This window comes from Serratia sp. Ag1, assembly GCF_000743355.1.
Taxonomy (GTDB): domain Bacteria; phylum Pseudomonadota; class Gammaproteobacteria; order Enterobacterales; family Enterobacteriaceae; genus Chania.
Genome location: NZ_JQEI01000052.1, coordinates 1 through 45,436, shown reverse-complemented (window position 1 = coordinate 45,436; position 45,436 = coordinate 1). Strand labels below are relative to the sequence as shown.

At 50.8% G+C, this 45,436-nt stretch carries 44 protein-coding genes, 2 pseudogenes, 1 CRISPR repeat array and 1 riboswitch; of the genes and pseudogenes, 25 read left to right on the top strand and 21 right to left on the bottom strand.

All coding sequences use genetic code 11. From position 1 onward, the window contains the following. Positions 1-132, top strand: a pseudogene (locus tag IV04_RS26285) (IS3 family transposase); the annotation flags it as partial. Between the two features lie 140 nt (positions 133-272). After that, positions 273-659, top strand: coding sequence for a type II toxin-antitoxin system HicB family antitoxin (locus IV04_RS22790; protein WP_037404493.1), 387 nt, complete (start codon positions 273-275; stop codon positions 657-659). A 618-nt stretch (positions 660-1,277) separates the two neighbouring features. Here the strand turns inward: IV04_RS22790 and IV04_RS22785 are convergent. The 3 genes from IV04_RS22785 to yobA all read right to left on the bottom strand — a co-directional run bounded on the left by IV04_RS22785 (position 1,278) and on the right by yobA (position 2,977). Continuing rightward, positions 1,278-1,619 (bottom strand): YebY family protein, encoded by a 342-nt coding sequence (locus tag IV04_RS22785; RefSeq protein ID WP_037404494.1) that lies wholly within the window; start codon positions 1,617-1,619, stop codon positions 1,278-1,280. Between the two features lie 68 nt (positions 1,620-1,687). Next, the gene (gene copD / locus IV04_RS22780) at positions 1,688-2,569 is read right to left on the bottom strand and encodes a copper homeostasis membrane protein CopD (protein WP_037404495.1); all 882 of its coding nucleotides are present in this window, start codon (positions 2,567-2,569) and stop codon (positions 1,688-1,690) included. A gap of 3 nt (positions 2,570-2,572) precedes the next feature. After that, entirely contained in the window at positions 2,573-2,977 is a 405-nt protein-coding gene (gene yobA / locus IV04_RS22775) for a CopC domain-containing protein YobA (RefSeq protein WP_037404496.1), read from the bottom strand. 263 nt (positions 2,978-3,240) lie between these two features. On the opposite strand from yobA, the gene IV04_RS22770 reads away from it, so the two are divergent. Next, positions 3,241-3,471 (top strand): DNA polymerase III subunit theta, encoded by a 231-nt coding sequence (locus IV04_RS22770; protein WP_037404498.1) that lies wholly within the window; start codon positions 3,241-3,243, stop codon positions 3,469-3,471. A 32-nt stretch (positions 3,472-3,503) separates the two neighbouring features. Here IV04_RS22770 and pip read toward each other — a convergent pair whose 3' ends face one another. The 6 genes from pip to dbpA all read right to left on the bottom strand — a co-directional run bounded on the left by pip (position 3,504) and on the right by dbpA (position 9,653). After that, positions 3,504-4,457, bottom strand: coding sequence for a prolyl aminopeptidase (gene pip, locus IV04_RS22765; RefSeq protein WP_037404499.1), 954 nt, complete (start codon positions 4,455-4,457; stop codon positions 3,504-3,506). Between the two features lie 144 nt (positions 4,458-4,601). Next, positions 4,602-6,635, bottom strand: a complete 2,034-nt coding sequence (locus IV04_RS22760; RefSeq protein WP_037404501.1) for a S9 family peptidase — start codon at positions 6,633-6,635, stop codon at positions 4,602-4,604. 71 nt (positions 6,636-6,706) lie between these two features. Continuing rightward, positions 6,707-7,360 carry a tellurite resistance TerB family protein gene (locus tag IV04_RS22755; RefSeq protein WP_037404502.1) on the bottom strand — a complete coding sequence of 218 codons (654 nt, stop codon included), beginning with the start codon at positions 7,358-7,360 and terminating at the stop codon, positions 6,707-6,709. A 151-nt stretch (positions 7,361-7,511) separates the two neighbouring features. After that, positions 7,512-7,820 (bottom strand): N(4)-acetylcytidine aminohydrolase, encoded by a 309-nt coding sequence (gene yqfB, locus IV04_RS22750; protein WP_037404540.1) that lies wholly within the window; start codon positions 7,818-7,820, stop codon positions 7,512-7,514. A 35-nt stretch (positions 7,821-7,855) separates the two neighbouring features. After that, positions 7,856-8,185 (bottom strand): YebG family protein, encoded by a 330-nt coding sequence (locus tag IV04_RS22745; RefSeq protein ID WP_037404503.1) that lies wholly within the window; start codon positions 8,183-8,185, stop codon positions 7,856-7,858. An 85-nt stretch (positions 8,186-8,270) separates the two neighbouring features. Further along, complete coding sequence (gene dbpA / locus IV04_RS22740; RefSeq protein ID WP_037404505.1) at positions 8,271-9,653, bottom strand: ATP-dependent RNA helicase DbpA; 1,383 nt, start codon at positions 9,651-9,653, stop codon at positions 8,271-8,273. A gap of 237 nt (positions 9,654-9,890) precedes the next feature. Here dbpA and purT point away from each other — a divergent pair, with 237 nt between their 5' ends. After that, positions 9,891-11,069: a formate-dependent phosphoribosylglycinamide formyltransferase gene (gene purT, locus IV04_RS22735; RefSeq protein WP_037404507.1), complete on the top strand. Its 1,179-nt coding sequence runs from the start codon at positions 9,891-9,893 to the stop codon at positions 11,067-11,069. A gap of 36 nt (positions 11,070-11,105) precedes the next feature. Here the strand turns inward: purT and IV04_RS22730 are convergent, their stop codons facing one another. After that, positions 11,106-11,348 (bottom strand): YoaH family protein, encoded by a 243-nt coding sequence (locus IV04_RS22730; protein WP_037404508.1) that lies wholly within the window; start codon positions 11,346-11,348, stop codon positions 11,106-11,108. 139 nt (positions 11,349-11,487) lie between these two features. On the opposite strand from IV04_RS22730, the gene pabB reads away from it, so the two are divergent. The 3 genes from pabB (at position 11,488) to sdaA (ending at position 15,075) form a co-directional block, all read left to right on the top strand. Further along, a complete protein-coding gene (gene pabB / locus IV04_RS22725) occupies positions 11,488-12,861 on the top strand; it encodes an aminodeoxychorismate synthase component 1 (RefSeq protein WP_037404509.1) in 1,374 nt (457 codons plus the stop codon). Beyond that, complete coding sequence (locus IV04_RS22720) at positions 12,858-13,436, top strand: CoA pyrophosphatase (protein ID WP_037404511.1); 579 nt, start codon at positions 12,858-12,860, stop codon at positions 13,434-13,436. Before pabB ends, IV04_RS22720 begins: the two co-directional genes overlap by 4 nt. A gap of 274 nt (positions 13,437-13,710) precedes the next feature. Further along, complete coding sequence (sdaA, locus tag IV04_RS22715) at positions 13,711-15,075, top strand: L-serine ammonia-lyase (protein ID WP_037404512.1); 1,365 nt, start codon at positions 13,711-13,713, stop codon at positions 15,073-15,075. Between the two features lie 60 nt (positions 15,076-15,135). On the opposite strand, the gene IV04_RS22710 is transcribed toward sdaA, so the two are convergent. Continuing rightward, the gene (locus IV04_RS22710; protein ID WP_037404513.1) at positions 15,136-16,674 is read right to left on the bottom strand and encodes a TerC family protein; all 1,539 of its coding nucleotides are present in this window, start codon (positions 16,672-16,674) and stop codon (positions 15,136-15,138) included. 35 nt (positions 16,675-16,709) lie between these two features. Between IV04_RS22710 and IV04_RS26480 the strand changes: the two genes are divergently transcribed. From IV04_RS26480 to mntP, 6 genes are all read left to right on the top strand, one after another. Beyond that, complete coding sequence (locus IV04_RS26480) at positions 16,710-16,853, top strand: hypothetical protein (RefSeq protein WP_156106850.1); 144 nt, start codon at positions 16,710-16,712, stop codon at positions 16,851-16,853. 393 nt (positions 16,854-17,246) lie between these two features. Then, complete coding sequence (manX, locus tag IV04_RS22705; RefSeq protein ID WP_037404514.1) at positions 17,247-18,209, top strand: PTS mannose transporter subunit IIAB; 963 nt, start codon at positions 17,247-17,249, stop codon at positions 18,207-18,209. Positions 18,210-18,265: 56 nt separating this feature from the next. Continuing rightward, positions 18,266-19,066: a PTS mannose/fructose/sorbose transporter subunit IIC gene (locus tag IV04_RS22700; RefSeq protein WP_037404515.1), complete on the top strand. Its 801-nt coding sequence runs from the start codon at positions 18,266-18,268 to the stop codon at positions 19,064-19,066. 15 nt (positions 19,067-19,081) lie between these two features. Then, a complete protein-coding gene (locus IV04_RS22695) occupies positions 19,082-19,924 on the top strand; it encodes a PTS mannose transporter subunit IID (RefSeq protein ID WP_037404516.1) in 843 nt (280 codons plus the stop codon). Positions 19,925-19,979: 55 nt separating this feature from the next. Next, positions 19,980-20,438: a DUF986 family protein gene (locus IV04_RS22690; protein WP_037404517.1), complete on the top strand. Its 459-nt coding sequence runs from the start codon at positions 19,980-19,982 to the stop codon at positions 20,436-20,438. A gap of 196 nt (positions 20,439-20,634) precedes the next feature. Then, positions 20,635-20,816, top strand: a riboswitch (yybP-ykoY riboswitch). Between the two features lie 12 nt (positions 20,817-20,828). Further along, positions 20,829-21,398 (top strand): manganese efflux pump MntP, encoded by a 570-nt coding sequence (gene mntP / locus IV04_RS22685; RefSeq protein ID WP_037404519.1) that lies wholly within the window; start codon positions 20,829-20,831, stop codon positions 21,396-21,398. A gap of 187 nt (positions 21,399-21,585) precedes the next feature. On the opposite strand, the gene rlmA is transcribed toward mntP, so the two are convergent. Then, positions 21,586-22,413, bottom strand: coding sequence for a 23S rRNA (guanine(745)-N(1))-methyltransferase (gene rlmA, locus IV04_RS22680; protein WP_037404521.1), 828 nt, complete (start codon positions 22,411-22,413; stop codon positions 21,586-21,588). Positions 22,414-22,560: 147 nt separating this feature from the next. Between rlmA and IV04_RS22675 the strand changes: the two genes are divergently transcribed. Next, a complete protein-coding gene (locus tag IV04_RS22675) occupies positions 22,561-23,274 on the top strand; it encodes a polyphenol oxidase family protein (RefSeq protein ID WP_037404522.1) in 714 nt (237 codons plus the stop codon). A gap of 67 nt (positions 23,275-23,341) precedes the next feature. Here IV04_RS22675 and cspE read toward each other — a convergent pair whose 3' ends face one another. The 4 genes from cspE to IV04_RS22660 form a co-directional block, all read right to left on the bottom strand. Further along, positions 23,342-23,551, bottom strand: coding sequence for a transcription antiterminator/RNA stability regulator CspE (cspE, locus tag IV04_RS22670; protein WP_002221949.1), 210 nt, complete (start codon positions 23,549-23,551; stop codon positions 23,342-23,344). 41 nt (positions 23,552-23,592) lie between these two features. Then, positions 23,593-23,709, bottom strand: a complete 117-nt coding sequence (locus tag IV04_RS25590; protein WP_071593021.1) for a DUF2627 domain-containing protein — start codon at positions 23,707-23,709, stop codon at positions 23,593-23,595. Positions 23,710-24,463: 754 nt separating this feature from the next. Further along, positions 24,464-25,465, bottom strand: a complete 1,002-nt coding sequence (locus IV04_RS22665; protein ID WP_037404523.1) for an MBL fold metallo-hydrolase — start codon at positions 25,463-25,465, stop codon at positions 24,464-24,466. 148 nt (positions 25,466-25,613) lie between these two features. After that, positions 25,614-25,928, bottom strand: a complete 315-nt coding sequence (locus IV04_RS22660; protein ID WP_037404524.1) for a phage protein NinX family protein — start codon at positions 25,926-25,928, stop codon at positions 25,614-25,616. A 106-nt stretch (positions 25,929-26,034) separates the two neighbouring features. On the opposite strand from IV04_RS22660, the gene fos reads away from it, so the two are divergent. Next, complete coding sequence (gene fos, locus IV04_RS22655) at positions 26,035-26,442, top strand: fosfomycin resistance glutathione transferase (RefSeq protein ID WP_037404525.1); 408 nt, start codon at positions 26,035-26,037, stop codon at positions 26,440-26,442. A 64-nt stretch (positions 26,443-26,506) separates the two neighbouring features. Here the strand turns inward: fos and IV04_RS22650 are convergent, their stop codons facing one another. From IV04_RS22650 to IV04_RS22625, 5 genes are all read right to left on the bottom strand, one after another. After that, complete coding sequence (locus IV04_RS22650; RefSeq protein WP_037404526.1) at positions 26,507-26,746, bottom strand: DUF2766 family protein; 240 nt, start codon at positions 26,744-26,746, stop codon at positions 26,507-26,509. A 46-nt stretch (positions 26,747-26,792) separates the two neighbouring features. Beyond that, positions 26,793-27,092, bottom strand: coding sequence for a chaperone modulator CbpM (gene cbpM / locus IV04_RS22645; RefSeq protein ID WP_037404527.1), 300 nt, complete (start codon positions 27,090-27,092; stop codon positions 26,793-26,795). Further along, positions 27,092-28,006, bottom strand: coding sequence for a curved DNA-binding protein (gene cbpA / locus IV04_RS22640; protein ID WP_037404528.1), 915 nt, complete (start codon positions 28,004-28,006; stop codon positions 27,092-27,094). The genes cbpM and cbpA overlap by 1 nt, the downstream gene beginning before the upstream one ends. Before the next feature lie 455 nt (positions 28,007-28,461). Then, positions 28,462-29,439: a diguanylate cyclase domain-containing protein gene (locus IV04_RS22630; protein ID WP_051916946.1), complete on the bottom strand. Its 978-nt coding sequence runs from the start codon at positions 29,437-29,439 to the stop codon at positions 28,462-28,464. Continuing rightward, positions 29,426-34,003, bottom strand: coding sequence for a CHASE domain-containing protein (locus IV04_RS22625; RefSeq protein ID WP_037404530.1), 4,578 nt, complete (start codon positions 34,001-34,003; stop codon positions 29,426-29,428). Before IV04_RS22625 ends, IV04_RS22630 begins: the two co-directional genes overlap by 14 nt. 306 nt (positions 34,004-34,309) lie before the next feature. Between IV04_RS22625 and IV04_RS22620 the strand changes: the two genes are divergently transcribed. From IV04_RS22620 to cas2e, 10 genes and pseudogenes are all read left to right on the top strand, one after another. Then, complete coding sequence (locus IV04_RS22620) at positions 34,310-34,696, top strand: helix-turn-helix domain-containing protein (RefSeq protein ID WP_037404531.1); 387 nt, start codon at positions 34,310-34,312, stop codon at positions 34,694-34,696. A 148-nt stretch (positions 34,697-34,844) separates the two neighbouring features. Further along, positions 34,845-35,684: a WYL domain-containing protein gene (locus tag IV04_RS22615; protein ID WP_081893278.1), complete on the top strand. Its 840-nt coding sequence runs from the start codon at positions 34,845-34,847 to the stop codon at positions 35,682-35,684. A 188-nt stretch (positions 35,685-35,872) separates the two neighbouring features. Continuing rightward, on the top strand, positions 35,873-38,470 hold the full coding sequence (cas3, locus tag IV04_RS22610; protein ID WP_235212868.1) for a CRISPR-associated helicase Cas3': 2,598 nt from the start codon (positions 35,873-35,875) through the stop codon (positions 38,468-38,470). A gap of 3 nt (positions 38,471-38,473) precedes the next feature. Continuing rightward, on the top strand, positions 38,474-39,997 hold the full coding sequence (gene casA / locus IV04_RS22605; RefSeq protein ID WP_037404534.1) for a type I-E CRISPR-associated protein Cse1/CasA: 1,524 nt from the start codon (positions 38,474-38,476) through the stop codon (positions 39,995-39,997). Between the two features lie 13 nt (positions 39,998-40,010). Continuing rightward, positions 40,011-40,577, top strand: coding sequence for a type I-E CRISPR-associated protein Cse2/CasB (gene casB / locus IV04_RS22600; protein ID WP_037404535.1), 567 nt, complete (start codon positions 40,011-40,013; stop codon positions 40,575-40,577). After that, positions 40,570-41,217 (top strand): type I-E CRISPR-associated protein Cas6/Cse3/CasE, encoded by a 648-nt coding sequence (cas6e, locus tag IV04_RS22595; RefSeq protein WP_037404536.1) that lies wholly within the window; start codon positions 40,570-40,572, stop codon positions 41,215-41,217. Before casB ends, cas6e begins: the two co-directional genes overlap by 8 nt. A gap of 31 nt (positions 41,218-41,248) precedes the next feature. Then, positions 41,249-42,283, top strand: a complete 1,035-nt coding sequence (cas7e, locus tag IV04_RS22590) for a type I-E CRISPR-associated protein Cas7/Cse4/CasC (RefSeq protein WP_037404537.1) — start codon at positions 41,249-41,251, stop codon at positions 42,281-42,283. Positions 42,284-42,295: 12 nt separating this feature from the next. Further along, complete coding sequence (gene cas5e, locus IV04_RS22585) at positions 42,296-43,012, top strand: type I-E CRISPR-associated protein Cas5/CasD (RefSeq protein WP_037404538.1); 717 nt, start codon at positions 42,296-42,298, stop codon at positions 43,010-43,012. Further along, complete coding sequence (gene cas1e, locus IV04_RS22580) at positions 43,012-43,887, top strand: type I-E CRISPR-associated endonuclease Cas1e (RefSeq protein ID WP_037404539.1); 876 nt, start codon at positions 43,012-43,014, stop codon at positions 43,885-43,887. Before cas5e ends, cas1e begins: the two co-directional genes overlap by 1 nt. Next, a pseudogene (gene cas2e, locus IV04_RS26925) lies at positions 43,865-44,065 on the top strand (type I-E CRISPR-associated endoribonuclease Cas2e); the annotation flags it as partial. The gene cas1e and the pseudogene cas2e, both read left to right, overlap by 23 nt. A gap of 78 nt (positions 44,066-44,143) precedes the next feature. Then, positions 44,144-45,388: a CRISPR direct-repeat array (repeat unit 28 nt; unit sequence GTCTTCCCCACGCACGTGGGGGTGTTTC). Positions 45,389-45,436 lie beyond the last annotated feature (48 nt).

Genomic DNA, 45,436 nt, shown 5'->3' with positions numbered 1-45,436 from the left:
AATGCGATTACCCGCTATATCATAGGGTATTACAGTGAACTGAGACCCCATTGGTACAACGGCGGCTTAACGCCAAATGAATCAGAACGGCTGTTCCATGAACAGTCTAATGCGGTGGCCAATATTAGTTGACCACTACAAACCAATGAGTCAGTGTCTTTCAATAAAAAATACCCCCTGATAATTTCATCTTCTCATAATGAACTATGGAGAGAGGTCAAATACCTTGAGGGCCAGGGTTCCCCGGAAACGCGACGTAGAACTGAGATTATATGCGATATCCTGTAAACCTAAGTAAAGCTGAAGAAGGCGGATTCTTTGTCGAGTTCCCTGATATACCTGAAGCTCTTACGCAGGGAAAAACCAGAGAAGAAGCGCTTGAAAATGCACGTGACGCTTTGGTAACAGCTTTTGAATTCTACTTTGAAGATGGAGATAGGATTCCTGAGCCTGGTATAGTAACAGGAGACTATGTAGAGCTGCCTTTAAGTATTGAGGCTATTGAATCAAGAATGAGCCAGACCGAATTGGCTGAAAAAATGAATGTTAAAAAACAGGAGGTTACGAGATTGTTCGACCTTAAGCATTCAACAAAAATTGATACGATACAAAAGGCTGTTAACTCATTAGGACATAGAATGGAGTTTAAATATGTATAGAAATCATATAATTAAGCACTTGTTTAATTTAGGTAAGTATCGAGATAATCTAACATAAATAAATTTAGCTAAGTAAAAGAAAAGCCCACATGAGAAATCTGTGGGTTTTTCATGCATACAGGTAAAAACGACTCATGTGGTTAGCTGATGCATAATCAAATCTACTCACTTCTAAGGTCACTTTGCTGGTGGCCTTCAGAAGGAAAAGGGGAAGGAGTTTGCACAGAAACTGCTGGGGCATAAATCGGAGGCGATGACTGAAAAATACCTGGATACAAGGGGGAAAGAGTACGTGATGTTGTAAAAGACCGAATATCAAAATTCGTGGAAATTTCGTGTATTTTCGTGAAACTGAAATTTTTCATTATAAATCAAACATATAAAAAAAGACCGAATACGAATCCTATATTCGGTCTAGGGAAATGGCTCTTGGGAGAGAGCCGTGCGCTAAAAGTTGGCATTTATACAGGGCTTACTCAGCCATGCACTTTAAGAGTAGCTGAACATGCTATTTTTGCCAGCCAATCGCACGGTAAGTGATAATTTCTTACTGAAATTAATTACGTGAAATCTCACACTCTGCATCAACCCTTTCATAACCCGTTGGTAGACAATCGGTTAGTCCGCACAGAGCTTTTCTGCTCTTGTGCGAAAAATTTCAACGCTCATTTTCTTGCCTGGATTACTAGCATCATCCAGCAGAATCATCTCCAGTGGCTGGGCACGTTGCTGCCCGGCTTTCACCTGTGCCAATGCTGCGTCATTCAATGGGTACTGCATCAGGGTGCTGTTGTTGAGCACAAACAGGGCATTGCCTTTGCGGCATTGCAGCGTCACTTCCTCTTTGGTGAATGCCCACTGTTTGCCATATTCCAGCTTAGTGACGTTAACCAGTTTATCTGCCGCCAATGTGCTGGTCGCCGTCACCAGCAGGGCGACGCCAAGAATTACAGATTTCATGATATAGCCTTAGGTTGCGATTTGATTCAATTTTCCCGCAAATCAGGGGGGCACAGCAAGCCGCAATATTACAGCGGTGCGTAAGTTGCAAACCGGCTGACCAATAATAGGGCTGCAGCACCCAACACTATTTCGCTCCAGCAAGCCACAACCAGCCCACGCTGCGCCAAGATTGGCTGCTTGTGCATCGCTGGCACAATAGCGTAGCGGTTAACCAGCGCCACCAATACCATCAGAGCCACCAATGCGATTTTAAACAGCAGCAAACGTTGATAAGCAGAGCCGAGGTTCACCAGCCAATGGCCAAGGATAATCCAGCTGTTAAGTATGCCGGTAAGGATCGCCACCGCGACAGCAACGTGTCCCCAACGGGAAAAGCGGATGAGCGCCAACACCGCATCGCTGCGCCACGGTGGTTGCGCCAGGTAGCGCAAGCATGCCAGTAACGGTAACAAACAGCCGAACCAGTAGCCCACTGCCAGCAGATGCAACGCATGATTAAGACGATGTAAAAGACCCAATGTGCCAGTATGCATAGCCGCATGGCCGATAAATGCCATGCTTACCAGCAGCAACACCGAACACCCGGTGAGCACGTTAGCACGCTTAGGATCTGGCAAACTCAGCGCCAGTAGCGCCAACCAGGCCACCGTTAAATGCCAGCGCCAAACCTCACCAAACGTGGTGCCCAAAACCACCCACCACGTTGCCAAATGCCAAGTATCGGCCCACCCTTCACCCATCAAGCCCGCTTGCACCGCCAATATCAACAGCGCAGTAACCGCAGAAAGCCAGACCGACACCCGCAATAACGGCTGTAAATCACGGGTAATGAGCGGGGAAAAGCGCTGTGGCGACAGCAAGGCGGTGAATAAGCTGATGCCAAACATCAGCATCACCGCGACAAAATGCACCAAGCGACACAGGGCAAAAAAAGCGGCCAGAGTCATGGCTCAGTTCAGGGTAAAACTGTACTGACCTTTGGTTTTGTGGCCGTCAACAGACACTACGTGCCAACTGACGTTATATTTCCCCGCAGTCAGTTCGGTTTCAATCGGTATGTTGATCTGCGTACTGTTATTGGGATCCAGGCTTAGCTTGCCGGTTTTTACTGCCTTGTGATCGGGGCCGGTTATCTTCACGCCACTGAAACTGGCTTCAATGCCTTCAGAAAAGTTCAGCGTCAACATCTTCGGAGCCGAGCTGATACTGGCATCTGCCGCAGGAACCTGCATTTTAAGGTGGGCATGGGCCAAAGCCTGCTGGGCAGAAAGGCCGACGAACAGCACAAAAATGGTCGAAAGCAGGCGATAGGATGAGCGAATTTTTGCGATCACAGAGGAATCCCTTTTTATCATAATGAAGGTGATAAGAGGCTGGCTGTTTACCGGAGCGATGTTTCCGCAGCCTTACCCCACCACAATGATTGCGCTGCGGTTTTTAGCAACGTATCGCGTTGAATCATAAAGCTGGTGCTTCAACAAGTCGAGTACATCACTGGTTTTTTGCTGTTTGGCAGCACGTATCGCTGAAAAGCAAGCTACAACGTCAGGCTTGCCAAGTCACCGAGGTTGAATTACCTTCTGCGCTGATTTAGCGCAGCTCTATGAAGGAAAATACGATGGGTTACAATCTGGCAGAACTTTCCAAAGATGAGATGGACAAAGTGAACGTCGATCTGGCCGCCTCGGGTGTGGCGTTCAAAGAACGCTACAACATGCCGGTGATCCCTGAAATGGTTGAACGTGAACAGCCTGCACATCTGCGGGATTACTTCCGTGAACGTGTTGCGCATTATCGTGCTGAATCACACAAATTTTCTCGCCTACCGTATGAGCCTAAAGCGAAATAAAAAAGCCTGCCGATATAACAGGCTTTCGCAATTTACTGGCCCGCAAAGCGATCGGTAGCCAGCATCAGGCAGTGCAAAATACCCGGTTCGTCCGTCGCATGCCCTGCCCCTTCAACAATCTGTAATTCAGCCTCCGGCCAGGCTTTTGCCAGATCCCAGGCATTTTGCACCTGGCAGGCCATATCGTAGCGGCCATGGATGATTACCGCCGGAATATGGCGAATCAACGGCACGTTTTTCAGAATTTGGTCGTCGCTGTCAAGAAAACCCAGATGGCTAAAGTAGTGATTCTCGATCCGGGCAAAAGCCAGCGCAAAATTATCTTCACCGAAAGAAGCTGACGCGCTGTTCGGTAAAAGCGTGACGGTTTCACCTTCCCACACGCTCCACAATTTGGCCGCTTCAAGCTGCACCTGCAGATCTGGCGACGTCAAACGCTGGCGATAAGCGGCGATAACGTCTTTGCGTTCCTCTTCGGACAAAATGGATAACACGCGTTCCCATTTATCAGGAAAGAAACGTGAAGCCCCATCCTGATAATACCAACCCAACTCCTGCTTACGCAGCGTGAAAATGCCACGTAATACCATTTCACTGACGCACTGCGGATGTGTTTGTGCATAAACCAGTGCCAATGTGGATCCCCAAGAACCACCAAACACCAGCCATTGATCCACACCAATCATCTGGCGCAACCGTTCAATATCTGCGACCAAGTGCCAGGTAGTATTATTGTCCAGGCTGGCATGCGGCCTCGAACGGCCACAGCCGCGCTGATCGAACAGCAGCACCTTGTAGCGCTCAGGATCAAACAACTGCCGATGATAGGGAGCAATGCCGCCACCCGGGCCACCGTGGATAAATACGGCAGGTTTACCATTTGGATTACCACTCAGTTCCCAGTAGATATTGTGTCCATCCCCGGTATTCAGCCAACCACTATCATAGGCGGCTAATGGTGGGTACAAGCCTCGCAATTGTTCCATGGTACTTCCGTCTTGGTGAGTTATTCATTTATCAAAGACGAAGCTCTGCGTCTGGTCAACGTTAAAACGAGAAAACACTGAATAGCACCAAGATGTTACCAAGCCAGATAATAGCGCTGGCAGCCGGTACCGCCCGCGTTTGCACTACTCTGCCAGCGCAAGAATAAATGCATATTCCAACGCGATATCCTCATAGGCTTTAAAGCGGCCAGATTTACCGCCGTGCCCTGCCTCCATATCGGTATATAACAACAATTGGTGATCGTCGGTCTTCAGTTCTCGTAATTTTGCTACCCACTTGGCAGGCTCCCAGTATTGCACCTGCGAATCGTGCAATCCGGTGGTTACCAGCATATGCGGGTAATCCTGCGCTTTCACCTGATCGTAAGGGCTGTACTGCTTGATATAGTCGTAGTAAGCCTTGTCATTCGGGTTACCCCATTCGTCATACTCACCGGTTGTCAGTGGGATCGACTCATCCAGCATCGTGGTTACCACATCCACAAACGGCACCTGTGCGACTACGCCCTTGAACAACTGCGGTGCCTGATTGCTCACGGCCCCCATCAATAAACCGCCCGCACTGCCACCCATGGCGAATACACGTTGACGGTCACCATAGCCTTGCGCGATCAGCGTTTCGGTTACGTCAATAAAGTCGTTGAAGGTATTCTGTTTTTTGAACAATTTACCGTCTTCGTACCACAACTGGCCCAATTCAGCACCGCCGCGAATATGTGCCAGAGCGAAAACAAAACCGCGATCAAGCAAGCTAAGGCGACTGGCGCTGAACGCCGGATCCATGCTGCTGCCATAAGAACCATAAGCGTAAACCAATAACGGGCTCGCACCTTGAGCAAAACGATCGGTACGATAAACCAGCGATACCGGCACCTCAACGCCGTCACGCGCCTTCACCCACACCCGCTCGCTGCGATAATTTTCTGCGGTGAAGTTCTTCACTTCCTGTTGTTTGAGTTGAACGCGCTCACCGCTGTCCAGATTCAATTCATACAATGTGCTCGGGGTAGTCATGGAGGAGTAGCCATAGCGCAACAATACCGTTTCTGGCTGCGGGTTGTACGCCAGCCAAGTAACGTAGGTTGGGTCGTCAAAGGCAATGCGTTTTTCTTCACCGCTGAGCCAATGGATTTGACGCAATTGGGTCAGGCCAGCAATACGCTCTTCCACCACCAGCCAATCGCGGAACAGATTAAACCCTTCCAGCATCACCTCGGCACGGGGGGCGATCAGCGTTTGCCATTGTGCTTCGTCGGCCTGCTCGCTCTGATAGAGACCAAAGTTCTTACCGTCTTTGTTAGAACGAATGTAAAAGTGCTGGCGATAGTGATCGATGGAATATTCGTGGTCTTTACGACGCGGCATAAACATCTGCGGTGTGCTATTGGCGTTGTCCGCATCCAGCAGCAAAATCTCTGAAGTCGTGGTGCTGCTGAGATGGATCAGGATAAAACGTTCTGAGGTCGTTTTTTCCAGGCTGACGTAGAAAGTATCGTCCTGCTCTTCGTAGACCAACACATCGAGTTGCGGATCGCTGCCCACCACATGCCGATATACCTGATACGGCAGCAACGTTTTCGCATGTTTACGGACGTAATAGACGGTAGAGGAGTCATTCGCCCACTCAAAGTTGCCGGAGGTATTCTCCAGCACTTCGTCAAGCCAACTGTCATTAAGCAGGTTCTTGAAACGAATGTCATATTGACGACGTGACAGAAAATCTTCCGCCACCGCCAAACGCTGGTTATCTGGGCTCACATCCAGCCCGCCTAGCGTGTAAAACTCGTGCCCTTCGGCCCGCTGATTGCCATCAATCAGGGTGCTCCAGGGTTCGCTTGCCGCTTCTGGCTGGCGTACATAGAGCGCGTACTCATTGCCAGGTTCATAACGGGTCTGATAACGGAAACCGCGCTTAACGTAAGGCACGGAGTGCTCTTGCTGCGGGATACGAGCGACCATTTCCTGATACAACGTTTCGCGCAGCTCTTGCTGCGGCTTCAGTTGCGCCTCGGTATAGGCATTTTCTGCCTGCAAATAGCTCAATACCTGAGGATCTGTGCGCTCATCATCACGCAACCAGTAATAGTCATCCACACGCGTATCACCGTGAATGGTGATTGGATAAGGACGTTTCTCTGCCTTGGGAGGTGTCATCATTGCTAAATCATCCGCTTACCTTGATTAAAGCAAGAGTGACACGATCCCCACCAGATTAACAAGCCGCGGGTTTACTGCAGTTCGCGTTTTTTACCTTGAACGTCATTCTCAATGCCCTGCTTGACGTCAACCGGGATTCTCAGCGACTGTGCCAACGCGTCAAGGTAGCTGCGCTCCATAAAGTGATCGACATCAATCACCATGCAACTGAGGTAATACACTTCTAACGCTTCTTCTTCGTTTCGCACGCTTTGCGCGATCAGATCCGGGTTCAGCGGTTGGTCTATAGCCTGTTGTACCCAGCCTTGCGCTTCATCACCCACTTGCAGTTGTTTCAAGCTATGATCGATAGCCTGTTTTTCTTCGTCGTCGATATGACCATCGCTTTTCGCAGCAAACACCAATGCCTGTACTAAACGCTTGGCACGCAAGTCTGCTGGTGTGCTCCGCAAGCCAAACTGCACTTCTTCCTGATGTGTTTCTTTGACTCGCTGTTTGTATTTATCCCACAACACGGCTCCTAATGCCGCACTGCCACCGATAATCAACGCATTTTTACCAAACTTACCGACCATTTTGCGGGAGGATTTATTCGCCAACAAAATACCGACCAAACCACCCAGTGCGGTTGGAGCGAGTAATTTACCCAAGCCTTCTGCACCACCCATCGAGTTGGCTTTGTCACCCAAGATGGATTGAATCTGTTGCATCCAATTATTTTTCATTATCTACCTCTGAACAGGGGGATTCAGGCGAACAGGCATTTACTGGCCTGTTCGCCGAACGATCTTCAGATTAGGGTATTATTTGTCAACAAATGTATGAAAGGTGCAAATTTGTGTCGCAGAACCATTAATCGCCCAGCAAAGCGATGGATTAACACTGGCGAAAGGCGATCACAAACAGTTCATCCAACCCTGGGTAGATGTCTGTGATCACCTGCTTCAGTTCGCCAAGCGTCATGTTCTCTTGCTGGGCATGTGCCTCGGTCAGCGCGCTTAAACGTATTGGCGTGACCGATTGCACTTCAATAAAGCAGAAAAAGACGCCGTCTTCATTGCGGCACACGCGCAACACCTCACCGGGCAAGAAATGGGACTCGCTGGCATCCCGAATGGTGATGGTTTTGCGCCCGGCCAGAATGTCTTGCTCAAAGCGGCTGAAAAAGGTTATTTCACGCGGCATTCCGCTTCCTGGTTCATCATGATGCAACAGCATGCTTATGCCGCCTGCTGCTCTGACTCTGGCGCCGGTTCTGCTTGCAGGATAGCGGCTGGCTTCTCACTTTTGGCCTTCGCCGGTTTTTTTGCTGTCTCCTGCGGCGCGGCACCGCGCAGAATCTGCGCTAGCGCTTCTTTGTTTTCTGCCAGAAAAAAGCTCAACCCTTCACGCTGTTCCTCTTCGAGGGTGATCGGAGCCTGTTGCAGCCATTCACCGAGGCTATCGGCCAGATCCAGCATTTTGTCGTAGGCATCGGCATCTTTCTTGTTAGCGAAAGTCATTTTTTCCTCACCGTTTCTTACTACTACATATTTCACTTCAACAGCCATCTGTTCACTCCTCAAAGGTCGTTATACTGTAATTTTATACAGTATAATATTATATCCAGCAGGAGCGCAAGCGCTCCGCCGTTTATTATTTCAACAGCCGCGCTTTGCAGCTTTTGCCTTTGATTTTGCCCTGTTGCAGCTGCTGCAGCGCCTTGCGTGCGCTGGCCTTACGGATCGCCACATAAGCATGTACCGGGAACATATCGATCTTGCCCACGTCAGCCGCCGTCAACCCGGCATCACCAGTAAGCGCTCCGAGAATATCACCGGGGCGGATTTTCGCCTTACGGCCACCGTCGATACACAACGTGACCATTTCCGCCTCCAGCGAGGCATTCGACGCGCCACTTAACTCCGAAACCGGCACCCAATTGGCGGTTATTTGCAGATAATCTTCGATTGCATGGACGCGTGCCATTTCCTGCGGCGTACACAGGCTGATGGCCAACCCGCTCAAACCGGCACGCCCTGTGCGGCCAATGCGGTGCACGTGCACTTCTGGGTCAAATGCCAACTCGTAGTTCACTACCAGTTCCAGATCCTTGATGTCCAAACCACGAGCCGCGACGTCGGTCGCCACCAACACGCGGCAACTGCGGTTGGCAAAACGCACCAAGACCTGATCGCGGTCGCGCTGTTCCAGGTCACCATGCAGCGCCAATACGCTGATATCGCGCGCCTGCAGTGCTTCACATACGCTCTGGCAATCTCGCTTGGTGTTGCAGAACACCACACAGGAAGAGGGTTGATAATGGCGGATCGCCGCAACCAGCACCGCCGGACGTTGGTCACGCGTGGTTTCATAAAAACGCTGTTCGATGGTGGTGGGTTCTTCACCCTCATCGACTTCTACCTTCAGCGGTTCCCGCTGCACACGGGCGCTAATACGCTCGATACCCGCCGGATAGGTGGCGGAAAACAGCAAGGTCTGGCGCTGCGGTGGCGTATAGCTGATCACATCGTCAATATCATCGGCAAAGCCCATATCCAGCATGCGATCGGCTTCATCCAGCACCAGCACCTTCAAATCGTCCAGCACCAGCGTTTTTTTGCGCAAATGTTCCTGTATGCGGCCCGGTGTTCCTACCACAATGTGCGGCGCATGCACCAATGAATCGAGCTGTGGCCCTACTGGCTGGCCACCGCACAGGGTCAGAATTTTGATGTTTTGCGTAAAGCGTGCCAAGCGGCGCAACTCTTTGCTGACCTGATCGGCCAGTTCACGGGTTGGGCACAGGATCAGCGCCTGGGCTGCCACTTGGGCAACGTTGATTTTGTCCAGCAGGCCGATCCCGAACGCTGCCGTCTTGCCGCTACCGGTTTTCGCTTTGGCACGAACGTCCTGCCCTTTCAGGATAGCGGGCAGCGCTGCGGCCTGTACCGGTGTCATTTCGGCATACCCCAGTTCGTTGAGGTTAGCCAACTGTTCGGCTGGCAGCGGCAGGGAAGAAAAGGAAACTGTGCTCACGGCAATAACTCTTATATAGCAGGTGGAAAGGCGGCGCGGCCCTTGAGCTGGCACCGAATCAGGCGCAGATGATAACAGAGTTAGTGTGGATTCCCGATTTCAGCCACAAAAAAACTGCGGGCCGCAGCAAGTTTAGCGGTCTTGTCACCTCCCCCATCTGCACACGCAATCGTTTTCGTATATAATGCGCGCCTATTATCAGACGGTATTATTCCCATCAGATCCAGGTACGAAACTATGCTAACTATTGGAACCGCCCTGCGCCCCTCTGCCACCCGCGTTATGTTGCTCGGCTCCGGCGAGCTGGGTAAAGAAGTTGCCATTGAATGCCAGCGTTTAGGGCTGGAAGTGATTGCTGTTGATCGGTACAAAGACGCCCCCGCCATGCATGTGGCCCACCGTAGCCATGTGATCAATATGCTGGATGGTCAGGTGCTGAAAGCGCTGATCGAACAGGAGCGCCCTGACTACATCGTGCCGGAAATTGAAGCCATCGCCACCAGTATGCTGGTTGAGCTAGAGCAACAGGGACACCGCGTGGTGCCCTGTGCCGAGGCCACGCGTCTGACCATGAACCGCGAAGGGATCCGCCGCCTGGCAGCCGAAACGTTAGGCTTGCCAACCTCCACCTATCGCTTTGCCGACAGCGAAGCGGGTTTTCGTGCCGCAGTGGCTGAAATTGGCTATCCGTGCATCATCAAACCGGTGATGAGTTCGTCCGGCAAAGGGCAAAGCCTGATCCGCAACGAACAGCAGCTTGCCAGCGCATGGGAATATGCGCAGCAAGGTGGCCGTGCGGGCGGAGGCCGGGTGATTGTGGAAGGATTAGTGAAATTCGATTTCGAGATCACTTTGCTGACCATCAACGCCGTTGATGGTGTACATTTCTGTGCCCCAATCGGCCATCGTCAGGAAGATGGCGACTACCGTGAGTCTTGGCAACCCCAGCAGATGTCTGAGTTAGCCCTAAGCCGGGCGCAGGCGATTGCCAGAAACGTGGTTAATGCGTTGGGCGGTTTGGGCTTATTTGGCGTTGAACTGTTTGTTTGCGGTGACGAGGTTATTTTCAGTGAAGTATCGCCACGCCCCCATGATACCGGCATGGTTACGCTGATCTCGCAGGATCTGTCCGAATTTGCCCTGCATGTGCGTGCTTTCCTGGGGTTGCCGATTGGCAGTATCCGTCAGTTCGGGCCTTCGGCTTCTGCGGTTATCCTGCCGGAATTAAACAGTGCCGATGTGTGCTTCAGCGGTTTGGAACACGCGCTAAACGGCCATAATCAGCTGCGTTTATTCGGCAAACCAGACATTAGCGGCAAACGCCGCCTGGGTGTAGCGCTGGCTACGGCTCCAGACGTTGAACAAGCGGTTGAATTGGCTAAACAGGCCGCTGCTGCGGTGGTAGTGCAAGGTTGATGATCTCCGGGCTCGGCATGCCGAGCCCGTTCAGTATCAGTAATTTTCGTCGTCTTCGGCGTCGTCTTCCAGATATTCGGTTGGTGCTTCCTGCGATTCGTCTTCTTCTTCATCGTCGAACATGGCCGCAACCAGACCCCCTTGATGTTTTTCGCGGATTTCCTGTGCGACACGCGCGATGGCCTCACCACTGCTCATGCCCTGTTCCATCAGTTGATGAATACGTTCAGCAGCTTCCTGCTGCTCTTGATGACTCAGTGACGGCATACCAGCAATCATATGTTTCTCCCCAGTAAATAGGCGCCGATTATACCCATAATACTTCAAGTTGCTTGGGTGTTGGCTGCACCAGCAAGCAGAGTATGGCAAAATGCCCCCTAAAAATTGTCGTTCCTGTCATTCAGGTCTATTGAAGCTGATGAGTGCAATCACCCCAAACCTTAAATCTTTGCCCTATACCCGTGAATCGCTGCTGGAACTGTTTACTCCGTTGGCGCAACAACCCTGGGCCATGTTGTTGCACTCTGGCTTTGCCGATCACCCCCATAATCGCTTCGATATTCTGGTTGCTGAACCGCGCGTCACTCTGACCACCCGTGGGCTAAATACCGAAATTTGCCAGGCTGCCGAAAGCTCTCACTCAGCGGAAGATCCGTTCCTGCTGCTGCAACAGCAGTTGGATGCGTTACGCCTGCACCCAGAGCCAAACCCGGCTTTACCCTTTCAGGGCGGTGCGTTAGGTCTGTTCGGTTACGACTTAGGGCGGCGCGTAGAAACCCTGCCGCAGTTGGCGCAGGCAGACATTGCGCTGCCGGATATGGCAATCGGTATTTATGACTGGGCATTGATTGCCGATCATCAGCAACAGACGCTGACGTTACTCAGCTATGGCGATGTTGAACAACGCTGGCGCTGGCTTAGCCAGCAACAGACGCCATCCTGCCCGCCTTTTACCCTGACCAGCAACTGGCAGGCGAATATGACGCGCCAGCAATACGGTGAAAAATTTCACCGTATTCAGGAGTATCTGCACAGCGGCGATTGTTACCAAATCAACCTGGCACAACGCTTTTCTGCCCCGTATCAAGGGGATGAATGGCAGGCTTTCCGCCAGTTGAGCGCCAGCAACCGCGCTCCGTTCTCTGCTTTTCTGCGGTTGCCGCAAAACAGCGTGTTGAGCGTTTCACCAGAACGTTTCCTGTGGCTGGAAAACCAGCAGATTCAAACCCGGCCAATCAAAGGCACTCTGCCACGTTTGAGCAACGCAGCGGAAGATGCCGCACAGGCGCAGAGGTTGGCTCATTCAGAGAAAGATCGTGCAGAGAATCTGATGATTGTCGATCTGCTGCGTAATGATATTGGCCGTGTGGCACAACCAGGCAGTGTGCGCGTACCGGAACTGTTCGTCGTGGAGCCTTTTCCAGCGGTGCATCACCTGGTCAGTACCATCACTGCGGAGCTCTCTGACACCACGCCAGCCACTGAACTGCTGCGAGCCTGTTTCCCCGGCGGTTCCATTACTGGAGCCCCCAAAGTGCGCGCTATGGCGATCATTGAAGAACTGGAACCCCAGCGGCGTAATGCCTATTGTGGCAGCATTGGCTATATCAGCACCTGTGGCACCATGGATACCAATATCACCATCCGAACGCTGCTCACCGAAGATGGCCGTATCTATTGTTCCGCAGGCGGTGGTATCGTTGCCGACAGCCAAGAACAGGCGGAATATCGGGAAACCTTTGATAAAGTGGGCCGCATCTTGCCGCAGTTGGGGGAGTTTACCGTTTCGTGAAATATCAGGACCCTTCGGCACCACTGGCCGCTTTTATCAGCCGTTTTCAACTGCAATTGCCGCAGGCAACGCAGGTGTCTCACAATGTGCGGCCAGCGGCAGTACTAATCCCGATAATCAACCGCCCGGAACCCACCCTGTTGCTGACCCGCAGGGCCGACTCACTGCGTAAACACGCAGGCCAGGTCGCTTTCCCCGGTGGTAAAGCCGATGCCGAAGACGGTTCGTCGATCGCCACGGCTTTGCGTGAAGCGCAGGAAGAGGTGGCGATCCCTACGCAGGCAGTACATGTGCTGGGGCAACTGGCTCCGCTCGACAGCAACACCGGTTTCCAGGTCACGCCAGTGGTTGGCCTGCTGCCACCCGATATTGAATTCTATGCCAATGCCGAAGAAGTGGCGGAAGTGTTTGAAATGCCGCTGCATGAGGCGCTAACGTTGTCACGCTATTATCCGCTGGATATTCACCGCAACGGCCATTCGCACCGGCTGTATCTTTCCTGGTATCAAAGCCAGTTTGTCTGGGGGCTGACCGCAGCCATCATCCGCCGCCTGGCGCAGCAAGTAAGCATTTAAAGCCGCTGATTTCCGTGATCTCTGGCACATTATTGTGCTTACCTGTTAGAACTTTCACACATAAAGCGATCACTATCACTTCACACCGGTTTTTTTTCAACTACTGTTCAACGCATCTATCTTTTAAAAAAACCGTAAATACTCTCTTAAACCTTATGAAATACCTGTAAAATAAAAGTGCTTGGCACAAATCACTATCAATAAGTGATTTAAAAGCACCGAGCAGCCCAGGCTGTCGCAGCCATAACAATATGCCTCTTTAAGGAGTTTTAGCGTGATTAGCGTTTTCGACATGTTTAAGATCGGCATCGGCCCGTCCAGCTCTCATACGGTTGGCCCAATGAAAGCCGGCAAACAGTTTGTCGACGATCTGGTAAGTAAAGGCCTGATGCCTTCAATCACGCGTGTGGCCGTGGATGTTTACGGCTCACTCTCATTAACGGGTAAAGGTCACCACACCGATGTCGCCATCATTCTCGGTCTGGCGGGCAATCTGCCCGCGACGGTCGATATTGACAGCATTCCTGGTTTTATTCGTGACGTTGAACAACGTCAGCGCCTCATGCTGGCCAGCGGCCTGCATGAAGTGGATTTCCCGCGTGACGGTGGCATGGTATTCCGCAGTGATAATCTTCCGTTGCACGAAAACGGTATGCAGATCCACGCGTTTGCCGGAGACCAGCAGGTTTACAGCAACACCTATTACTCCCTTGGCGGTGGGTTCATCGTTGACGAAGAGCACTTCGGTAAAGCCGACAGCAACCAGGTCAGCGTCCCCTATCCGTTCCATTCAGCCAGTGAAATGCTCGAACATTGCCGCAATACTGGCCTTTCGCTGTCTGGCCTGGTGATGCAAAACGAACTGGCGCTGCACAGCCAGCAAGAGATCGAAAGCTATTTTGGCAACGTCTGGCAAACCATGCGTACCTGTATCGATCGTGGTTTGAATACCGAAGGGGTGCTGCCGGGGCCACTGCGCGTGCCGCGCCGTGCTTCGGCGCTGCGTCGTATGTTGGTTTCTTCAGACAAGCTATCTAACGACCCGATGAATGTGATCGATTGGGTGAACATGTTTGCGCTGGCAGTAAATGAAGAAAATGCCGCAGGTGGCCGAGTGGTCACTGCACCTACCAACGGTGCCTGTGGCATCGTGCCAGCGGTGCTGGCTTACTACGATCACTTTATCGCTTCCGTCAGCCCGGACATTTACATCCGTTATTTTATGTCCACCGGAGCCATCGGCGCGCTGTATAAAATGAATGCCTCTATTTCAGGAGCCGAAGTCGGTTGCCAGGGCGAAGTGGGTGTCGCCTGTTCGATGGCCGCCGCAGGCCTGGCCGAACTGTTGGGCGGCAGCCCGGAACAGGTGTGCATTGCCGCAGAAATCGGCATGGAGCATAACCTGGGGCTGACCTGCGATCCGGTCGCTGGTCAGGTTCAGGTGCCTTGCATTGAGCGCAACGCTATCGCTGCGGTGAAAGCCATCAACTCGGCGCGTATGGCACTGCGCCGCACCAGTGAGCCCCGCGTTTCGCTGGATAAAGTCATCGAAACCATGTACGAAACCGGCAAAGACATGAACGCCAAATACCGCGAAACCTCTCGCGGTGGTTTGGCGATTAAAGTTCAGTGTGATTAATCGCGGTAGCCTGTAGAGCAACAAGCCGGAGGAGCCCTCCGGCTTGAACCATGATTGCTATTATTCGTGGAGCGGCTTCACTTTGGTAATACCGACTAGCTCAATGCGATAGTCAGACACTTCAAGGATTTCGAAGCGCAGCGCGTTCAATTCCACTACCTCCCCAACTTTCGGCATCTGGCCGTAATGAGAAAGCAGGAACCCCGCCAACGAAGCATAGTCCTCAGTCGGGCTGACCAGATCGTCGCAGTCCAACGACTGTTCCAGCGAGTGTAAATCTGCCCCGCCTTTTACCAGCCAGCGCTCACCTTCTGCGATAATGTCCGGTGTTTCGTCCTCATCCGGGAACTCCCCAGCAATCGCTTCCAGCACGTCTAACGGCGTCACCAACCCCTGAACCACACCAAACTCGTTGGTCACGACCACCAGGCGGCCTTTGGCACGGCGCAACACCGCCAGCAGTTTGATCACATCCATGGTTTCCGGCACCACCATCGGCGGGGTGCGGGCAGCAAACTCTGCGATATCCACGCCCTGATCCAGCGCGACCAGCAAGTCTTTGGCGCGCACAACGCCAATGATTTCGTCCAGTTCGTCACGGCACACCGGGAACAGGCTATGCGGAGTATCCAACAGTTGCTCACGCACTTCTTCACGGGAACGTTCGCAGTCCACCCAGGAGATTTCGGTACGCGGCGTCATGACACTGCGCAAAGTACGCGAAGCCAGCGTCAGTACCCCGCTGATCATATAGCGTTCTTCTTCGGCAAAGGTCTGGTTCACTTTGCGCGTTGCCGTCTCGTCCGGTTGCTGCTGCGTCCGCTCCTGCCCCATCAAGCGCATAATGGTTTCCGCCGTGCGTTCACGCATCGGGCGGCGCGCCTCATGCTTGATAAAGTTGCGGCGTGCGATTTGGTTGAACAGTTCGATCAGGATCGAGAAGCCAATCGCGGCATACAGATAACCTTTCGGTATATGCAGACCGAAACCTTCAGCAATCAGGCTCAGGCCAATCATCAGCAGGAAGCTCAGACAGAGCACCACGATGGTTGGATGGGCGTTCACGAAGCTGGTTAACGGTTTTGACGCCAGCAGCATTACGGCCATGGCGATCACCACTGCCGCCATCATGACCGGCAGATCGTTCACCATCCCCACGGCGGTAATCACCGCATCGAGCGAGAACACGGCATCAAGAATAACGATCTGTACCACTACCACCCAGAATTTGGCATAACCCCGGTTGAGGTTGCCTTGATGGCTATGTCCTTCCAACCGCTCATGCAACTCCATAGTGGCTTTGAACAGCAGGAAGACCCCACCAAACAGCAAGATCAGGTCACGGCCAGAGAAACTGAATTCGCCCAGGCTGAAAAGCGGTGTAGTCAGCGTCACCATCCACGAAATAACCGACAATAGGCCAAGGCGCATCACCAATGCCAGCGACAGGCCAAGTACGCGGGCCTTATCTCGCTGCTTGGGCGGCAGTTTGTCGGCCAGAATGGCAATAAACACCAGGTTGTCGATACCCAGTACAATTTCCAGTACCACCAACGTCATTAACCCTGCCCAAATGGAGGGGTCCATTAATATTTCCATATCAGACTCCAGAAGAAAGACAGGTGTGTTGAGCGGTGCTCAAGCGTGACGAAGCCTGCGCAGAGGCGGCGCAAACAGAAACAACGGTGGAATTGAGTTGCAGTACCGGGAAACAGCCGATGGGCTGGGTGATATCAATAACGCCAGCAGGTGGCGGGTGGATCGTTGAAAAACAGTAACTTCGGTGACAGTCCATAGGGAGGGCTGAGGCCCTTCACTCCTTAGTAATAAAACAAGCGAGCACTCTAGCAGGAAATTTTTCTGTGGAAAAGTGGCTTCTTTTACTTGGCACCTTATTCTGAAATCTATTCCCAAGTAACGTGAAGTATGGCGGGCATAATCCTTTAAAAAAACGCTAATGGCAGTTCGATCGACCAATAACAGAGCGGTATCACATAATTTATTTTTTCACTCACTAAAATAAATCTGTCGCTCATCAGAACCCAGTGCGCAGGTTGATGAAACTGCGCGGGAAGTCAAGAGCAAGCCCCTTTTAAACCACAGGAATCTACTGCCAGGATGGTAACGAGAAAGGTACAAGCTGTACCTTAAGTTCAACGAGGAGGTAGCGAGTGGCAATAGCTATTATCATCGGTACACACGGGACTGCGGCGGAACAATTGCTGAAAACCACAGAAATGCTATTGGGCGAGCAGGGTAACGTCGCTTATATAGATTTTGTCCCCGGTGAGAACGCCGAAACGCTAATTGAAAAGTACAATCAGAAAATCAGTGAACTCGACACCAGCAATGGCGTTCTGTTTCTGGTCGATACCTGGGGCGGCAGCCCGTTTAATGCGGCCAGCCGCATTGCTGTTGATAAAGAGCGCTATGAAGTGATCACCGGAGTGAATATTCCGATGCTGGTCGAAACCTTTATGGCACGTGACGATAACCCGAGCTTTGACGAGTTGGTCGCACTGTCGTTGGAAACCGGTCGTGAAGGCATTAAGGCGCTGAAAAAACCGGTAGCAGAATCCCCTGAGCCCGCCGTTCCCCCTCCCATAAAAACCGCCGCTCCGCAAGCCCTGCTCGGTGCCGGTGATCGCATGAAAATTGGCTTGGCACGCATTGACGATCGCTTGATTCATGGCCAGGTTGCGACCCGTTGGACCAAGGAGACCAACGTCAGCCGCATCATTGTCGTCAGTGACGAAGTCGCCGCCGATCACGTGCGCAAGACCCTGCTGACGCAGGTGGCTCCGCCGGGCGTGACTGCGCACGTTGTCGACGTGGCGAAAGCGATTCGCGTCTGGAATAACCCGAAATACGCCGGTGAACGTATCATGTTGCTGTTCACCAACCCCACCGATGTCTGGCGTCTGGTGGAGGGAGGCGTAGAGATAAAATCGGTCAATATCGGCGGTATGGCGTTTCGTCAGGGGAAAACCCAGGTGAATAACGCGGTGTCCGTCGATGCAAAGGACATCGAGGCGTTTAATAAACTGAACCAGCACGGTATTGAACTGGAGGTGCGTAAGGTCTCTTCCGACACCCGGTTAAAAATGATGGATCTGATTAACAAACTCAATTAATGGCCTGTGCCATTGATTATTTTATCTCGTGTTTTCTTGGTTAGAGGAGAAGTGCAATGGAGATTACCACTCTTCAGATTGTGCTGATATTTATCGTTGCCTGTATTGCCGGGATGGGTTCCGTGCTGGATGAATTCCAGTTCCACCGCCCATTAGTCGCTTGTACGCTGGTTGGCTTTGTACTTGGTGACATGAAAACCGGCATCATCATCGGCGGTACGCTGGAGATGATTGCGTTGGGCTGGATGAATATCGGGGCCGCAGTAGCACCTGATGCGGCATTGGCATCCATCATTTCCACCATTCTGGTTATCGCCGGTGGGCAAAACATCGGGGCCGGTATCGCGCTGGCTATTCCGCTGGCAGCGGCTGGCCAAGTGTTGACGATTATCGTCCGTACCTTGACCGTCGCCTTCCAGCACGCAGCAGACAGCGCAGCAGAACGTGGCAGCCTGCGCGGCATCACGTTTATCCATATCTCTGCCCTGCTGTTACAGGCCATGCGTATCGCTATCCCGGCGGTAATCGTGGCGTTCTCGGTTGGCACGGCAGGCGTTCACGCCTTGCTTAACTCGATCCCGGAAGTGGTCACCAGCGGTTTGAACATCGCCGGAGGCATGATCGTGGTGGTCGGTTACGCGATGGTGATCAACATGATGCGTGCTGGTTACCTGATGCCATTCTTCTACCTGGGCTTCGTTACCGCCGCTTTCACCAATTTCAACCTGGTGGCGCTTGGCGTGATTGGCGTGGTGATGGCCGTGCTTTATATCCAGCTCAGCCCTAAATACAACAAGTCTCAGGTGGTTCAAACTGGCCCAGCCAGTGCCAACGATCTCGATAACGAACTGGACTAGGAATAGGTGAAAGCAATGGTTGATACAACAACACAAAAGAAACTGACACCTGCCGATATTCGGGGCGTATTCGTCCGTTCGAACCTGTTCCAGGGGTCATGGAACTTCGAACGTATGCAGGCGCTGGGGTTTTGTTTCTCGATGGTGCCGGTGATCCGTCGCCTGTACCCGGAAAATAATGACGAACGCAAGCAGGCGATCAAACGCCATCTTGAGTTCTTCAACACGCAGCCGTTTGTTGCCGCCCCCGTGCTCGGCGTGACCATGGCAATGGAAGAACAACGCGCCAACGGTGCGCCAATTGATGATGCAGCGATTAACGGTATCAAAGTGGGCCTGATGGGGCCGCTGGCGGGCGTAGGTGATCCGATCTTCTGGGGGACCGTGCGCCCAGTATTCGCTGCGCTGGGAGCGGGGATCGCCATGAGCGGCAGCCTGCTCGGCCCGATCCTGTTCTTCGTGCTGTTTAATCTGGTGCGCCTGCTGACGCGTTATTACGGTGTGGCCTACGGCTATCGCAAAGGGGTCGATATCGTTAACGATATGGGCGGTGGTTTCCTGCAGAAACTGACGGAAGGAGCGTCCATTCTCGGCCTGTTTGTCATGGGGGCCTTGGTGAACAAGTGGACGCACGTCAATATTCCTTTAGTGGTCTCAAAAATCACCGACCAGACCGGGCAAACCAAAATCACCACGGTACAAACCATCCTCGATCAGTTGATGCCAGGCCTGGTACCGCTGCTGCTGACCTTTGGCTGCATGTGGCTGTTGCGCAAAAAGGTCAATGCGCTGTGGATCATTATCGGTTTCTTCGCCATCGGTATTTTCGGCTACTGGATCGGGTTGTTAGGGCTATAATCGCGTTAACCACCGGGGGCACTCACCCCCGGTTTTTTATTGAGGGAGCAGTGAGATGTCGCTGACCGATGGTGTATTACTGATTTTTATTGCCCTGATGCTGCTGTATGCGCTGTACGACGAATTCGGCATGGAGCTGCGGAAAGGCAAAACCCTGCTAAAAGTTCGGCTAAGGCGCAGTAACCGGCTTGATTGCCTGATTTTTGTCGGTCTGCTCACCATCCTGATTTACCGCAATATCACCACGCAGGGCACGTTATTTACCACGTACCTGCTCATTTCGTTAGCCTTGATCGCCGTCTATATGGCTTATATTCGCTGGCCTAAGATGTTGTTTAAACCGCAAGGTTTCTTTTATGCCAATGCCTTTATTGAATATCCGCGTATTAAGGCAATGAATTTATCTGAAGACGGCATTTTGGTTATTGATTTAGAGCAGCGCAGATTATTGATTCAAGTCACTCAATTAGATGACCTGGAGAAAATTTATCATTTTTTTGTTGAAAATCAGTAACAAAAAAATCTCTTCCTTTTATCAGCCGCACTAATGAATAATTTATCAGCCCCCTTTTGATTCGCGGCTGATACCCTAAATAATTCGAGTTGCAGAAATGTTGGCCACATTTACCTCAAGTGAAAACCGTTCTCAATGCCATTAAAATAGAACCTTCATTTAAAGGTTGTCTCCGCTAAAAATATTATGGTAAGGTTGCGCCGTCATTGGGGAGTAGCCGGTTTCTGAGGATTAAATAATCAGAAACGCCCGTATCAACATACTCGTTTCGCAACTCGAAACGTGGTGCGGGCAGCCGAACAGGTTGGCGAGACCATAGGCACGTAACTCCGTCGTATGGTTGGGGGTGGGTTACGTGCATATGGAGCCACCCGGCCGAGGTTATTCAACATGAACTTGTCAGCAACCCTCATTCTCGCATTCGCTATGTCTATGGACGCATTTGCCGCTTCGATCGGTAAAGGCGCCGCTCTGTATAAACCACGCTTTCGTGAAGCACTGCGCACTGGCCTGATCTTTGGCGTCGTTGAAGCCATTACACCGTTAATCGGCTGGGCTCTCGGGCTGTTTGCCAGCCAGTATATTATCGAATGGGATCACTGGGTGGCCTTCGGTCTGCTGTTTATTTTGGGCGCGCGGATGATCATGGAAGGCATCAAGAATGCGCCGCTCGAAGAACAGAAAGTAAAACGTCACGGATTCTGGGTGTTAGTCGTTACCGCTATTGCCACCAGCCTGGACGCAATGGCCATCGGCGTCGGTCTGGCCTTCCTGCAGGTCAACATCGTTCATACTGCAATGGCGATTGGTTGTGCCACCATGATTATGGCAACGTTGGGGATGATGATTGGCCGCTATATCGGCCCTCTGTTGGGTAAACGTGCTGAAATTCTTGGCGGGGTGGTGCTGATCGGGATTGGGGTAAATATTCTGCTTGAGCACCTGGGTTATCTTGCCTGACATCCTCTGAAAGTGAAAAACCTGCAGCAGCAGGTTTGAGGGGGATGACAACATGTTTTTTAGCCCGAGATACCCGGGCCTAGCGCACCGAGGGGCGCTCCGGCGGCTTACGCCGCTACGACCCCTTCGGCACGCTCTCCCTAATATCTAACTTTATCAGCCGTCTGAAACCAGCAGCAGCAGGTTTTCAGTGCCCGTTGGAACGGCGATACAGGCGAATGGCAAAGTCTGTTTCACAAGCAAAATCGGTGGTTGCTGCCAGTGCTTGCTGCACCTGTGGCGAAGCGCGCCAGGCGAATGGCGTCATCTGCAACAGATTGGCCGCCTGCTCACCGGGCAGCATCATCGGATAAGCCAACGATTCGATGATTTCGCAGCTAAAGCCGTCAAGCTGCTCGTCGTTTTCCGCATGTAACTGAACATCCTGATAAACCTGCTGCTTTAGCTGATAAAGATGACGTGGCCCTGGGGAAACGGTCACCACTATCCCCCCTGGCTTCACTACCCGTGCCAACTCCTGCGCCTTGCAGGGCGCATAAATGCGCAATACGGCGTCAAGCGAGGCATCAGCAAAAGGCAAACGATGGCTGGAGGCAACACAGAATGACACTGCCGGATAACGTTTAGCGGCAGAACGGATCGCCACCTTGGCCACATCCAGGCCATACACTGCTGCCATCCTGCGTTTTTGCGCTAATTGCGCCGCCACCGCCGCAGTGTAATAACCTTCCCCGCAACCGATATCCAACAACGCCTCAGCCTCATCCGGCAATGCCGTGTCTAACAGCTCTGCAACCCGCTGTTGCAATGGCTGATAATATCCGCCATCCAAAAATACACGGCGTGCCTGCATCATTTCGGCACTATCGCCCGGCTGCTTTGAGCGTTTATGCTGCACCGGCATCAAATTGACATAACCTTCTTTGGCGCAGTCGAACTGGTGATTGTTTTCACAACGCCATTGCTGGCTGGCATGATTGAGAGGCTGATGGCACAACGGGCATTGATAGAACATGACATGAATTCCAGAGAGATACGGCGCGGCTAGTCTAAAGAAGGGCTCTGTGCGATGCAAGGCGCATACTCCCTGTTGCCGCTAGCCAGCAACCAGAAAAGCTGGTTACACTGAAGCCTGTCATCAGTTGCAGGTAAAAAACATTCTATGACCGATTACTCCCCGCTCCTCAGTGCCGTTCCCGGTATCAAACATGGCTTTGGCAACAAAAGCGCCCTGCTGCCGGAACCGCTATTGCCGTATCGCGCCACGTTACCAGAAAAAAAACAGGTTCACGGTACACGTATTGTTGAGATCCATCACCCCACCCAAGTGTGCGGTGAAGCCGATGGTTTCTTTACTCGTGAACCAGGTATTTTAATCAGCGTATTGACCGCTGATTGCCTGCCAGTGATCTTCAGCCGAAACGACGGCAGCGCTGTTGCTGCAGTTCACGCGGGTTGGCGCGGATTAATGGATGGCATTCTTCAACAGATGGCGCAACACATCAGCCGTGATGACAGCACCGCCCACTGGGTTGCATCCATTGGGCCCGCTGCGGGGCCATGCTGCTATGAGGTCAATGAAGAGTTGGTTGCGCGCTTTCAGCAGGCTTTGCCTCTGCCACCCGAGTTAATCAGCCCACGCTACCGACATCTGGATTTAGCCACTATCGCTGAAAACCAGCTTCGGAGCCTGGGATTTGCTGCGGTTGACCGCGCAGGCAGTTGCACTATCTGCACGCTGAACAGTTCCCCACAGCTGCCACAGCGCTTTAAATACACCAGTTATCGCCGTAACTGCCACCGCCGGGCGCAGGACCCTAGCCATCCAGATATCAAGGGGCGCAATCAGTACTCCGGCATTATTATCACTGGTTGACGCTGAGCAAACCGCAGAAACGAAAAAACCCGCACAAAGGCGGGTTTTTTGTACAGCTGACGCTGTATTAGATAGCAGTAACGTTCACTGCAGATGGACCTTTCTGGCCATCTTGGATTTCGAACTCAACGTTCTGGCCTTCTGCCAGAGTTTTGAAGCCATTACCCTGGATTGCAGAGAAGTGTACGAACACATCTTTGCTGCCGTCAGCAGGAGTGATGAAACCAAAACCTTTAGACTCGTTGAACCACTTAACTTGACCTTTAATCTTTGCCATCTTGAGTATTTCCTTTGGATTGTTTAAACCGCCCGGAGGCGTTACATAGACAAACTAGAGTCGTTACTGCTTGAGGCACTAAGATAAGGATCGGCAGAGAAGCGGTATTCAACGCTAACGTTTTTACTCAGAACTTCTTTACTGAAAATGCCACACATATACAGAACTGTACCTCGTTTTACCCAGATGCGTTATCACATACTCTGGAAACGATGGCAAGCCATTTTTAATCACTGATCGACCTGTCGCACATATTTGAAACGGTCAACCGCATGCATAGCCTAAATACGTTAAAAGATGTTGAAGCCCTGGCTATTTTCTGCTTTATCCGCATGCGGTTCTGAACTCCGCATGCCGCCTGAGTTTTAACAATTCTTTCAACCTGGTGACAAAGGTTTTTGACAACAAATAAGCCTTCACGCACGGTAAAGCATAAAATTTTTTGAATCTTTATGGAATTTTATATGCAAGTTTTGAATATCGATGAACAGGGGACGAAACGGCTCATCAATTCGGATTTTTGCTACCAAGCCAGCCACAGCAGGAAGACATCGTCCTGTTTGGCAAAAAAGGCGAACGCCTCAGCCGTTTTATGCGATGGAAAACCACAGCCCATAGGTGCATAAACATGCCACACAGGGAATTATGCACCAATAAAGTGCAACGTGGCGAAATACTCCCGGCCTTCAACCCGTGGATATTCCGCGTAAAACGAACCAATAGAAAATAAATAGCAAATACTTTCTCTAATATCTCAATGTTTATTTAAACCCCCGCTCTAAGAGAATACGCAGATGAATTTCAGCGCCGCCACTGGCTCGGTGTTATGCGCATTTCTACCGCGACCAATCTCATTCACTGCCTAAAACCGATCACACCAAAACCCACGCCCCTGAAAAAATCCAGCCTTACTCACACAGAACTCACATCAAGATCAATACGCTCGCCAATCTTTAATGGATGAAAACGATGATCCTCAATACCCGCGGCTCCTAATGCCTGGTTTAATTGCTGCGGTGGCTCATCTAATGACTCGTCGGCCAACTCAAAAACCCCCCAATGCATTGGAATCACGCGCGGTGAGTTTAATTGCTGATACAGCATTACCGCTTGTTGGGGATCCATATGCTGTTCCTGCATGAACCATCTTGGTGCATACGCGCCAATCGGCAACGCCGCGAGGTCAAATGGCCCCAGACGAGTACCGATCTCAACCAGTTTCTCTGTGTAACCCGTGTCACCCGTGAAATAAAATCGTAGTGCGGGATGATGGATCGCCCATCCACACCACAGTGAACGATTGCGATCCCAAGGAGTACGCATGCTCCAATGGCGTGCTGGCGTTGCATGAAACGTCAAATCATCCAACGCCAGGCTTTCCCACCAATCCAGTTCGACGACGCGTTTGGCCGGATAATGGCTAAACCAATTTTTTAGCCCTAGCGGCACAATGAACGTGATTTGGCGAAAGCGCTTGGTCAGTTCCCTGATAGTACGCCGATCCAGATGATCGTAATGATTGTGGGAGATTAGCACCACATCTACCGCAGGCAGTTGCTGCACCGTTAACGGAGACGGAGTTTTACGCTGCGGGCCATAAAAACTCAGCGGCGAAGCTCGAGGGGACAAAACCGGATCGATCAGGATATAGCGCCCCCCTAACCGCAACAAAAGCGAAGCGTGCCCTAACCACCACACGCTGTCCTGCTCACCGCTGAGATCGGCGGCTTGCCACCAGTCTTGGATGAACTGCTCATAACCCGCCTGCGGTGGCTTGGGTAAGCCAAGCTTTTTGCGTTCATCCTGCCAACGTCTCAAATCGCCTTTCTTGTGCAACGTCGGTTCAGGGTTACAGAATCCCTGCGGCGTATGGTGCGCTTTATTCGCATCGTAATAGCGATTAGTGATCTTCATTCCCCTACCTCTCCCTGCCCCAAGTAATACAAGATAGCCCGCCTGGGGCTTATCACCAGTATGATAAACATCTGGCTTTTTTGCCTATCCTATTGGCAGATAAATTGATTTATCAGGGCTAAAAAGAAGAGTGATGCAAAAATCGGATTCAAGCCAACGTAGCTTGCGTCTGCTGGCTTAGCAGAAAACAGATCATCGCGGCCCGCAATGGGCTGCTGCTTCCGGCCTGCCATACGCCGCCTTGGGTGGTGATACTGGCTTGCCACTGTGGATTACTGTCTTGGCTGAGAGCATTGAGACTGATTTTGTGGGCACAGATAATCGGCCACGCATCTGCAGGGTTCTTGCAATAGTCTTTACCTTTTACACCACCGTAAGGGTACCATTTTTCTGGACTTTCCCCGGTGATTAACGCGATGCTGCGGTTTACTTCGGCGTCACTTTCTTCATACCATTTAATCATTAGCTGTCTCTCTGTTTCGTAAGGTCAAGACGACATTACGATACCGGTACGACAGATTTATGACAGCCAACACGCTTTCGCTTCTTATTTGAGGAGACACCCCATCATGCTAAGTGGCTTTAACCACCTGACGCTCGCCGTTAGCGATCTTGATCGCAGCTTTGCTTTTTATACCGACACGCTGGGTTTTAGCCCCAAAGCCCGCTGGTCACGCGGGGCCTATCTGACACTGGGTGACCTGTGGTTATGCCTGGCGCTGGATAACACTCGCAGTGAACAGCCCCACCACGACTACACGCATTACGCTTTCAGCATAGCGCCTGAGAATTTTGCTACCTTCGTTGCGCGTTTACGGGCCAGTGGTGTAAAGGAGTGGAAAGATAACCACAGCGAAGGAGAATCACTGTATTTCCTCGATCCCGACCAGCACGCCCTGGAGATTCACTGCGGAGATCTGGCCAGCCGTTTAGCAGCCTGTAGGGAGAAGCCCTATTCAGATATGGTATTTTACTGAAGGTAAGAATGCGGCTCGATTAAAACTGCAAGGTAACAACCGCCGCAGTGCGGCGGTTCACAGGTTACTCGCGGTTGAATTTCATCTCAATCAGTGCGATCGCTTTTTCAATCGCCCGCTTAGTGATGGGATCGGCCCCGGCAGGATGAGTAGAGAAATCAATATTTTTCAGTTGACTAGCCATCTTGTCCCGTACTTCTGTCGGCGCAATAACGTCGATCACATCCAGGATTTGTTTGATAACCAGTTGGCAGGCAACCAGATCAGAAACCAGTTCCTGATCGTTGCTCAGCATGTCAGACATAATACCTTCCTTCTTGATTCAGACGCCGCATCATACAGCATGCCAGTCATTCAATAAAACGCTCCAAGCGATGGCGTAACTGGCTGTTCTCTCTGCGTAATTGCTCGATCTCCTGCAGCAACGTCAACGCGACCGCAATGCCGGGCCAATCCAAAGCCAATTCACGCTGCAAACGCCGGGCACGATTAAATACGGCCAATGCTCCATCGTCGAATACCCAATCCGCGGCTTCTGGATTGCTCGGCTCAATAACGCCTAGCCCGACCACCTCGCTCAATTCAGCTTCGGTCACCCCCGTATGCAGGCAAAACTCAGTCACGGTAAAGGTTATCTGTAACTTGGCCATTATGCTTTTCTCCATACAGTGCGGGGATCAAAGGCGGTATTCGCCTCGGCCAGCTGTTGCCAGAGTGCCGCCTGCTTTTCATCCGGTTTGGCTGGCATCACAATCTTGATTACCGCATACAGGTTGCCGGTTTCCTTTTTGCTGACCAGACCTTTACCCTTCAACCGCAGGCGCTGACCCGCCTGACTGCCCGCCGGGATAGTCAGCAGAATGTTATCCGACAGCGTAGGCAACGAGATTTTAGTCCCCAACGCAGCCTCCCAAGGGGCCAGAGGAACCACAATCTCCAGATCGTGCCCGATCACCTCAAACAAAGGGTGAGGAGCAAGTTTAATGATGAGATAGAGATCGCCATTCGCCCCCCCATCCGTCCCAGGAACGCCTTGTCCTTTTACACGAATGCGTTCCCCCTCACCCACTCCTGCAGGGATTTTCACATTGAGGGTTTTGGGGATTTCTTTTTCGACCAGACCAAAAATGTTATAGACCGGCACCGTATAACTCAGGGAACGCGTCTGTTCACTCAGGGTTTCTTCCAGGAACATTGCTACGCTGAGTTCCAGATCCTGCCCGCGAGCCGCATGCCGTGGCTGCCGCCCTTGCGCACCGCGACCAAACATCGAGCTGAAGATATCGGCGAAGTCCTCAGCATTACCCTGCTCGGTATACTGCGTCTGCCGACCAAAATCAGGATTGTTACGCTGCTGGAGCAATTGATCGTACTGCGCACGACGTTCACTGTCCTTGAGCACCTCATAGGCTTCAGCAACGTCTTTAAAACGGGCCTCGGCGTCTTTTTCAGTGCTGACGTCCGGGTGAAACTTCCGCGCCAAACGGCGGTAAGCGGTCTTGATTGCTTTTATGTCATCGCTAGGTTTAACCCCTAAGATGGCATAGTAGTCCTTGATTTCCATAACGTTATGTTCTCATTTTTTTATAGGTGGCCGGGCTGACGACAACGAAACTTAACGCGGTGATTTAACATTGAGGCGGGTAGCAGGATGATGACAGGCTTCCTTAGCGGGAACCTGTCATCATTGAGTTGCGTTAATATCGATGGGTGAGTTGGTTAACTGATTTCACTGGTCTTCACCTCCCATACCTTCCGCATTGTTTACTATCATGACTGGCGCGACCATAAAGGCAGCAACGCCTACGATGACTAAAAGAGTAATAATCACTGTTATTAACATGCGATCACCCCATCAACATGACGTTGTTACGGTTAACTCTCTGCTTAGGTTAATGGCCTCTCGGGCCTGGACCACTTGGATTCATCGTTGCGGTCAATTTCAGATTAGCTGGTTTCTCCGGATGATGACAAGCCATCCGGAAAAGCTTTTTTATTTATCTGTGTAACGAGGAAGGATCAGACGGCTTCAGGCCGGATATTTGCTAGCAGTGTTCCACAGGCTTGATTTTTACCGTTTCTTTTCGCCTGATATAGCTGTGCGTCCGCCTGTAGCAGGAAGTCAGCCAGTTCGCCAGTGCTCTCGGCACTGCGGCAACAGACACCCAGACTGATACTGACAAAAGGCGAGACCGAAGAGTCCGCATGAGGGATTTTCTGCTCGATAAGCAACGATCTTATCGATTCTGCCACCGCCATAGCCCCATTTAATTCAGTATTGGGCAACAGGCAGGCAAACTCCTCACCGCCATAGCGAGCAACCAGATCGGTAGCACGCTTCAAGCCATGGCGAATGGTTTTCGCTACGCGGCGTAAACAGTCATCACCAGCCAAATGACCATACAGATCGTTATATTTCTTAAAGAAATCGACATCAATAATAATCAGGCTGATCGGTGTCTGGTGACGATGGGCCAACTTCCACTCCTGGCTCAGCCGCTCATCAAAATAGCGCCGATTATGCACCTCGGTTAACCCATCCAGATAGACCAACTGACGTAACAGATCGGATTGTGCCTTTAACAACAGGTGGGTGCGCACCCGTGCTCTGACCGTGTTCCGGTTGATCGGCTTGCTGATAAAATCCACTGCACCTTCATTAAAACAGCGGGTTTCCGTCTCTTCATCAATATGGGCAGTCACAAAGATAATCGGGATATCCTTGGTTTCAGGTAAACTCTTGAGCTGAGCACAAACCTCATAACCACTGATGTCCGGCATTTCAATATCCAGCAAAATCAGATCCGGCTTTTGCTTGATGCAAACCTCCACCGCCTGCTTGCCATTGGTGGCCATACAAACATGATGATCGGCAGAGAATGCTTGGTATAGCACCTGAATATTGATCGGATGGTCATCTACAACCAGCAGCTTAGGTTTCTCCAGACCCGGTAAAAATACGGTGGCATCCTGGTCAGGCAGGTTAGTTATTGTCATGAGGTCCATTCCTTTGCATTGAAACACTGTCCAGCAACGCTTGAGCTATCTGAATAGCCAGTGCGAAGTCTAGTTGGTTGATCGCGTGGCTTAGCGGAGATAACGCCTCACCAACCTGGTGGCCAAAAGTCGCCTGTAATTGATCCATGGCTTCAAGGGCTGCCATATCTGAATTTTGTAACAGTAATATCAGCGCGTTCAAATCAGAATCAAGCGAATCTACCCCACCCTCGCCAGCAGAGGCGGCATCCGCCCCTTTACCCAGCAGCATGCGACTCAACTCCACCATTCCAGCCTGCACAGAACGAGCCTGATCTTTTATTTCGCTCAGCAGGCTTTCCAGAGCTTCTGGAGCAGGCACAGATTCCCCACTCAATAATGTCTCCCCTTGACTGGCATTTTGCGAAAAATGCGTGGCACCAAGCTGCGCTGCCAACCCCTTCACGGTGTGCAACAGACGCGAGGCGGCTCGCCAGTCCTGCTGCGCGATCAGGGTGTCGAGTTGCCCTGAGAAGTCGGCCAGTTCAGCGCTAAACAGCGAGAGCATTTTCTGCAGTAAAGGAACGTCTCCGCCTAAGCGATTAAGCGCAGACTCCAGTTCAATACCCGCTACCGCCGCAGCCGCTTTCCACTCCGTTAATAACGGTGAGAGCGTTTGTTGATGCGCAATCATAGCGAGCTCCGGCTGCTTGCTGTATTTCCGTATGACCCGGATCAGGTTACCCAGATCAAAAGGTTTACCAATGTGATCGTTCATCCCGGCAGCCAGGCAAGCATCGCGATCGGATGCCATCGCATTGGCGGTCATGGCGATAATCGGTAAATCCTCCAGCCCCAGAGTGCTACGAATGTACTGCGTGGCGCTTAGACCATCCATCACCGGCATCTGTAAATCCATCAACACCACATCAAAGGAAGCAAGATTGTCCTGCAAGATCTCGATCGCTTCCTGGCCATGGTTGGCGATCTGCACAATCGCGCCTTCGTCCTCCAGTAGCTCGCGGGCAATCTGCTGATTGTTAACGTTATCTTCAACAACCAGCAATCGGATGCCCGACAATTGTTGTGAAGGCGCCGCCAGCCTGGCCGGTACATCTTCAGGCTGCTTGCCATCACTTAATGCATCGGTCACTGAATCCAGTAACATAGAAGCGGTAATGGGTTTTACCAGATAGCCATCAAGCAAGGCCTGATCTTCTTCACTGCGCTGCAATAACATTTCACGATCGTGCGCGGTGATCATAACAATCATCGGCACCACCCCTTCTGGCATCAGCTCACGCACTGATTTACTGGTCTGCCAACCGTCCAACCCCGGCATTTGCCAGTCAATAAACAGGGCACCGTAGGTAATACCTTTTTCCTGTTGCTGCTTCATCAACTGCAACGCTTCACTGCCGCTATTGGCGACATCCACGGTCCATTTTAACGACTCGCCCATACGTTTAATCAGATCGCAGGCCGTTGGGTTATCATCAACCACCAGAACACGTAAATAATTTAAAGCATGAGCCCTGACTGACAAGGGCTCAGGAGCCTCGCTGGCTACCTCGGAACGCTCAGGCAGAGGTAACGTAATGGTGAAATGGAACAAGCTGCCGCTACCGACCTGGCTTTCTAACTCGAGGGTTCCCCCCATCAAGGCCACAAAGCGCTGACTGATAACCAACCCCAACCCTGAACCGCCGAAACGGCGCGAGATAGAAGCTTCTGCCTGCGTAAACCCACTGAAAATACGCTCCTGATGCTCAGGGGCGATCCCTATCCCGGTGTCGCGCACACCAAAATGTAAAGTCACCTGTTGATCATCTTGTTTGACCACTTTAATAAACAGTATCACCTCACCCTGTTCGGTAAACTTCAGCGCATTGCCGCCAAGGTTAATCAAGATCTGTTGCAAGCGCATGCCGTCACCAATCACAAACGAAGGCAAGCCTGGGTCAATATCAAACAATACCTCAACGTTTTTAACTCTCAGGTTACTGGAGAGGATGACGGACAAATCCCGCAGCATGGTATGAATATCAAACGGAATGCATTCCAGCACCATTTTGCCCGATTCGATCTTGGAGAAATCCAGTATGTCATTCAGTAACCGCAATAAGGTACGGGCAGCGGCTTCAATTTTGATCGCATAGTCAGCCTGTTTATGGTTGAGGCCGGTTTTTCTTAATAACGTCATCATGCCCAAAATGGCATTCATTGGCGTACGCAACTCATGGCTCATGGTCGCCAGAAATGCAGATTTGGCATGATTCGCCGCTTCTGCCGCTTGTCTCGCCACCCGGAGTATATTTTCGTCTTCATGCTGCTGCGTGACGTCACGATTGATCCCCATCATCGAAACTGGTCGGCCATTTTCATCCCGTTCGACCATTCCACTTGATTGAATAAAACGTATCTGGCCGTTGATCACAATCCGAAAGTTCTGACGATAAACATTCTCACTTTCCAACGCCATTTTCACTGCATGCGTAACCTCTTGACGATCTTCCGGGTGCAACAGGTTATACCAAGACTCCTGAGGAATCGGCACATTGCACAACTCGGCGGGCAGCGCATAAATATCGTTCATTCGCTCATCAAAGGTGAAGGTTTTATCGGGAATATTCCAAAACCAGATCCCTAATTCTGCAACATCTGCCGCACGGATTAATTGGTTACGGGCAATGGTCAGGTTAGCTTGCTGATTTTTGCTGTTGGTAATATCAATCTGAATAGAGATATAGCGCTCGATCTCACCTGCGCTATTTTTAAACGGTGCAATAGTGGTATCCACCCAATAAATACGCCCGTCTTTGGCCCTGTTGCAGATCTCCGCTCGCCAGGAGATCCCGCTGGCAATATCTTTCCACATTGCCTGCCAAAACTCAGTGGAATGGGTATGTGAGTCTAATAACCGATAGTTCTGGCCAATCAACTCTTCACGTCGATAACCACTGATATTACAAAATGCGTCGTTCACTTCCGTTATTAACCCATCCCGATCGGCGGAAGAGATTATGCCATGTAAATTAAGGGTGCTGAGCAATGCGTTATTCTCACGTAACGCCTCCTCAAGCCGCATATAGGTAGCCTTACGCTCACTGATATCCGACTCTATCGCCATAAAACCGATGGGTTCGTTCTGGTCGTTGTAACGAGGTTGGATTTCTAACTCAATCCAATACTCCTGGCCTGACTTAGAGCGATTAATTAACTCACCGGTAAATGCTTCGCCCGCATCCAGCGCGGCCTTCATGGCCGCCGCAACATCTTTATCGGTATTAGCACATTGCAGTAGCCTCCCTGGCGACTGACCAAGAGATTCATTCTTGCTGTAGCCGGTAATGCGCTCGAACCCCTCGTTCACCCACACAATACGGCGATCTACATCTGTAATAACGACGGCATTAGAGGTGTTCTTCGCCACCAGCGCCAAACGTTCCAGATCTGCCGTCATATTACGAGCCAACATCTCTGCACGATGTCGGCCATTGATCTGTTGACGAAGCAATAGTGCCAGCGCAGAACTGAGTAACACACCAAAGCCCAATAAAAGCCAGGCAGCATAGCGTTCTGTCAGCGCTTCAACGGAAGGAATACTGGTGACTCGCAGAGTCATCTCCCTGCCTGGCAGGGGTAATGTATTTAACTGGCGGAACGTTCTTGTATTGATGACCTGATTGCTGTGTTCTTCTTTTGGCATAAAATCCGGCTTTTGGCTGCCATCGGCATCAAAAACCAGATTATTTTTAGAAAAGTCATCCGTACTGTCAAACAGTTCAATATCCACTCGCCGATTGCTGAACTCTGGAATATTGTGCAACAGATCGGCAATAATGATCGGCGAATAAAGCAACCCCACTAACGATGCCTGCCGCTCTTCAGGCGTTACGGGGTTACTTCCATAGGCATAAACCGGCACAAACAGCAAAACACCGGGCGTTTTGCGATCGTCCTGTACTAAATGAAGAGAACCCGACAGTGTAGGTTGGCCGGTATTAATCGCGGCAAGAATGGCCTCCCGCCGCACGGTTTCTGAACCAACGTCAATCCCTTCAGTGCCATGATTATCTTTTGCAGGCTCAATATACTTAACGATATACAGGTCATTGTAATGTTTATCACTAAACTGAGTCAGGCTAAATTCCGGATCTCCATCCGCTCTGACCCGCGCAAGAAACTCATCCAAATGACTGCGTTGGACCCGTTGAATGAAACCGAACCCCCTGACCCCAGGGAACTCAACAGACAGATTATGGGAGGCGACATAAGCATGAAACTGCTCACGGTTTAAGTCGTTATTGGTGGCATAAGCCCCTTTCGCCCCGTTCAAACCGTAGACAGGTTGAGAAAAGCGCCTGACGATTTCATCGGAAATTCGCTCAACATTACGCTGAAACTCAGCCTTGGCACTGTGTTCAATATCGTTATAGACCCGCCAGGCTCCTACGCCTGAAAAGATCACCCCAACGATAAATAATAACACCGGCAAGAAGTTAACCTTATGTGCCAAGTAGTTATCCCAGAAAGAGAATCCTTTCTGCGTGCGCGTACTTTCATCTAATCGTTGAGGGGCCATAGAGCCTCACATCCCTATAATCAGCAATAGCTCAAGCATAGACGTATTACTATGTGATTCAAGGTAGTGGAAACGTCTTTGTTGACCCAAAATGAGGGCGTTACGCCAGCAGGGCTGTGGCTCAGGTTAGCAGGCATTCCACTCTCGGTGATGACAACCTCAAATCTCTGAGTTAGGCTAAGTGCGTTTGCCTGTGCCTGCTCGCTTGGGTTAAACCACAAAATCCTGCAAAATCATAGAGTTATATAATTTTTATAAACAGGCAGGATGTGTAAACTTAACAACAAAATCAATTAGGTAAGTGGATTGATACAAGAACACCACCTCTCATTAGTCTGCGCCCTCAGTAAGTGGGTTGAAACCCACCTTGGGCGGGTGATCCACCTTGAAGAGCTGGCTGAGTATTCAGGCTACTCACTGTGGCATATGCAGAAATTGTTCAAAGAAGCGACGGGGATTTCGCTGGGCAAATATATCCGCGAGCGCCGTCTGGCAGGAGCGGTGTATCAACTACGCAGCAGTGAGGCGACCATCTTTGATATCGCGCTGGATTTTGGCTTTGGTTCCCAGTCGCATTTTACCTATATGTTCAGAAAACGCTTCAATATCACTCCCTATGATTTCCGTCAGGATCTGAGCGTAGACCTCCATATCGAACCCCCTTTGCATATCATTCATCAGAAAATGGCCTGAACCAGGCCATTTTTAGAGAGTACTTTGACTCCAATCTGATTTATTCGACAAAGCCGTAGCGGTGGGACAGGCACTTATTCACAAAGCCATAATAATCAGCTATGTTGCAGATGAGCCTATATGAGGTTCAATATTCCATGGAGGGTATATGAGTAGTACCAAGCTAACTCATGAACGATTCGCATTTCTTGAGATGTTGGCCTTTTGGATGGGAGAAGTGCGTAATAAAGACCTTGAAAATCAGTTCAGCATAACCCGACAGCAAGCATATAAAGACTTTGTTCAGTATCAAAATTTGCACCCCGATTACCTCATCAAGTTAAATAAAGCACAGTACGTTTTTGCTGATGATAAACAGCCCCAATATTTTCATGGTGGGTTAGATAATTTTCTTTCCTGGCTTGAAACTGGCTATTTTGTTTTAGCCCGCCAATTACCCAGTGCCTGTGCAACCCGGCTTGAATTACCTGAGCGCAGAATCTCTCGTCAAGTAATCGCTACGTTGATAAAAGCTATTCATCAAGGTTTACGAATAGAAGTGAACTATACCTCGCTATCTAATCCTGAAAATGAAGGGCGAATCTTTAGCCCACACAGTATTGTCAAAGCAGGAAGCCGTTTCCATGTGCGAGGATATTGTGAAAAATCGCAAGGGTTTCGTGACCTTGTTCTGAGTCGCTTTAGAGAAAAAGCAGAAATCGAAGGTTTATCGCCCCACTCGATTGTTCAAGATGAAGCCTGGCAAACCTACATTACGTTAGTTTTATCACCTGACCCACGATTAAACCCTGCCCAACAAGATGTTCTTGCCAATGACTATCAGATGGAAAATAACCAGCTTCAGATAAAAACCCGAGCCGCCCTTGCCGACTACTTGCTGAAAGAATTGCAGGTAAATACTAAATATCTTGATGGAAAACCCGAAGCCCAACAATTGGTGCTGGTAAACAGAGATGACATCAAGCAATGGTTTTTTAACAGTTGGTGAGTGCGCAAGCAGTGGATTGGTAATTCCAATTAACCTGAATATCCGTACAGTATTGTGCGGGGATTTTATAAATAGCAAGCTCTCATTCCAATACAACTCTTATTTAGTTGTGTCCTATGAATTCAGTTTGACGTCTGCGGATAAACTACTTTGAGCAAGGATGATTGATAGTGAGACGCTTAACAAAAATGCCTTCACAAACCGACAATATAGTCTCTGCGATTTTCTTCGAAAAGTGCCCGGCTAAAACTCGGATATTAAGTGATGGAACCGTCGTTTTAGGCCGTTCGGTGCTAAGCCACTGCCAGATTGTCGCTGAAGTTGCGCGCCAGCTGATATCCCGCTTCCCCGAGTCAATACGAGACCGTTTGTTCCCAACCGGGAGTGAAATGGCTGTGGGCAGCCATGATATCGGCAAAGTCAGCCCGACTTTTGTGGCAAGGATTCTCTCAGCCTGCGGTATCGACTACACAAAGATACCGGAACTGACCGGTGTAGCCCCCGAACTTGAGAAACAATGGGGGGGACATGCCGGGGTCAGTCAGGCCACAGCAGAAGAAATTGGAGTACCGAAGTATGTTGCCGCAATCCTCGGTCAACACCATGGTTTTAACCCACCGGTTGATGATAAACGCGGCAATGCTGGCGTCTTTGGTGGCCCCAGTTGGTTTGACGAACGCAAGAAACTGGTGGCCGCGCTAAAAGAGTGCTTGCAAGCGGACTGGCCGAAGTTTGACTCCGCAGCCCAGGCCCGTGTCGTCGCTGGGTTAACTTCAGTCTCTGACTGGATTGGCTCCGGCGAGTTTTTTGAAAACCCTGATGAAGATTGGCGGCCCAATATTGCAGCAGCCTTGAATGACGCTGGTTTTATCAAGCCCGTCATTCGCCACGGACTGTCTTTTACTGAAGTATTTGATCCCGCTAATCTCACGATGCAACTGCGTGAACCGCAGTCACTGTTTATCGAGCAAGTGTCGGAGCCTGGGGTTTATATTCTCGAAGCCCAGATGGGGATGGGAAAAACCGAGGCGGCCTTATATGCCGCTTATCGGCTATTATCACAGGAAAAAGCGACGGGTATTTACTTTGTGTTGCCAACCCAATTGACCTCCAACAAGATTTACGATCGCTTCAATGCTTTTTTGAAGCAAGTCGTTAGCGCAGAAACCCCCAAACAGGCTTTGTTGCTGCATTCTGGTGCCTGGCTGCAGGATACTGAAATAGGCGAAGAAGGCCGCCCTGGCGGCTCATGGTTCAGCCAAAATAAACGCGGTTTACTGGCTCCGTTCGCTGTCGGCACTATTGATCAGGCGTTAATGGCGGTTATGAACGTCAAACATGGTTTTGTCAGAGCCTTTGGTCTGGCTGGCAAGGTCGTCATCCTGGACGAGGTGCACAGCTATGATCTTTACACCGGTACTATTCTCAACGAACTGGTGGCATTTCTGCGGCAAATAGACTGCACCGTGATTATTCTCAGTGCTACCTTGAGCCAGGCGCGGCGTGAAGCGCTCTTACAACAGACAACAACCAGCACCGCCTACCCACTGGTTACGGCTCTGCCAGCGGTGAAGGAAAAAAATAAGCTGGTTGAGGTGGGGGTGCCCACGGTAGACAATCCTCCCGTAATACTTCATTCATGCGATAAAAATGAACAAGCATTGGAAGAGGCACTTAAGCGGGCAACTCAGGGCCAACAGGTCTTATGGATTGAAAACACGGTTGCGGAAGCCCAACAGCGGTATCTTGATATCGCCAGCCGCGCGACGCAGGCAGGATGTGAAACGGGCTTGCTACATTCGCGTTTTACTCCTCATGACCGAGCACGCAACGAAGGTCGTTGGGTAAACCTCTATGGCCGGGCTGGGTGGCCCCAACGTGCACACTGTGGGCGTATTCTGGTCGGTACACAGGTACTGGAACAGTCGCTCGATATTGACGCTGATTTTCTGGTAACCCGCTTTGCCCCCACCGATATGTTGCTACAGCGTCTTGGCCGTCTTTGGCGGCACACAGACACCCCGCGCCATGCCGGTGCCAAACCCGAATGCTGGTTGCTGACCCCAACGCTGGAGCACGCCCTGGCTAATCCTCACTCTGCTTTTGGCTTGAGCGCCATGGTGTACTCACCCTATGTGTTGTGCCGCAGCCTTGAAGTCTGGAAAGACATGCAGTCAATCCGGTTACCCTCAGGCATTCGCCCTTTAATCGATCAAACCTATGCCGAACGCACTGAAACTGAGCAATGGGCCAGCTTGCTGCACGAACTGAAAAATGGCAGCCGGTTCCGTACTGGCGAACAGGCCCAACAGGCTCTGGCCAAGCTGACTTTATCGAAAGGCGGCAAAACATTGCCAGAGCACAAAGCGGAAACCCGCTATAGCGAGCGGGACACACACGACCTGTTATTACTGCGCAGCTTACGCACACAAGATGATACGACCCATATCCGTTTACTCGATGGCAGCGAATTAACCCTGCCTCATGGCCGTCACCGCCTGACCAAAGCGGAATGGCGCAAACTGGCTGTAGCCCTTAACCAGCAACTGGTGCGAGTCAATCCAGCTTATTGCCCGCCCAAAACCGCTAAACATGAGCTGGAAAAACTGCACCTGCATGAGGTGTTTTATCTTGGTCGACCAGAAGATGACGAAGCTTTGCTGCGCGTTGCCATCGTCAGCAAAACAGGCGAATTGCTTACTCAGGACGGCTACCCGGCTGGCGATAAATACCTGCTTGAATACCGTGAAGATCTTGGCTTCCGGGCCATTTCCAATAAGGAATAAACGATGGAAAACCGCTTTAACTTGATTGATGAACCCTGGATATCCGTTGCGGATGTGGGCCGGGTCAGCCTGAAAGAGATTTTTAGCAACCCACAATTACGTGCTTTAGGTGGTAACCCTGTGCAGAAAATTGCTCTCACCAAACTGTTATTAGCCATCGCTCAAACTGCGGCAACACCCGATGATGACGATGATTGGAAGCGAATGGGCTGGCAGGGGATGGCGGACAAGTGTCTACATTATCTTGATAAATGGCATGACAGATTTTATCTGTACGGCGAAAGACCGTTTTTACAGATCCCTGCCATTCGGGCTGCTGAAGTCAAGTCTCTGGGCGTATTGTCACCAGAGATCAGTACTGGCAACACAACGATACTAACGGAAACTCAGCAAGAGCAAAAAAGCAATGATGCTGATAAAGCCATTACCGTTATCGTTCAAATGGGATTTGGCCTCAGCGGTAAGAAAACCGATAACTCAGTGGTATTAACTGCCGGCTACCAAGGTAAACAAAACGACAAGGGGAAGCCTGCCAGCGGCAAAGCCGGTATTGCGGTTGGGCACATGGGTCTATTGCATTCTTTCTGGCTGGGTGATTTCGTTGCACACAGCATTTGGCTAAATTTGTTTACCCATGAGGATATTACTGAACTGGTAATGTATCCAACGCTGGGAATTACTCCCTGGGAACAGATGCCCACCGGCGAGGATGATGAAATTGCCCGATCGTTAAAAGAGTCACTGATTGGCCGACTGATACCGATGGGTAAATTCTGTCTGTTGGCGGATAACGGCATTCACTACACCGATGGTATTGCTCATGCAGGTTATCTGGAAGGAAAAGCAGACCCGACGGTTTCGGTGGATTTTGCCCAGAAAAAACCGAGAGCCTTATGGGTAAATCCAAGTAAACGTCCTTGGCGAGAATTAACCTCCTTATTGCAGTTTATCGAGCAAAATAAAACAGCTGGTTTTGACACACTGCAACTGAAACACACACTAAAACGCGTGTCTCGCAGTGCCGAGCAATTTGCTCTCTGGTCAGGCGGTTTACGGGTCAGCAGTAATGCCGGAGAGCAATATGCATCCGGTACTGACGACTACGTTCAGTCTGAAATGTGGCTATCATCCGACTTGCTTAACGACGTGTTTATGGAACACCTAAAACATGAAATGGCACAACTTGAAGCTATCCAGAAAACGCTTTGGGGGGCGGTTGTCCGTTATTTCCGTCAGCTATCTGATATTGATAAATCCGGTACAGGCAAGGCTCAACCCTTTGTTGCGAATCAGGTTGAGAAAGCGACTGGGATCTTCTGGCAACTCTGCGAACGCCAGGCTCAGTGCATGATTAACGCCTGTGACACGACCGAAGAAGCCAGGCAACAACGTTTTCAACTGCGCAAAACCTTCGTTGCTTACGCCATTCAAGTTTTTGACCAAATATGCCCAAACGACAGTGCCCGTCAAATGGACGCCTGGGCCCAAGCTCGCCCCAACTTTTCCAAATATTTAAACGCTGACTAAGGAGAAAACCTATATGGCTCAGCCCTCTGTAGATACTACGGCCCCAAATCCCGGCAAGTTCTCTAGAGCCGAACGATTCGTCAGCTACGTGATTGATCGTATCAAAAAGGACAACGGCTTTGCTGCTCGGCTCAAACGAGCAGACAACCCCACAATGGAATATCAAAGCTGGGAGTTGCTGGCCAATTTTAGCGTTGATCTCGAAAAAGAGTGGGAGCGTTTGCCCTACTGCACCGTAGGCGCCTCCCTGGCAAAGGCTAAACCCGCAGCCAATGGCAAGTTACCCTTGGGTACAGCGATTGCCACCTGTTTTGATGAGGGGAATCAGTCTGATCAGGCCAAGGCTCGCCTGCGCCGCCTGCTGGCCTGTACCAGTACGAGTGAAGCCTGTCGCATTTTACGGCCATTGTTAGCCTTGATGACAAGCCGTGGTGTCACACCTGATTACTGCCAGTTGCTGGAGCAATTGCTGAGGTTTTCCGGGCACAGGCAAGAGCAGATTCGAGCTCGCTGGGCACAAGAGTTCTATCGTCGCGCCGTAGAGGTGGATGAAACTGCTTCGGAGCTCTCTCATGACTAAGCTATTCGCAAGTGCCCTACACCTTGACCGTGTCGCCGTCAAAGCGCTGAAAGTGACTGATGTCTATTCGTTGCACCGGGTAGTGTACAGCTTGTTTTCTGATAAACGTGCGGAAGCCGAAAAACAGAGCCATATCCCAAGCGGTATCGTTTATGCCGATCAGGGCGGTGACTTTTATAGCCGCAAAGTGCTGATTGTTTCAGACCGGCAGCCAGCAACACAAGTAGAGGGCCAATACGGCAAAGTGATCAGCAAGCCCATTGCTGATGCGTTTTTGACTCACTCCAACTATCGCTTCAAGGTGCAGGTGAACCCGGTGCGCAAGGATAAACAGAGTGGTAAACGAGTTGCGGTAAAGGGCCGCACTGATATCGCTCAATGGTTTTTACAGCGGGCCGCCAATAGCTGGGGATTCGAGGTAGCCCCTCAAACCTTACAGGTAGACGCCATTGAGGTATTGCAATTTCAAGACAAGATTGGCCAACAGGTAACACTTGGCAGAGCTCATATTCAGGGGCAGCTCACTGTGACCAACCTATCGCAATTTCACAACAGCTTTAAACATGGTATTGGCAAGGGCCGCGCGTTTGGCTGTGGCCTATTGCAAATAGTGCCGCTCATTGACAATCCATTTGCCTGATTTCCAAAGTATCTTTTACAAGGACAATGTTATGACTACCCCATATAAAAATACCCGTATTGAATTCCACATCCTGCAATCATTCCCGGTGACCTGTCTTAATCGTGATGATGTCGGTGCCCCCAAGTCAGCCATCATCGGCGGCGTGCCGCGAGCACGCGTGTCGTCACAATGCTGGAAACGTCAAGTACGCCTTGCTATGCCCGATTTTGGTATTCGACTCGGGATCCGCAGCAAAAAGATAGCCGCCATGTTAACCAATGAGTGTCTGGCACTTGGTGCCAGTGAAGAGCAAGCGACTCAATGTGGTGAGGCGATGGCCGCATTTTTTTCCGACGATACCTTGTTATTTCTGAGTGAAACTGAAGCCAAAGCGTTTGCCACTTATGCGCAAGAAAATGGTTTTGAAGTAGCGAAACTGAAAGACAAAGATCTGGTAAAAGTGTCCAAAAAAGTCGTTAACAAAACGCTTGATGCACTGGATATTGCGCTGTTTGGCCGCATGGTTGCCAGGGCACCGGATATGAATGTCGAAGCGGCAGCGTCATTCGCACATGCTATCTCAACCCACAAAGTGACCAACGAAGTGGAGTTTTTTACGGCGGTGGATGACTGTAAAACCGAATACGAAAGCGGCTCCGCACATATGGGCAGTTTGGAATATAACTCAGCAACTTACTACCGTTATGTGAGCCTTGATCTAGGACAGTTGGAACAAACGTTGGGAGAAGATGCAAACTTTAAGACTGCCGTAGATGCCTTTGTAAAGGCACTGTATGTTGCCGTGCCGGACGCACGCCAGACAACGCAATCGGGTGCATGCCCCTGGGAATACGCCCGCGTACTGGTGCGTAAAGGCCAACGCCTGCAAGCATCTTTTGAACAACCCGTGAAAAGTAAAGGCGAAGGTTTCCTCTCCCCAAGCAAAGTCGAACTTAACGCCTGGCTCGACAAAAAAGAAAAGCTATCCGGTTCGTTGTTTGGCAAACAAGGGGATTATGAATGGGGTGATAACCTTGAATACAGTATCGATAGCCTGATTGCTGATCTACAGTCTCATCTGTAAGGGAGATTAAAGATGCGCGAATCAACCCAATATATGCTCTTGTGGCTTGAAGGGCCGCTGCAAGCCTGGGGACACGACTCCAAGTTTGGGGTACGTGATACGCTGAACTTCCCCACACGCTCGGGTATCCTTGGCCTGCTTTGCTGCGCTCGAGGGGCTGGTGGCCCCGAAATCGAATGGCTGGCGCAAATGAATGACATGAGCATGGAGGTACGGGCATACGCCCGTATTGATAGTAAAGGCCAACTGCAACTACGTGAGCCTGCATTGCGTGACTTTCAGATGGTGGGTAGTGGCTACGATGACAGTGACCCCTGGCAAAATCTGTTGATACCTAAAACCTCTGATGGAAAAAAGGCCGTCGGTGGAGGTACCAAAATGACCTATCGCTACTACCTGCAGGATTCGGTTTTCGCCGTGGTATTGGCGGTACCCCAGACGCAAGCGGGATCATTATCTGACGCTTTACAAAACCCGGTGTGGGATTTGTACCTGGGCCGCAAAAACTGTGTACCAACCGAACTGATTTATCAGGGATTATTTGAAGATGCAAACGCTGCCTGGCAACAAGCACAAACGTTGGCAGATAACAAACAGCGGTTACTCAGCTACGCCGTCATTGAGGGGGAAACAGATGGCGATATTATTACTTTGAACGATGTCCCTGTGCAGTTTGGCCGGCACAAACGTTATCGGGATCGACGGGTGACATTGCTGGAGTTCAGCTAATGGCTAAGGGAGAGCGACTGTTTGTAAAAGTGACTCGTGAATCATTGCCCCAGGTAAAAGACAAATATCCCTTCCTGTATCTGGAGCGCGGCCGATTAGAGATAGATGATAGCAGCGTAAAGTGGGTTGACTCGGAGGCCAATGTGGTGCCGATCCCTGTCGCAACCATCAACACGTTGCTGCTTGGCCCTGGTACCACAGTGACTCATGAAGCGGTTAAAACGGCAGTCGCAGCCAACTGCTCTGTGTGCTGGGTTGGAGAGGATAGCCTGCTGTTTTATGCCGCAGGTTTTCTTCCTACCGCCGATACACGCAATCTTAAATTGCAGATGGCTCTTGCCAACAATGAGGAGTCTTCTCTTAAGATCGCCAGAGCGATGTTCGCAAAACGTTTTCCTGATGCTGAACTGGATGGTAAGAGTTTAAACAGCATGATGGGAATGGAAGGTAATCGTGTTCGTGCGTTATATCAGCAAAAAGCTGAAGAGTATGGCGTAAGTTGGCAAGGACGCCAGTTTACACCGGGCAAATTTCAGCTGAGTGATCTGACCAATCAAGTACTAACCGCCACCAATGCAGCGCTTTATGGAATATTGTGTTCAGCCGTCCACTCCATGGGGTATTCCCCCCATGTTGGATTTATTCATTCTGGTAGCCCATTACCTTTTGTTTATGATTTAGCCGATCTTTACAAGGAACAACTTTGTATTGATCTTGCATTTTCCCTCACTCGAGAAATGGCTGGCCGATATGATAAACACAAAGTCTCTGAAACATTCAGGAAGCGAGTCATTGCCATGGATTTGCTCAATCAGATCACAGTTGATGTTAATGATTTGATGGGGGTTAAACATGCTCGTCGTACTCGCAAATGACTTACCACCTGCTGTTCGTGGACGTATGAAACTCTGGTTTATCGAGCCTCGCCCGAACGTGTTTGTATCTGGTGTAAAAGATTCTGTTGCACAAACAGTTGTTGATTACTTGATGCAATATTCTCCGACAGAGTCTGGTCTTATGCTGTTTAGAAGTATTCCTCAACCGCCAGGCTACGAAATTCGTTACAAAGGTGAGATCAGAAAACCAATTACTAATATCAGCGGATTACAACTCATTATTGAAACCCTGAAATCCCCATAATCTATAAATATGGTGTTTCAATTATCGCTCTTTCACAATATATTGGTGTCTTCCCCACGCACGTGGGGGTGTTTCTGCCTCCGCGCCATCCTCCCCGCTACCGGCAGAGTCTTCCCCACGCACGTGGGGGTGTTTCTATCATAGTCGCACTCATCGCGGTCTAAGCGGTGTCTTCCCCACGCACGTGGGGGTGTTTCTGTGGTCGTCGTCAGTACCGCATATTCTGAAACGTCTTCCCCACGCACGTGGGGGTGTTTCTTTGAATGTATACATAGCGTTAACTCCGATGGGGTCTTCCCCACGCACGTGGGGGTGTTTCTGTTTCATATGGCTTGCGATTTGAACCGCGTGAGTCTTCCCCACGCACGTGGGGGTGTTTCTATTTAGCACTTGGCGAAAGTAAAGCACGACAAGTCTTCCCCACGCACGTGGGGGTGTTTCTCTTAGGGTGCCTGCGCGTGATGAGCAGGGATTGTCTTCCCCACGCACGTGGGGGTGTTTCCCATTGCCTTATTAATGCCATCAATTGCACTAGGTCTTCCCCACGCACGTGGGGGTGTTTCTTAAAGATGATTGAACGCGAAATGCAGACTTGGGTCTTCCCCACGCACGTGGGGGTGTTTCCACCCACCGTCCCGGTTACGATTTGACGTTTTCGTCTTCCCCACGCACGTGGGGGTGTTTCCGCCCTGTGGGTAAACGTTGTCGCGTCATGGGAGTCTTCCCCACGCACGTGGGGGTGTTTCTGATTTCATCACGTTCGACTTGGCTCGATGTAGGTCTTCCCCACGCACGTGGGGGTGTTTCTCTAATTCATCTTTGCTGTGATCATAAAAATCAGTCTTCCCCACGCACGTGGGGGTGTTTCCCTGCTGACATTGTTCAGACCTGGTGAGAAATCGTCTTCCCCACGCACGTGGGGGTGTTTCTACGCTGCGACGCATCGTAAAGGGCATGCAGCGGTCTTCCCCACGCACGTGGGGGTGTTTCTTCAGCCAGGGCATCTGTGGCCGTTTCCTTTCTAGTCTTCCCCACGCACGTGGGGGTGTTTCTTAGGACGCGAATTGTCGGGAGTATCGGCGGAAGGTCTTCCCCACGCACGTGGGGGTGTTTCCTTTTCACCATTAAGTGGTTGGTGGACACCTTTGTCTTCCCCACGCACGTGGGGGTGTTTCTATGGCTCGATAGACATATCGAACGCTGTCTGCGTCTTCCCCACGCACGTGGGGGTGTTTCCATTCATGGTGATTTTTGTCGAACTTGTGTAGTGGTTTAATGAATTTG

Bases quoted from the DNA above. Each gene is read 5' to 3' on its own strand.
- IV04_RS22790 (WP_037404493.1), top strand. From the start codon at position 273: ATGCGATATCCTGTAAACCTAAGTAAAGCTGAAGAAGGCGGATTCTTT.
- IV04_RS22785 (WP_037404494.1), bottom strand. From the start codon at position 1,619: ATGAAATCTGTAATTCTTGGCGTCGCCCTGCTGGTGACGGCGACCAGC.
- copD (WP_037404495.1), bottom strand. From the start codon at position 2,569: ATGACTCTGGCCGCTTTTTTTGCCCTGTGTCGCTTGGTGCATTTTGTC.
- yobA (WP_037404496.1), bottom strand. From the start codon at position 2,977: ATGATAAAAAGGGATTCCTCTGTGATCGCAAAAATTCGCTCATCCTAT.
- IV04_RS22770 (WP_037404498.1), top strand. From the start codon at position 3,241: ATGGGTTACAATCTGGCAGAACTTTCCAAAGATGAGATGGACAAAGTG.
- pip (WP_037404499.1), bottom strand. From the start codon at position 4,457: ATGGAACAATTGCGAGGCTTGTACCCACCATTAGCCGCCTATGATAGT.
- IV04_RS22760 (WP_037404501.1), bottom strand. From the start codon at position 6,635: ATGATGACACCTCCCAAGGCAGAGAAACGTCCTTATCCAATCACCATT.
- IV04_RS22755 (WP_037404502.1), bottom strand. From the start codon at position 7,360: ATGAAAAATAATTGGATGCAACAGATTCAATCCATCTTGGGTGACAAA.
- yqfB (WP_037404540.1), bottom strand. From the start codon at position 7,820: ATGCCGCGTGAAATAACCTTTTTCAGCCGCTTTGAGCAAGACATTCTG.
- IV04_RS22745 (WP_037404503.1), bottom strand. From the start codon at position 8,185: ATGGCTGTTGAAGTGAAATATGTAGTAGTAAGAAACGGTGAGGAAAAA.
- purT (WP_037404507.1), top strand. From the start codon at position 9,891: ATGCTAACTATTGGAACCGCCCTGCGCCCCTCTGCCACCCGCGTTATG.
- IV04_RS22730 (WP_037404508.1), bottom strand. From the start codon at position 11,348: ATGATTGCTGGTATGCCGTCACTGAGTCATCAAGAGCAGCAGGAAGCT.
- pabB (WP_037404509.1), top strand. From the start codon at position 11,488: ATGAGTGCAATCACCCCAAACCTTAAATCTTTGCCCTATACCCGTGAA.
- IV04_RS22710 (WP_037404513.1), bottom strand. From the start codon at position 16,674: ATGGAAATATTAATGGACCCCTCCATTTGGGCAGGGTTAATGACGTTG.
- IV04_RS22700 (WP_037404515.1), top strand. From the start codon at position 18,266: ATGGAGATTACCACTCTTCAGATTGTGCTGATATTTATCGTTGCCTGT.
- IV04_RS22695 (WP_037404516.1), top strand. From the start codon at position 19,082: ATGGTTGATACAACAACACAAAAGAAACTGACACCTGCCGATATTCGG.
- IV04_RS22690 (WP_037404517.1), top strand. From the start codon at position 19,980: ATGTCGCTGACCGATGGTGTATTACTGATTTTTATTGCCCTGATGCTG.
- mntP (WP_037404519.1), top strand. From the start codon at position 20,829: ATGAACTTGTCAGCAACCCTCATTCTCGCATTCGCTATGTCTATGGAC.
- rlmA (WP_037404521.1), bottom strand. From the start codon at position 22,413: ATGTTCTATCAATGCCCGTTGTGCCATCAGCCTCTCAATCATGCCAGC.
- IV04_RS22675 (WP_037404522.1), top strand. From the start codon at position 22,561: ATGACCGATTACTCCCCGCTCCTCAGTGCCGTTCCCGGTATCAAACAT.
- cspE (WP_002221949.1), bottom strand. From the start codon at position 23,551: ATGGCAAAGATTAAAGGTCAAGTTAAGTGGTTCAACGAGTCTAAAGGT.
- IV04_RS25590 (WP_071593021.1), bottom strand. From the start codon at position 23,709: ATGTGTGGCATTTTCAGTAAAGAAGTTCTGAGTAAAAACGTTAGCGTT.
- IV04_RS22665 (WP_037404523.1), bottom strand. From the start codon at position 25,465: ATGAAGATCACTAATCGCTATTACGATGCGAATAAAGCGCACCATACG.
- IV04_RS22660 (WP_037404524.1), bottom strand. From the start codon at position 25,928: ATGATTAAATGGTATGAAGAAAGTGACGCCGAAGTAAACCGCAGCATC.
- fos (WP_037404525.1), top strand. From the start codon at position 26,035: ATGCTAAGTGGCTTTAACCACCTGACGCTCGCCGTTAGCGATCTTGAT.
- IV04_RS22650 (WP_037404526.1), bottom strand. From the start codon at position 26,746: ATGTCTGACATGCTGAGCAACGATCAGGAACTGGTTTCTGATCTGGTT.
- cbpM (WP_037404527.1), bottom strand. From the start codon at position 27,092: ATGGCCAAGTTACAGATAACCTTTACCGTGACTGAGTTTTGCCTGCAT.
- cbpA (WP_037404528.1), bottom strand. From the start codon at position 28,006: ATGGAAATCAAGGACTACTATGCCATCTTAGGGGTTAAACCTAGCGAT.
- IV04_RS22630 (WP_051916946.1), bottom strand. From the start codon at position 29,439: ATGACAATAACTAACCTGCCTGACCAGGATGCCACCGTATTTTTACCG.
- IV04_RS22625 (WP_037404530.1), bottom strand. From the start codon at position 34,003: ATGGCCCCTCAACGATTAGATGAAAGTACGCGCACGCAGAAAGGATTC.
- IV04_RS22615 (WP_081893278.1), top strand. From the start codon at position 34,845: ATGAGTAGTACCAAGCTAACTCATGAACGATTCGCATTTCTTGAGATG.
- cas3 (WP_235212868.1), top strand. From the start codon at position 35,873: ATGCCTTCACAAACCGACAATATAGTCTCTGCGATTTTCTTCGAAAAG.
- casA (WP_037404534.1), top strand. From the start codon at position 38,474: ATGGAAAACCGCTTTAACTTGATTGATGAACCCTGGATATCCGTTGCG.
- casB (WP_037404535.1), top strand. From the start codon at position 40,011: ATGGCTCAGCCCTCTGTAGATACTACGGCCCCAAATCCCGGCAAGTTC.
- cas6e (WP_037404536.1), top strand. From the start codon at position 40,570: ATGACTAAGCTATTCGCAAGTGCCCTACACCTTGACCGTGTCGCCGTC.
- cas7e (WP_037404537.1), top strand. From the start codon at position 41,249: ATGACTACCCCATATAAAAATACCCGTATTGAATTCCACATCCTGCAA.
- cas5e (WP_037404538.1), top strand. From the start codon at position 42,296: ATGCGCGAATCAACCCAATATATGCTCTTGTGGCTTGAAGGGCCGCTG.
- cas1e (WP_037404539.1), top strand. From the start codon at position 43,012: ATGGCTAAGGGAGAGCGACTGTTTGTAAAAGTGACTCGTGAATCATTG.